Annotated in this window: 48 protein-coding genes, 1 tRNA gene and 1 pseudogene; 26 read left to right on the plus strand and 24 right to left on the minus strand. The window is 62.5% G+C overall.

Annotated features, from left to right (window positions below; all coding sequences use genetic code 11):
• Positions 1-4,797: DUF4347 domain-containing protein (locus UF78_RS16810; protein WP_196298688.1), on the minus strand; the 4,797-nt coding region annotated here is incomplete at its 3' end.
• 176 nt (positions 4,798-4,973) lie between these two features.
• Positions 4,974-5,810 carry a sulfotransferase family protein gene (locus UF78_RS16815; RefSeq protein ID WP_045163370.1) on the minus strand — a complete coding sequence of 279 codons (837 nt, stop codon included), beginning with the start codon at positions 5,808-5,810 and terminating at the stop codon, positions 4,974-4,976.
• 156 nt (positions 5,811-5,966) lie between these two features.
• Here UF78_RS16815 and cysC point away from each other — a divergent pair, with 156 nt between their 5' ends.
• The 3 genes from cysC to UF78_RS16830 all read left to right on the plus strand — a co-directional run bounded on the left by cysC (position 5,967) and on the right by UF78_RS16830 (position 7,934).
• Positions 5,967-6,620, plus strand: coding sequence for an adenylyl-sulfate kinase (cysC, locus tag UF78_RS16820; protein WP_080890649.1), 654 nt, complete (start codon positions 5,967-5,969; stop codon positions 6,618-6,620).
• A 214-nt stretch (positions 6,621-6,834) separates the two neighbouring features.
• The gene (locus UF78_RS16825) at positions 6,835-7,383 is read left to right on the plus strand and encodes a phage tail protein (RefSeq protein WP_045163371.1); all 549 of its coding nucleotides are present in this window, start codon (positions 6,835-6,837) and stop codon (positions 7,381-7,383) included.
• A 230-nt stretch (positions 7,384-7,613) separates the two neighbouring features.
• Positions 7,614-7,934, plus strand: a complete 321-nt coding sequence (locus UF78_RS16830; RefSeq protein ID WP_045163372.1) for a DUF6916 family protein — start codon at positions 7,614-7,616, stop codon at positions 7,932-7,934.
• On the opposite strand, the gene UF78_RS16835 is transcribed toward UF78_RS16830, so the two are convergent.
• The 9 genes from UF78_RS16835 to UF78_RS16875 all read right to left on the minus strand — a co-directional run bounded on the left by UF78_RS16835 (position 7,927) and on the right by UF78_RS16875 (position 17,362).
• Positions 7,927-8,430, minus strand: coding sequence for a GNAT family N-acetyltransferase (locus UF78_RS16835; RefSeq protein ID WP_045163373.1), 504 nt, complete (start codon positions 8,428-8,430; stop codon positions 7,927-7,929). The two genes, UF78_RS16830 and UF78_RS16835, sit on opposite strands and share 8 nt — an antisense overlap.
• A gap of 22 nt (positions 8,431-8,452) precedes the next feature.
• Positions 8,453-9,451 carry an aspartyl beta-hydroxylase gene (locus UF78_RS16840; protein ID WP_045163374.1) on the minus strand — a complete coding sequence of 333 codons (999 nt, stop codon included), beginning with the start codon at positions 9,449-9,451 and terminating at the stop codon, positions 8,453-8,455.
• Positions 9,439-10,239, minus strand: coding sequence for an aspartyl/asparaginyl beta-hydroxylase domain-containing protein (locus UF78_RS16845; RefSeq protein ID WP_045163375.1), 801 nt, complete (start codon positions 10,237-10,239; stop codon positions 9,439-9,441). The genes UF78_RS16840 and UF78_RS16845 overlap by 13 nt, the downstream gene beginning before the upstream one ends.
• Positions 10,240-10,292: 53 nt before the next feature.
• Positions 10,293-12,392 carry a biotin/lipoyl-binding protein gene (locus UF78_RS16850; RefSeq protein WP_045163376.1) on the minus strand — a complete coding sequence of 700 codons (2,100 nt, stop codon included), beginning with the start codon at positions 12,390-12,392 and terminating at the stop codon, positions 10,293-10,295.
• Complete coding sequence (locus tag UF78_RS16855; protein WP_045163377.1) at positions 12,393-13,712, minus strand: efflux RND transporter periplasmic adaptor subunit; 1,320 nt, start codon at positions 13,710-13,712, stop codon at positions 12,393-12,395.
• Positions 13,709-14,461 (minus strand): efflux RND transporter periplasmic adaptor subunit, encoded by a 753-nt coding sequence (locus UF78_RS16860; protein WP_155397666.1) that lies wholly within the window; start codon positions 14,459-14,461, stop codon positions 13,709-13,711. Before UF78_RS16860 ends, UF78_RS16855 begins: the two co-directional genes overlap by 4 nt.
• Before the next feature lie 260 nt (positions 14,462-14,721).
• Positions 14,722-15,837, minus strand: a complete 1,116-nt coding sequence (locus UF78_RS16865; RefSeq protein WP_045163379.1) for a metallophosphoesterase — start codon at positions 15,835-15,837, stop codon at positions 14,722-14,724.
• 358 nt (positions 15,838-16,195) lie between these two features.
• The gene (locus UF78_RS16870) at positions 16,196-16,390 is read right to left on the minus strand and encodes a hypothetical protein (protein WP_052679340.1); all 195 of its coding nucleotides are present in this window, start codon (positions 16,388-16,390) and stop codon (positions 16,196-16,198) included.
• A 69-nt stretch (positions 16,391-16,459) separates the two neighbouring features.
• The gene (locus UF78_RS16875) at positions 16,460-17,362 is read right to left on the minus strand and encodes a LysR substrate-binding domain-containing protein (protein ID WP_045163381.1); all 903 of its coding nucleotides are present in this window, start codon (positions 17,360-17,362) and stop codon (positions 16,460-16,462) included.
• Positions 17,363-17,463: 101 nt separating this feature from the next.
• Between UF78_RS16875 and UF78_RS16880 the strand changes: the two genes are divergently transcribed.
• The 4 genes from UF78_RS16880 to UF78_RS16895 all read left to right on the plus strand — a co-directional run bounded on the left by UF78_RS16880 (position 17,464) and on the right by UF78_RS16895 (position 20,013).
• Entirely contained in the window at positions 17,464-18,687 is a 1,224-nt protein-coding gene (locus tag UF78_RS16880) for an MFS transporter (RefSeq protein ID WP_045163382.1), read from the plus strand.
• A gap of 28 nt (positions 18,688-18,715) precedes the next feature.
• Entirely contained in the window at positions 18,716-19,516 is an 801-nt protein-coding gene (gene dkgB / locus UF78_RS16885) for a 2,5-didehydrogluconate reductase DkgB (protein WP_045163383.1), read from the plus strand.
• Between the two features lie 117 nt (positions 19,517-19,633).
• Positions 19,634-19,710, plus strand: a tRNA-Met gene (locus tag UF78_RS16890).
• Positions 19,711-19,785: 75 nt separating this feature from the next.
• Complete coding sequence (locus UF78_RS16895) at positions 19,786-20,013, plus strand: hypothetical protein (protein ID WP_045163384.1); 228 nt, start codon at positions 19,786-19,788, stop codon at positions 20,011-20,013.
• A gap of 194 nt (positions 20,014-20,207) precedes the next feature.
• On the opposite strand, the gene UF78_RS22465 is transcribed toward UF78_RS16895, so the two are convergent.
• The 4 genes and pseudogenes from UF78_RS22465 to UF78_RS16910 all read right to left on the minus strand — a co-directional run bounded on the left by UF78_RS22465 (position 20,208) and on the right by UF78_RS16910 (position 24,460).
• Complete coding sequence (locus UF78_RS22465) at positions 20,208-21,089, minus strand: restriction endonuclease (RefSeq protein ID WP_196298689.1); 882 nt, start codon at positions 21,087-21,089, stop codon at positions 20,208-20,210.
• Between the two features lie 379 nt (positions 21,090-21,468).
• Positions 21,469-21,600: pseudogene (locus tag UF78_RS22705) on the minus strand (VOC family protein); the annotation flags it as partial.
• 130 nt (positions 21,601-21,730) lie between these two features.
• Entirely contained in the window at positions 21,731-22,291 is a 561-nt protein-coding gene (locus UF78_RS16905) for a nucleotidyltransferase family protein (protein WP_045163385.1), read from the minus strand.
• A gap of 237 nt (positions 22,292-22,528) precedes the next feature.
• Positions 22,529-24,460 (minus strand): sigma-54-dependent Fis family transcriptional regulator, encoded by a 1,932-nt coding sequence (locus UF78_RS16910; RefSeq protein WP_045163386.1) that lies wholly within the window; start codon positions 24,458-24,460, stop codon positions 22,529-22,531.
• 397 nt (positions 24,461-24,857) lie between these two features.
• Here UF78_RS16910 and UF78_RS16915 point away from each other — a divergent pair, with 397 nt between their 5' ends.
• The 10 genes from UF78_RS16915 (at position 24,858) to UF78_RS16960 (ending at position 35,988) form a co-directional block, all read left to right on the plus strand.
• Positions 24,858-25,361 carry a gluconate 2-dehydrogenase subunit 3 family protein gene (locus UF78_RS16915; RefSeq protein WP_045163387.1) on the plus strand — a complete coding sequence of 168 codons (504 nt, stop codon included), beginning with the start codon at positions 24,858-24,860 and terminating at the stop codon, positions 25,359-25,361.
• Positions 25,362-25,407: 46 nt separating this feature from the next.
• Positions 25,408-26,985: a GMC family oxidoreductase gene (locus UF78_RS16920; RefSeq protein ID WP_045163388.1), complete on the plus strand. Its 1,578-nt coding sequence runs from the start codon at positions 25,408-25,410 to the stop codon at positions 26,983-26,985.
• 24 nt (positions 26,986-27,009) lie between these two features.
• Positions 27,010-27,999, plus strand: coding sequence for a thiamine pyrophosphate-dependent dehydrogenase E1 component subunit alpha (locus UF78_RS16925; RefSeq protein ID WP_045163389.1), 990 nt, complete (start codon positions 27,010-27,012; stop codon positions 27,997-27,999).
• 220 nt (positions 28,000-28,219) lie between these two features.
• On the plus strand, positions 28,220-29,290 hold the full coding sequence (locus tag UF78_RS16930; RefSeq protein ID WP_045163417.1) for a 2,3-butanediol dehydrogenase: 1,071 nt from the start codon (positions 28,220-28,222) through the stop codon (positions 29,288-29,290).
• A 13-nt stretch (positions 29,291-29,303) separates the two neighbouring features.
• The gene (locus UF78_RS16935; protein ID WP_080890651.1) at positions 29,304-30,326 is read left to right on the plus strand and encodes an alpha-ketoacid dehydrogenase subunit beta; all 1,023 of its coding nucleotides are present in this window, start codon (positions 29,304-29,306) and stop codon (positions 30,324-30,326) included.
• Between the two features lie 4 nt (positions 30,327-30,330).
• Entirely contained in the window at positions 30,331-30,570 is a 240-nt protein-coding gene (locus UF78_RS16940; RefSeq protein WP_045163391.1) for a lipoyl domain-containing protein, read from the plus strand.
• A gap of 2 nt (positions 30,571-30,572) precedes the next feature.
• Positions 30,573-31,277, plus strand: a complete 705-nt coding sequence (locus tag UF78_RS16945) for a 2-oxo acid dehydrogenase subunit E2 (RefSeq protein ID WP_045163392.1) — start codon at positions 30,573-30,575, stop codon at positions 31,275-31,277.
• Entirely contained in the window at positions 31,274-32,041 is a 768-nt protein-coding gene (locus tag UF78_RS16950) for a lipoate--protein ligase family protein (RefSeq protein WP_045163393.1), read from the plus strand. Before UF78_RS16945 ends, UF78_RS16950 begins: the two co-directional genes overlap by 4 nt.
• Positions 32,042-32,418: 377 nt before the next feature.
• The gene (locus UF78_RS16955) at positions 32,419-34,551 is read left to right on the plus strand and encodes a PQQ-dependent dehydrogenase, methanol/ethanol family (RefSeq protein WP_045163394.1); all 2,133 of its coding nucleotides are present in this window, start codon (positions 32,419-32,421) and stop codon (positions 34,549-34,551) included.
• Positions 34,552-34,719: 168 nt separating this feature from the next.
• Complete coding sequence (locus UF78_RS16960; RefSeq protein ID WP_045163395.1) at positions 34,720-35,988, plus strand: carbohydrate porin; 1,269 nt, start codon at positions 34,720-34,722, stop codon at positions 35,986-35,988.
• A gap of 237 nt (positions 35,989-36,225) precedes the next feature.
• Here UF78_RS16960 and UF78_RS16965 read toward each other — a convergent pair whose 3' ends face one another.
• Positions 36,226-36,630, minus strand: a complete 405-nt coding sequence (locus UF78_RS16965) for a VOC family protein (protein WP_045163396.1) — start codon at positions 36,628-36,630, stop codon at positions 36,226-36,228.
• A gap of 57 nt (positions 36,631-36,687) precedes the next feature.
• On the opposite strand from UF78_RS16965, the gene UF78_RS16970 reads away from it, so the two are divergent.
• The 3 genes from UF78_RS16970 (at position 36,688) to UF78_RS16980 (ending at position 40,040) form a co-directional block, all read left to right on the plus strand.
• Positions 36,688-36,990 (plus strand): putative quinol monooxygenase, encoded by a 303-nt coding sequence (locus UF78_RS16970; protein WP_045163397.1) that lies wholly within the window; start codon positions 36,688-36,690, stop codon positions 36,988-36,990.
• A 153-nt stretch (positions 36,991-37,143) separates the two neighbouring features.
• On the plus strand, positions 37,144-38,385 hold the full coding sequence (locus tag UF78_RS16975) for an OprD family porin (protein ID WP_045163398.1): 1,242 nt from the start codon (positions 37,144-37,146) through the stop codon (positions 38,383-38,385).
• Positions 38,386-38,444: 59 nt separating this feature from the next.
• Complete coding sequence (locus tag UF78_RS16980; RefSeq protein ID WP_045163399.1) at positions 38,445-40,040, plus strand: argininosuccinate lyase; 1,596 nt, start codon at positions 38,445-38,447, stop codon at positions 40,038-40,040.
• 14 nt (positions 40,041-40,054) lie between these two features.
• Here UF78_RS16980 and UF78_RS16985 read toward each other — a convergent pair whose 3' ends face one another.
• Complete coding sequence (locus tag UF78_RS16985) at positions 40,055-41,305, minus strand: cation:dicarboxylate symporter family transporter (protein WP_080890652.1); 1,251 nt, start codon at positions 41,303-41,305, stop codon at positions 40,055-40,057.
• A 202-nt stretch (positions 41,306-41,507) separates the two neighbouring features.
• On the opposite strand from UF78_RS16985, the gene UF78_RS16990 reads away from it, so the two are divergent.
• The gene (locus UF78_RS16990) at positions 41,508-42,434 is read left to right on the plus strand and encodes a LysR family transcriptional regulator (protein WP_045163400.1); all 927 of its coding nucleotides are present in this window, start codon (positions 41,508-41,510) and stop codon (positions 42,432-42,434) included.
• A gap of 106 nt (positions 42,435-42,540) precedes the next feature.
• Positions 42,541-42,732 carry a hypothetical protein gene (locus tag UF78_RS16995; RefSeq protein WP_045163401.1) on the plus strand — a complete coding sequence of 64 codons (192 nt, stop codon included), beginning with the start codon at positions 42,541-42,543 and terminating at the stop codon, positions 42,730-42,732.
• 39 nt (positions 42,733-42,771) lie between these two features.
• Here the strand turns inward: UF78_RS16995 and UF78_RS17000 are convergent, their stop codons facing one another.
• The 4 genes from UF78_RS17000 to otsB form a co-directional block, all read right to left on the minus strand.
• Entirely contained in the window at positions 42,772-43,683 is a 912-nt protein-coding gene (locus UF78_RS17000; protein ID WP_045163402.1) for a DMT family transporter, read from the minus strand.
• Entirely contained in the window at positions 43,683-44,330 is a 648-nt protein-coding gene (can, locus tag UF78_RS17005; RefSeq protein ID WP_045163403.1) for a carbonate dehydratase, read from the minus strand. Before can ends, UF78_RS17000 begins: the two co-directional genes overlap by 1 nt.
• Before the next feature lie 75 nt (positions 44,331-44,405).
• Positions 44,406-45,815: an alpha,alpha-trehalose-phosphate synthase (UDP-forming) gene (otsA, locus tag UF78_RS17010; protein ID WP_045163405.1), complete on the minus strand. Its 1,410-nt coding sequence runs from the start codon at positions 45,813-45,815 to the stop codon at positions 44,406-44,408.
• 25 nt (positions 45,816-45,840) lie between these two features.
• Positions 45,841-46,605, minus strand: coding sequence for a trehalose-phosphatase (gene otsB / locus UF78_RS17015; protein ID WP_045163406.1), 765 nt, complete (start codon positions 46,603-46,605; stop codon positions 45,841-45,843).
• A gap of 186 nt (positions 46,606-46,791) precedes the next feature.
• On the opposite strand from otsB, the gene UF78_RS17020 reads away from it, so the two are divergent.
• A complete protein-coding gene (locus UF78_RS17020) occupies positions 46,792-47,334 on the plus strand; it encodes a hypothetical protein (RefSeq protein WP_045163407.1) in 543 nt (180 codons plus the stop codon).
• Positions 47,335-47,433: 99 nt separating this feature from the next.
• On the opposite strand, the gene rimI is transcribed toward UF78_RS17020, so the two are convergent.
• From rimI to UF78_RS17035, 3 genes are read right to left on the minus strand one after another with little or no spacing between them, the layout of a single operon-like run.
• Positions 47,434-47,886, minus strand: coding sequence for a ribosomal protein S18-alanine N-acetyltransferase (gene rimI, locus UF78_RS17025; protein WP_045163408.1), 453 nt, complete (start codon positions 47,884-47,886; stop codon positions 47,434-47,436).
• A 10-nt stretch (positions 47,887-47,896) separates the two neighbouring features.
• Complete coding sequence (locus UF78_RS17030) at positions 47,897-48,724, minus strand: hypothetical protein (protein ID WP_045163409.1); 828 nt, start codon at positions 48,722-48,724, stop codon at positions 47,897-47,899.
• Entirely contained in the window at positions 48,721-50,268 is a 1,548-nt protein-coding gene (locus UF78_RS17035) for a 2-isopropylmalate synthase (protein WP_045163410.1), read from the minus strand. The genes UF78_RS17030 and UF78_RS17035 overlap by 4 nt, the downstream gene beginning before the upstream one ends.
• A gap of 189 nt (positions 50,269-50,457) precedes the next feature.
• Between UF78_RS17035 and mksB the strand changes: the two genes are divergently transcribed.
• The 3 genes from mksB to mksF form a co-directional block, all read left to right on the plus strand.
• The gene (gene mksB / locus UF78_RS17040) at positions 50,458-51,699 is read left to right on the plus strand and encodes an Mks condensin complex protein MksB (RefSeq protein WP_045163411.1); all 1,242 of its coding nucleotides are present in this window, start codon (positions 50,458-50,460) and stop codon (positions 51,697-51,699) included.
• Between the two features lie 98 nt (positions 51,700-51,797).
• The gene (gene mksE, locus UF78_RS17045) at positions 51,798-52,484 is read left to right on the plus strand and encodes an Mks condensin complex protein MksE (protein WP_045163412.1); all 687 of its coding nucleotides are present in this window, start codon (positions 51,798-51,800) and stop codon (positions 52,482-52,484) included.
• On the plus strand, positions 52,481-55,246 hold a 2,766-nt coding region (gene mksF / locus UF78_RS17050), incomplete at its 3' end, for an Mks condensin complex protein MksF (protein ID WP_045163413.1). The genes mksE and mksF, both read left to right, overlap by 4 nt.

Genomic DNA, 55,246 nt, shown 5'->3' on the forward strand with positions numbered 1-55,246 from the left:
ACCGACGCCGTTGAGCGTAGTGCTGGCCCCGTTTCCTACCGCATCGCGCAGCGTGCCACCGTTCGTATCGAGCGTGCCGCTCACGGATATGCCGTTGCTGTCCAACTGGCCGCTCTGCACCGTGTAGCGGAACACCAAGGCGCTGGTGCCCGAACCGGAGAGATAACTGGCGTAGACGGTGCCGCCGGTATCCAGCGTAATGGCCAGACGCGGCGTACCGCCGCTGGTATCGACTAAAACCGCCTCGCTGTAGTTGATGATGAAGTCCAGGTTCTGCCCGGCTACGTAAGTGCCGTTGGCCGGTACACTGACGAAGCCGGCGGTAGGTGCCACGCCATCGACGATAATATCGTGCTGACCTGCAATCGAACTGGCCCCGCCAGTGGCTGGCAAGGTCAAGACCGCATCGTCGTTGGTCGCACTGCGGATGGTCGCGCCGTTCAGCGACAGCGCGCCAGTCGATTGATAGTCGAGGTCGGCGGTCAAGTCCTCGGCCTGCACGGTATAGCTGAAGCTCAGCGTGTTGCTGCCGGAACCGGAAACATAGGTCGCCTGACGATCAGTAGCCCCGGTCTCCAGCAAGAGCGTCGGAGAGCCACCGGCGGTAATCACCGTAACCGCCTGGTCGAAGGTCATGGTCACGGTGATGACATCACCGATTTTGTAGCCACCATCTGGGTTGCTGACGTTCACCGAGGTGACGACCGGATTCAGGCTGTTCACGCTGATCGCGATGGTGTCGGTATCCGTCTGGTTGCCACCCGAGCCGGACAACCCTAGATCATTAGTGGCTATCTGCAGTGAAGCCGGGCCGTTGTATCCGCCAGTGGGGCTGAACACCATGCCATTCATCGCCAGGTTGATATCGGCCACGCTCCCTTCGAAAGTCATGACGCTATTGGCAGTACCACTACCCGTGATGAAACTCAGCCCGGCAGTGCCCGACAAGGTGATCAGGCCATTGCTAGCGGTGAGCATCACCCGAACGATGCCACCGCCGGCGTCCACATCGCTGATGGATACCTGGTTGCCATTACCGCTGGAGAAGACCAATACGCTGTCTTGGTCCGTCGATTGGGCTGCGGGAATACTGTTGACCGGTGCATCGTTCACCGCGGTGACCGTCAGCGTGACCGTGGTGGAATCGCTCTGGGCCCCGCCGCTGCCAGTATTGCCACCGTCGTTGATGCCCACCGTGAGTACCACGTTGCTGGTGGCGTTGAGTGCGGTCTGGAAGCTCACCCCGCTGGCAGCAATGAACGCATTGATATCGGCGACGGTACCCGTCAGGGTCAGGCTGCCCGAGCCCGATCCCGCCACCGTCACACCCGATCCGCTGCTGGCCGATAGGGTACCGGAGGCCACCGAGAAGGTCGCAACGACAATGCTATTGCCGGCATCGACGTCAGCGAAGCTGATGCCGGTGAGGGCGGCGCTGACATCCTCCGCCACACCGATGGAAACCGGCGCAGTAACGGCCGGCGCATCGTTGACCGCCGCGACCTGCAACGTGACGGTGTCGCTGTCGGTCTGGGCTCCGCCGCAGCCCGTGTTGCCGCCATCGTCGATTGCCACGGTCAGGATCACGTTGGCCGTAGCATTGGCCGCCGTGGTGAAGGCCAGGTTGTTACCCGCGATGAAGGCATTGATGTTGGCAACCGTGCCGGTCAAGGTCAGCGCACTGCTGGTGCCACCGACAGTCACACCGCCGCCGCTGGTTGCGCTGAGCGTGCCGCTGGCCACCGAGAAGGTGGCGGTGACGCTGCCACCGCCAGCATCGGCATCGCTGAAGCTGATGCCGGTCAACGCACTGGCCGCCTCCTCGGTCACGAGGATATTCGCCGGCATACTGGCCACAGGTGCATCGTTGATGGCGGTAACGCTGACCTGCTTAGTCGCCGTATTGCTGTCGTCGCTGCCGTCATTGACCTTGAAGCTGATGGTGCGGTTGGCGGTGTTGGGCGCATCCGAGCTGTTGCTGTAGGTGACGCTGCGCAGCGCGGCCTGCCATTGAGCAAGCGTGGCGGTGCCGCCGGCTGAGGTCAGCGTCAGTACGCCGGTGCCGGCGTTATAGCTGGCGCTGATGTTGCCCATGGTATTGCCGTCGTTGACGAAAGCGAGCACGTCTTGGCCGGTGGCGAAGTTGCCGGTGATAGAGACCGTGGCACTGGCAAAGGTGGTGCTGTCGATATCGCTTAACGTCAGGCCGCTGTCGATCACCGTGGCGCTTCCATCCTCCGTGAAGGCATCGGTGCCGCCGGTTGTCGTGACCACGGGCGCATCGTTTACCGGAGTGACGGTGACGTTGATGGTGCCATCGGCCGGGCCAGTGCCGGCGGCGTCACGAATGCGGGTGGTGACGGTGAAGTTCTGATCGTTGTTAGCCGAAGGGGCCAGCGCCACGGCAGCTAGCGCCGCGTTCACATCAGCCACCGAGCCAGTGACCGTCCATACGCCGGCGCCGGCGTTGTAGGAGGAAATCGCCGAGCCGAAGACGCCCGTGGTGAGCGCGCCGGCCGCCGGATCGGACAACGTGAGCGTCGCGGTGACGGTGTCGCCGGTGTCCATGTCGGTCACCACGATATCGTCGAGCGCTACCACATTGCCGCCTTCGGTCGCGGCCTTGCTCTGGGAGAGATTGGTGGCGGTCGGCGCGTCGTTCACCGGCGTGACATCCAGCGTAATGGTGCCATCGGCCGGGCCGGTATTGGCGGCGTCGCGAATGCGCGTGGCGATGGCGACATCCTGATCCCAGTTCGCCGCCGGGGTGAAAGCAACGGCGGCCAGCGCCGCGTTCACGTCGGCCACCGAGCCGGTGACCGACCACACGCCGGTGCCGGCGTTGTAGGAGGAGATGGCCGAGCCGAAGGTGCCGGTGGTCAAGGAGCCGGCCGATGTATTGTTTAGCGTCAACGTCGCGGTAATGGTGTCGCCCCCATCGGCATCGCTAACCACGATATCGCCGATCGCCACGCTGCCACCGGGATCCTCGGTATAGGTAACGGTCTGGGTCAGGTTGCTGGCAGTCGGTGCAGCGTTGGGGTTGTAGTTGAGGTCGGTGATACCGCCATTAGTGGTAGAAATGGTTGAAATTGCTGTTCCAGCAGGCCCGTTAGTGCCCCCGTTAACTGCAGCGCCACCAGCGCCGCCGGCGCCTACGTTGCCCGACATGTTGGCGAAGGTTGAGCTGTCCATCTGGACAGTACCTCCGGCATTCCAGATGGCACCAACACCCGCACCACCAGCACCGCCGTTGCCGGTGCGTCCATAGGCGGCCTGGTAGGCGGACACACCGCCTCCGCCACCACCGCCCGCCCCGAGGTTGTTGCTGATCGTAGAGCTAATGATGGTTAGGACACCGGTGCTGGTGTTGTAGAGGCCGCCCGTGGCTGCCGCGCCGCTACCGCCCGCGGAGGAGGATCCCATACCGCCGCCGCCGCCGCCGATGCTGGTGCTGCCATTGGTTGCGGTGCCACCCGTACCACCCGCCGTGTAACCGTAATTGGTGCCCGTTCCGTAATAACTTCCGCCCGAACCGCCGCTGGCACTACCCCCTCTGCCACCCGCAAAGTTGGACCCGCCAGCCCCATGGCCGCCGGTGATACCCGAAGGTGGAATCGCTCCGAATAGGGTGCCTGGACTGGCACCACCTGTACCGCCCGAGGTCGAGCCAAAACCACCGCCGCCGCCGCCACCGCCAGCATAATTACCGCCAGCGTCACCACCACCGCCGCCACCACCCGAGGCCTTGTTGCCGCTGATCGTGCTATTGCTGATGGTCAGCACACCGCTGTTGTAGATGCCTGCACCCAAGCTATCAACGGCGTTTGCGGTTTCATTAGCACCGTTGCCGACGATCAATCCATTGAAAATCGTCAGGTTATCAATGGCCACAGCAGAGCCAGCGCCCGAGGTAGCGACACTCAGCACGCGTGCCAGATTGTTGCCGCTCAGGGTGAAGCCGCCGCCGACGATGCTCATGGTATGGCCATCGGTAACGTTGATCGAAAGGGTGTCAGCCGCTGAAGCGAAGGTGATATTGCCAGTAAGGGTGATCAGGTCATCGATGCCATCAGTGTTGCCCGTGGCGATCGCTGCCTTGAGCCCGGCGACGCTGTTAACGCTGGTAGTCACCAGTACGTGATCGTAGCTGTCGAGCTGGGAAAGGTTCAGCGCATAACTGGCCGCTACGTCACCGGTGGTGATTTCCAGGTCCCAATCTGCGCCTTTGGCGCTACCACCAGTTCCGTCATCGGACGCAGCGATATCGGCCCCCGTCATGCTGGCCAGCTGCGATAAAAAAGCCTGCCCTTCGCTGCCCGCACCCACTTCGCAACCGTAGAGCAGGATGTCGCCATCCGTGGTCAGGGCCTCGCCGATGCTCTGCAGTTCGCTGCTGTAATCGCCGAGATTGCCTTCGAACAGTGGCGCGTTACCCAACAACAGCACCCCGGCATCGCCGTGGGAAATGATATGGATGGCGTCGATACCGCTACGGCCTGCCAAGGCATCGGCGATCTGCTGCACCCCATTCTGATCCGTGCTCAGCAACACCACTTCGGCATCCGGCGAAACGGACTGCAGCAGGGCCTGGTAATCCGGCACACGCGTGTCGACGAAGACCATTTCCTTACGGCCGCCATCCTGGGTATCCGGCACCAGGCCGGCATGAGAGCTGTCACTGGCATCCTGGCTCGTTACCGTGCTGGTGGCATCGCCATGACTGTTGTCCGCGGAGTCATCGGCGCTCGGAACATCGCTGGCCACGGTGGCGGCAATGGCTCCGTCAAACATCATGCGCGGTTCGAGTGCACTCATCAGCGGATGTGGGCGCGACAGCCGATGCGCATTCGACGACTCGGACGACTGAGAGCTCTTAGGTGCCTCGGCCTGCTTGGATTTACCCCACCACATGATTCTGTCCCTCGAAATAATGGTGTCCAGACCGAACCTTTAGCCGGTCAAGCTGCTTGCTATGGATGCTTTGCGCTTTCCGCGACCCTGATCACATTGGCTTCACTGCTACGCGGGTCCTTCCAGAAGTCGAGCCCGGCGTATTGTTCGAACAGGTCGGGCGGCAGAATGGTGCGGCGCGCCTCCGCTTCCACCTTGGGCCGCACCTTGTGCAGCCCTGTCAAACCGAGGGCTTGGTCGAATTCGGGCGCGTCGTACTCGAGATGCTCGAAGTCATGCTCGAACCAGGGCTCTCCGAGGAAATCGTAGACCAGGCGCAACACCTTCTCGGGCGTCGCCGCCAGCAGGTCGTACTCCACCAGCAGCAACGACTTGGCGTGCTCGCCGTAATAAGCATCCTTCAACGCCGCCCAGGCGAACCCGACCAGGCGGTTGCGCTGGGCCAGGGTATCGACGCGGCTATAGACGGTGTTGCGCTCGACATCGTCGCCGAACAGCTTGGTATGTTCGTAGGGATTGGCGCGATAGAGCCGCTCGATGCTGTCCATCACCCAGGCGACATTACGCACGCATGCGATCACCTTGGCCTGAGGGAACAGATCCATCAACGCGGGGAGCTTGGCGCACCATTGGCGGTTGGTGTCGAAGACGATTCCCCTATCAGCCTGCTCGGCGTAGTAATTGCTGAACAACCCTGTCAGCAAACGCTTGCGCTGCGCCTGGGTGATAACGGGACCGAATTCGCTGCCGGCGCTGAACTGATTGAGCATCCCTGAAAACAGCGCTCCGACGGGGCTGGTCATGCCGGCATGAAAGCGCGGATTCTGCCTCAACAGCGCGGCCAGCAGCGTAGAGCCTGACCGGGGTAAACCCGAGATGAAATGAAACGTCGGCACTACCTGCTCTCTTTCTTATTCCATTAATCGCCTAATCGTAGCCGCGGTATTTGATACTTACCAGCGCATAGAGATAAGTTCCGTCTCGGAAAAAATAAATCGACTGCCCGGCCCTCAGGTAAGTCCGCCATCTCCGCCAGCACGAGACCTTTTGCTATGTCATTGGATGGACCGTCCAACGCTCCCGACCGTCAGCAACGCGAAGCACGTCACGGTCATCGCGGGACCGCCATCTTGCTGACCGGGTTGCCCGCTGCCGGTAAATCGACGCTGGCCCATGCCTTGGAAGCACGGCTTTTCGCGCATGGCGGGCAGTGCCTGGTTCTCGATGGCGACCAACTGCGCGCCGGGCTCAGTCGCGACCTGGGTTTCAGCGAAAACGAGCGTGAAGAGAACCTGCGCCGCGCCGCAGAAGTAGCCGCCCTGCTGGTAAATGCGGGGATGATCGTGGTTATGGCCATGATCGCCCCATTGGCGAGGCATCGGCAGCTCTTGGCCGAGCGCCTGGGCGCCGATTACCGCGAGGTCTGGTGCTGCGCCTCGCTGCGCAACTGTGAGCACCGCGACCCCAAGGGCCACTACGCCCTGGCCAGAGCCGGGAAACTCCCCAGTTTTACCGGCATCTCTGCCCCGTATGAAGCACCGCAAGCCCCGGCACTGACACTCGATTGCGACAAGTGCAGCGTGGCGGACAATGTCGAGCGGCTGCTGCAGTGGCTGAGCAGCGAAGGACTACTCGGCTCGCTCATGCAGCCCCGCGATGACGCCGGTTTTGACAGGGACGGTGCGAAGCGCATCTGCGAAGGCTAGCCGAACAGCGCAATAGCGAAGCCCTACGAAGATCCCGCACGGCCCGCGCAACCCCAGCACGCTTCGCCGTAACAAGCACTGGGCTTTAGCCGAACGTTTACTTCTTCGACATTTCAACTAAAACTCTCCGAGCGTCGCTTCAGTGTGCCACTACGATGGCCGCGGGAGATGTCGCCCTTCATGCAGGTGACCATCCAGAACCAGGAGTAGATTCATGGAAGTATTTATCGGCACCATCCAACCCTTCGCCTTCAACTTCGCACCACGCGGCTGGGCATTGTGTAACGGCCAGACCATGTCGATTGCCCAAAATACCGCGATGTTCTCGCTGCTGGGGACCATCTATGGTGGCAACGGGCAAACCACCTTCAACCTGCCCGACCTGCAAGGGCGTATGCCCATCGGCATGGGCCAGGGGCCAGGCTTACCGCTCCATAACATCGGTGAAGCCTCGGGCTCGCCCTCGACGGTGCTGACAAGCGGTCAACTGCCTACGCACACCCACGCCGTGCAGGTACAAGTGGGCGGCGCGGCGTCCAATCCCGCCCTCGCCCCCAGCGCAACCAATCAATTTCTCGGCGCCTCTATCGGCGGTTCCCCGGCTGCTGCAGCCATCTGGTCGGATACGCTCTCTTCGCCGGTCACCATGGGTGGCGCACAGGCCGGTCTGGCCGGCAACAGCCAGCCGGTGGATATCATGAACCCCTACCTGGCATTGAACTTCAGCATCGCCATTCTGGGAATATTCCCTTCGCGCAATTAAGCAGGCGGTCAAAAATCGACCTGCGCGGCCCTTCTTAAAGCGAGAGGCGTTAGGACAGGCTCCTGTGCGAGCAGGTCGCTGCTTAGCCCACTGTTGCGGGGCCGCTCTGTCATCTCGGCTCACGGCCACGCCCTTCGGCGAACTGCCAAGCCGGCCGAGCTGACTCGCTTGAATGGACTGACGCGGCGTCTTGCGCCGCCCACCACCACCGAACGTCTGAAGGAAAAAAGATGCTGAACCTCATCAGCGCGGAGCATTTTCTCCAACTGCAAGGCCAGGTCTGCGAGTTCGCCGCGGATACGGGTGAAACACTGTTGCTCCGGGTAGACTCGGTCAATCTGAAACCCAACGCCCGCATGCCCAGTGCCTCGGCGGAAACGCGCGTGCCGTTCTCGGTCGGGCTGACCGCCATGCAGCCAACTAGATTCATGGACGGCAGCTGCACGGTAGAGCTGCCGCAACTGGGCCGAGTCTCGCAGTTGATGGTGTTGCGCGAAGCGGCGCTGGATCGTGACCCCACGCAGCACTATTTCCAGATTCTGTTCAACTGAGCGCAACCGAGGGATACCAGACCAGGCGGTCGGCCACCGGCTGGGTCTCCTCGACCCGGAAGCCCAACTCCAGATATAGCCGCCTGGCCTCCATATTGTTGCGCCACACCACGACCGCAACCGGGCTGGCGACTTGTTGCGCCGCACGCTGTACGCCCCGCAGGACGATCTTCCCGTAACCCCGCCCGCGCACGGCGGGAATCAGCGCGAGGTAGATCAGACGCACCTCGTTATGACCGAAATCGACCGTTACCGCGCCAATCGTCGAGCCGGCTTTTTCGATAATCAAATGCATGGCATTGGGGTAATGGGCGCCCATCCCCGCTTGCTGCACCTGATATTGGTTGGCGACCACGGTATCGATCAGTTCGGCTTCGCCATCGATCCATTGCAAATCCGCCCGGCTCGATTGATACAGGCGTTGTAGAAAAGGCTCATCGCTCGGCCTGGCCGGACGCATACCGATACCGTCCGCCAGGGATGAAAGATCGCTCATGCAACACTCCTTATTAGCGCGCTTAACCCAGCTGCCGCAGACGCAGCGCCTCGAGATCATGATAGGGCTCCGCAGCCCAGCGACTGACCGCCTCACGCAACGACGCACAAGCGCCGTCACGCTTACCCTGGCCATCCGCGACAAAGACCTGCTCCGGCCGTTTGGCGTTTTGCCCACTGCTCGCCAGGGCCGCCGCGACCTGAGCGGCATCGAGTCCGAACAGCGTGCGCAACCTGCCGTCCAACGCCATTGGCAGCTCGTTGTAATTGAGTAGCAGACCGCCATATTGACGATGCAGATCGACAGCGGTTTGCAGGAGCCGACCGAGGCGACGAGCAATGAAGGCCTCGCGCGGCGTCGATGGTTCGCCCGCCAGGTTCAGCGGCGACTCGCCAATCAAGCCAGGCACCATGTGCATACCCGGCTGATGCCAATGCGAGGCCGCGATTTCCAGCGGGTCGCGGTAGAGGAACAACCAGGGCGTATCGGGAAAGCAGCGACGGAGCAGCGGCAGCTCATAAAGATTCCAGGCATCCAGCTTGACCACCAGGTGTGACGCTTGAGCATTACGACGCTGGCCCAGCGCCGAGAGCATGGCGCGAACAGCCGCGCACTGCTCATGCTCAGCACCATGCAGCTCGCTGCCGTAATGCGCGCGCAGCAACTGATCCAGCGGCGGCGGTTCGGACAGCACGATGTGTGTATCGAGCCGCGCCAGCATCTGCGCCAGCAGGGTCGAGCCACAGCGCGACGCGTGAAAGACGAACGCAGTGGGCATCAGACCCGGGCTCGCCGCCTGCCAGTCGAGAAGCGCCGTCAATGGCGTATCGCGACGAAACGCCTGATTGAACGGCAATCGCAGCGCCAGATCCACCTCATCGCGATAGAACGGCTGGGTCAATTGCTGCTCGCCAAACCAGCACCAGTCGACACGCCATTCGCCGTCGCCTGGCCAGACCCTGATCGGCAACCAGCCGCGCATCTCGTCGACCGTCTGGGGAGCAACCGTCAGGCTCGCCATAACGCAGCCCACTCACTCCTGCCCTGACGCATCGCCGCACGAACGTCAGCCGCAGAAAACTCCAACCCCAATTCCGCTCCCACCTTAAGTGTCGCCTCGATGAATTCCCCATTGTCGGTCAGGGTACGCAGGCGCTGCGCCAGATCGGCATCGCTCGCGATGATTCGGCGCAAGCGTGCGAATGCCTGCATCGCCGCACTGGGTTGCAGCACGGGTGTGGTTGCCTGGCACTCGACGATTGCCCGCAACAGCCATGCCTGCGGTAAACAATCGAGCACCAGGTGAACGCGCGGCGAGCCGCTGGGGTTGGTCACACGATGCGGGCGGGACAGATCGAGAAACCAGCACTCACCTGGCCGCATCGGCACCTGCAGGCCGTCGAGCAGAAACTCGACCCCCGTTGGGCTGAGCAGCGGGATATGCAGACGAAGATCGCTGCCGGGCAGGCCCAGATCGTGGTCACAATGTTCCTGGATAGCCGACCCTGGCCCCAGACGTAGCAGGCGCGCGCTGCGCAGCGAAGTTTGAAAGTGGCCGAGCACCTCGTGCCAAGCGGGTTCGTCCTGCCACCAGGCACTGCGACGTGGGGCGCCACGCCCAGGCGCGAGCGGCAGGAGCGCATCTTCGGGGCTGATCAACGCCACCCCGCTCCAGTCGCCCTGGTAGTAAGTGCTGTTGAAATGCGCTTGCCAGGCATCAACCGGTATCCGCTGCAACGCTTCGAGCAGCGGCGGCATCTCGCAGCGAAGGGACAAGCGCGAACAGAGCGGTAGCGGGCTGTCAGCCATACCAGCTTCCTTGATTGAGTGGTATCGGCAGCAGCGCCGCCGACCGATCCGATCTAGAACCCACTTTCTCTCACCCCCAGCGCCGCCATCCGACGCCAAATGGCGCCCAGGATGGATTCTCCCCTTCCCTCCAGCACCACCACGCCCAACAGCGATTGCCGTGGCGCCGCCAGCTCGTCCCGCGGCACCAGGCGTACGCCATATTGCGCCTGCTGCGGCTCGGGCCGTTGCTGGGCATCGCGGCGCACCGCAATGGGACCGCCCTGATCCGAAGCCAAGGCTGGCTGATCCAGATAAGCGGAGCCGGTCACATCCACCTCGGTCAAACGCACCGGCACGCCAGGTAACCAGGGGTCGGCACTGGCGATGAACCGCCCCTGCGCGCCAGCCTCGATGCGCCATAGCGACTCCTCGGCCAGGTAGCCTCGCAAGCGCGCTCGCTCCTCGACCACCCGCACCAGCGTTTGCTGCGGCGACAACCAGCGACCCGCTACCACGTCCGCCGGCAGGTCTCGCACCACGCCGTCGTGCGAGGCGCGCAGCTGCAAACGCTCACGCTGCGCAGCCAAGCCACGGTATTCGGCCACCGCTTCGGCCAGATGCTGCTCGAGGATGGCGCTGTCGGCCACCGTCTCGCTACGTCCAGCCTGACGCCGTAACTGCAATTGCAAAATGTCGATCTCGCTGCGCACGATCTGCTGACGCGAATCGAGGTCCGGCGACTCCAGCTCCAGCAGCAGGTCGCCGCTGCGCACCGTCTGGCCGTCGTGTACATGGAGCTGCTTCAGCCGCGCAGGGACCGGCGCGTGCAGCGCGCTGACCCGGCTCGCCTCGAGCATCGCAGGGATTTCCACGGTGCTCCGCCAGGGCACCAGCAACACCACCAGCACGCCCAGCAGCGCAGTCCCGACGAGCAGCGCGCGTGCCGGTTGCGCCTGCGCGCGTCGCCGCCACCACTCCTGCAGCTCGCGCCAGATCGGCAGGCCGATGAACCAGGTCAGCTCTACCAGCATGAGGAACACGCCCAATAGTTTGAAGAACATGTGGTACACGGCCAGGGCGATCCCCAGGAACAAAGCCGCCCGCCATAACCAAGCGCCATAGCCCCAAATCAGTAGCTTGCGCCGCAGCGCGGGCGGCCAGGGTTCCGGCGCCGGCTCGCCGTAACCGAAAAAGGCTTCGCGCAGCCGCCAGCGGCACAGGGCGAACGCACGTGCCTGCAAGTTCTCCACATCCCAGAGATCGCTGAGCAGGAAATAACCATCGAAACGCATAAAAGGGTTGAGGTTGACCGCCACCGTGGTGATCCAGGTGGCGCTGGCGAGCATGAACACAGCGCTACGCAGCGCTCCGTCCGGCAACAGCGACCAGGCGAGCAACGCGACACAGGCCAACAGCAGCTCGGCCAGCACGCCGCCGGCACCGATGAGCAACCTGGAACGGCGATCGTTGACCCGCCAGGCATCGCTGACATCGGTGTAGAACAGCGGGAACATCACCATGAACGCCAGGCCCATGCTCTGCACGCGACATCCGGCGCGCTTCGCCATATAGGCATGGCCGAACTCGTGGCAGAGTTTGGCGAACACCAGCGCTACGCCGAAGGCCAACGCGCCGCCCAGGCTGAACAGATGCGGAAAGGTGGCGATGAATCGCTGCCAGTCGCGCGCAACCAGGAACACCCCGAAGGCCAGCAACATGGGAAGGCCATAGCGCAACAGACCTGGGCCGTAACGCCTGAGCCAGGGCCAGGTCCGGTCGAGAAAGGCATCCGGTCGCCACAGCGGAATACGAAAGAACAGGTACTGGTGCAGCAGGCTTTTCCAGAAACCCTGACGCTGCGACGCCGCCTTCGACGCAAAGCTGCCGCGTTGCTCGGCATCCTGGGCGACGATCAGGTCATGGCCACGCAGGAAGCGCAGCATTTCCTCCAAGTCCGACGCGTCCAGGTGTTCGCCAGCATCGAGGTTGGCGGCACGCAATACTTCCCCCGCGTCGCCCAGCGTCCAATGGCGCAACAGCCGCATCGCACTAGCGCCCAGTTTGAAGTAACGCCCGCGTAGCGGGTCGGCCAGAGTCCATTGCGGCGCACCATCACGCGCCGGAGCGGCCGTGGACAGTTGCAGATCGGGACGCAGCGCCGGTAACTGCATCTACAGCCCCACTGTCTGACGCAACGCCGCCAATGGCCGGCGCAGCAGATAGAGGGCCAGCGGGCCCCGCTCTCCATACAACTTCGCCGTGCCTCGCAGGCCAATGCGCGGCGGTGCCCGCTCGAATTCGGCGTCCAGACGATAGGCCAGGTGGCCGCCGGCAACGGCCTGCGGCTCATAGGCCAGGCGCTGCAGCCGGGCGCTATGCCGGTGCAGGGGATCGCTGTCGAGAAACAAGGCAACCTCACCGCCCGGCTCGAAGGCCAGCACATCCGCCACGGCCAGATCGATACGAAGCTCGGCCTGCTTTGGATCGGCCACCACCATCAGCCGTTCGCCGGTCTGCACCGGCAAACCGGTCCAACGCTGGGCATCGGCGAACACCGCGATGCCGTCGCGCTCGGCCTTGACCTCGGTGCGTGCCAGCAGCTCGCGGGCATAGTCGCGCTCGGCGCGTTTCTGCGCCACGCGGGCGGTGAACAGATCGATGCGCGCACCCGACTCGGCGTCGCTGAAGGCACGCTGCGCATTGGCACGCAATTCTGCCTCGGCGACCTGCAAGCTGCGCTCGGCGACGTCCGCCTGCGCCTTGATGCTGGTGGCATCGAAACGCACCAGTACGTCGCCCTGCTTCACAGCCTGATTGGGTTTGACCAGAAACTCGGCGATCACGCCATCGAGCGGCGCGGCGACCACCTGACCGTCAAGGGGCACCACCTCGGCCGGCGCCAGTACGGACTGGCGCACCGGCAGCAGCAACAGCGCCAGAACCGCCGCCACCGCAATCGCGACCTTGCGCCGCGGCCAGCGCAGCCGCCAGGGCTTGCGTGGTTGCAGCGCTTGCCAGGCATGGCTGTAACAATCGCCGAGCTGCACCAGCAGCGCCTGTTCCGCGCCGCTCCAGGACAGCTCGCGGGCAATCCACAAGCCGCCGTAGGGCTTTTGCTGATGGTCGACCAGGGGCAACCAAAACACCGCCTCCGCCGACAGGCTTCGCCAGTCGGACTGAACCTGCGCATTCAACGTATCGGCGGTTACCACTTGCGGTTTGTCCAGGCGCCCCTGGGCGAGCAATTGGCCGGTGGCGTTCTCGACAAAGGCGACGAAGGGCGCATGAGGCTCGACCACGCTGACCGCCGTCAGCGCCCGTACTCGCCCGGCGATCAGCAATGCCGCATGGCGGTAGCCGAACAACGCCTGGGCGTCGTTGACCAGGGCGTAGGCCAGGCCATCGATATCACGCGCCGCACGGGCCTGGCGCTCAAGGCTGAGAAATTCGGCGAATAGCCGCTCGGTCGGGTGTTGCTGAGCAGCGGTCATGGCGCCCCCTCGAACTGCGCGCTACCGCTCATTCCCGCCAGCAGACCGCTGGCATCCGCAGGCAACGCCGCGATCAGCAGCAATGTCTGGCTGCCCTCATCGATGCGTGCCCCCAGGCGCTTGACCTCGGCCTGCAACGGCTTCCCGGTCTCATCCGGGACGAAGGTGAAACGCTGCCCGGGTTTAAGCGTGGCCACCCAGCGCGACGGCACCAGCAGATGGATTTCCAGCGTGCGGTTATCCACGACTTCCAACATCGGCGTCCCGCTGGCCACGCTTTCGTGGGGCTGCACGCGACGCTGCACCACTTGGCCGTCGAACGGCGCCGCGACGCTGCAACGCTTGACCTGGACGCGATAGACCTGCGCCTCGGCCTCGGCCTGTGCTCGGCGCGCCTCGGCCAGACTGACCTCGAAGCGACCGACCGAATTCAGCGCCGCCAGTTGCTTCTTGTGCGCCAGCTCCTCGCTCGCCGCCCGCGCCGCGGCCTGCATGGCGTTGAGCTGCGCCTGGTAGGCGCTACAGTCGAAACGCACCAGCACGTCACCTTTGTGAAATGGCTGCCCCTCGGCAAAGGGCATCTCGATGATCCGCCCCGCCAATTCGCTGGCCAATACCGCCTGATCGCGCGCGCGCAAAACGCCACGCGCCTGGCGGTCGGCGGCGATAGCCGACCTATCAATATCGCTCGAAAGCAACGGATCTTCGGCCCGCAATGACGTGGCACAGGTCAGTACGAGCAATGTCATTAAGGAACGGCAATAACGCACTGACTCGCGCCGCATAGTGCACTCCTTGCGTGATGGTCGGAGCAGTCTAAGCCAGAAGCACGCCTGAAAGAATCGGCCAAAACCGAGCAGGCGCGATCGTCCCATAGCATCGGGCACGAGCAGCAGCGAACCGCTCGGCGCGCGAGAAAGCTCGCACGCAATAAAGAAGCTGAGGCAACGACCCGCTATGGCGCGAGCCGCAGGCTAGGCGACCCCGGCTCCCAGGCGCAGGGAGATCGTTAGGTGGCCCTGACCAAACGAATCCGCGTGATCTCCGACGGTGCGCCGAAGCGCAGCGGCGGCCCCCAATAACCGGTGCCACGACTGATGTAGATCTGCATGTCGCCGACGCGCTGCAGCCCTGCCACCCACGGTTGCTGCCAGCGCACGAAATGCATCCAGGGCCAGAACTGGCCGCCGTGCGTATGCCCCGACAGCTGCAGGTCGCAGCCCACCTCCACTGCCGCCTTCGCTGAACGCGGCTGGTGCGCCAGCAGGATGCGGGGGGCATCGGTGGGCGCACCGGCGAACGCCGCAACCGGATCGCTTCGATGGCTGGGCCGGAACAGTTCGGCCGAATAGTCGGCGATGCCGGCCAAAACCAGGCGCGCGCCGCCGTGCTCGAGCTGAACATGACGATTGAGCAACACGCGCATCCCCAAGCGTTCGAACTCGGCGATCCAGCTGTCCGCACCGGAGTAGTACTCATGATTACCCGTGACCACATACACCCCGTGGCGTGCCTGCAGTTGCGCCATTGGCGCAATGTCGTCCGCCAGGTCTGCCACGCTGCCATCCACCAGATCACCGGTGATCGCAATCAGATCAGGTGAGAGCCCATTGACCCGCCGGACGATTGCATCGATATAGCCGTGCTTGATCGTCGGCCCGACGTGAATGTCACTGAGCTGGACGATGTTGAAGCCCTCCAGAGCCGCGGGGAGATTGCGTACCACGATGTCGCGCTCGACAACCCGAGCAGTGCGCCGTGCGTTGAGCAAGCCGAACAGCGTCACCGCCACGACAGCCGCAATCACGGCCAACGCGGAACCCCGTGCAAAGCCCTCCGGCGCCGAGCCCCAGAGCGAGGCCAGCGCCACCACGAAAGCACGCAGCAGCGAAAAAACCGCCAGGCTGGAAAAGATTCCCATCGCGAGCAGTCCGGACCACGCCAACAGCGCATTGCCCGCCCCTCGCACCAGCACCCCATAGCGCATCAGCACGGCCGAAAGCGCGAGATAGACCCACGCCAGCCCCGTGCCGAACAGCCCGAGCGAGAGATCTGAAACCAGCGTGACGCCAATGAATACATGCAGGCCAATCAGCAAAACACCAACCAATAACCGCCTGTTCATGCGTTACGTCTCTTGAGTGAGGAAGCGCGCCGTTTGCTTGAATAGTCGGCGTTTCGGTGTGCGAAAAGGTCAGTAGGGCTCGATCGATCTAGCGGTCGCTCCGCCGAGGCACGTCGGAGCTCGCCCTTCGCGCCCCGATGATGTCACGGAGCGCTGAGCCCTGCAGGTGGTTTTGGTAGCAGCGCGGTAAACGCAGGCGGCCGCCCCCGAACGGTCAACACGGGGCGTAGGCACGATCAGTCAGCGTGTTCCCGTAATTCGCGAACGGTGGCTCGCACGGAGTTGATCAGGCGCTCCCGCGTCAGGCCGCACCCGCCGCAGGCCATAGCGCGCAACTCGACGCAGCCAGGGTCAGGTGCTACATCACGCCGGGGTCGGGTATCGGATCCGGTGGCGGTGGCTCCTTCTCCAGATTCTCGAGCACCTCGTCGGGCAGCGTGTCGCCGTCGTCCAGTTCGGTATCACTTTCGGCGTCGTCCAGGTCGTTCAGTGGCGACTCGTCCGCCAGCCAAGGATAGAGCGGCGGATCGCTTGGGAGGGTAATGCTGAGCATGATGGTCTCCTCGCAGGTGTGCCTGCTGCGTTAGGCAGGCCCGGGCTGCCATGGTTCGACCCGGTCGTCCTAGCGTGTCCATTCCTGCTCGCCCAGGCACTCGCTCAGGTAGTCGAGAAAACAGGTGATGCGCGCGGCGAGCGCGGTATTGCGGTAGTACACCGCATGGATCGGCTGCAGCACCCTGGCGTTCGCCTCGGCCAGCACCTCGACCAACGCACCATCGGCACGATCGCGCGCGGTCATGAAGTCCGACAAACAGGCGATACCTTGGCCGGCCAGCGCCAGATGCCTCACCGTCTCGCCACTCGATGCCCAGAGGCTCGGCACGATGGGCCAAGTCTCGCCAAGGGGATGACGCAGCGGCCATTGATTGAGGCTCTCCGGCTGGGTGAAACCGATCAGGCTGTGCTTCGCCAGGTCCTCCACCTGCTGCGGCATGCCGTGGCGCGCCAGATAGCCCGGGCTGGCCACGGCACGAATTCGGCTGCGACCCAGCGGCCGCGCATGCAGGGTGGAGTCACGCAACGGACCGTGGCGCAGCGCCAGATCGGTGCGATGTTCGAGCAGATCGATGATCTGGTCGCTGCTGTGCAATTCCAGCTCGATGTCCGGATAGCGCTCGCGAAACCCGCCGACCAGCGACACCAGCACATGCAGCATGAAGGGTGCCGAAGCGTTGACCCGCAGCCGCCCCGCCGGACGCTGCAGGCGACGCGACATCTGCTCTTCGGCCTCTTCCACCGCTTCGAGAATCCGCCTGGCCTGAACCAGAAAGGCCGCGCCCTCCTCCGTCAGCTCCAGGCGCCGGGTGGTGCGCCGCAGCAGCGTGGTGGCGAGCTTGGCTTCCAGCCGACTCAGGGCTCGGCTGACCCCCGAAGCGGTCTGCCCCAACTGCATCGCCGCACTGGATATCGAGCCGGTATCGATGACCGCCGTAAACGCCTGCAACTCGTCGAGCGTGGTTTTCATCTGTGACTCGCAGTCAATTATGTTTGGCCTGAGACCCGGTTTTTCCGCACGAGTCTGCGGTAGACACTGCGCGCCATGCAATCCAACCGGAGTTTCATCCCATGCCCATCGCCCTGCTCGCGCTGACCCTCAGCGCATTCGCCATCGGCACGACGGAGTTCGTCATCGTCGGCCTGATCCCCACCATTGCCGGAGACCTCGGTGTCAGCCTGCCCTCGGCCGGGCTGCTGGTCAGCCTGTACGCCTTGGGCGTCGCGGTCGGCGCCCCGCTGCTCACAGCCTTGACCGGCAAGGTACCGCGCAAGTTGTTGCTGCTGTCGTTGATGGTACTGTTCACTGCCGGCAATCTGCTGGCCTGGCAGGCGCCGGGGTACGAATCGTTGATTCTGGCGCGCATCGTCACCGGTCTCGCCCACGGCGTGTTCTTCTCCATCGGCTCGACCATCGCAACCAGCTTGGTCTCGAAAGAGAAAGCCGCGAGCGCCATCGCCATCATGTTTACAGGGCTGACCGTCGCCCTGGTGACTGGCGTGCCGCTCGGCACCTTCATTGGCCAGCAATTCGGCTGGCGGGAAACCTTTCTCGCCGTATCGCTACTCGGTGTGATCGCCTTTGTCGGCAGCCTGCTCTTCGTGCCGCGCAGCATTCAACACAGCAAACCCGCCTCACTCGTCCAGCAGCTGGCCGTCCTGAAACAGCCGCGTCTGCTGCTGGTCTACGCCATGACCGCGGTCGGCTACGGCGGCACCTTTATCGCGTTCACCTTTCTTGCTCCGATCCTGCAGGAGATCAGCGGCTTTGGCGAAGGCGCGGTGAGTCTGGTCCTGCTGGTGTATGGCGTTTCGGTAGCGGTGGGGAATATCTGGGGCGGCAAACTGGCCGACCGCCGCGGGCCGATCAGCGCGCTGAAGCTCATCTTCAGCCTGCTGGCGATCGTCCTGTTGGCGCTTACCTTTACCGCCAGCAATCCTTGGCTGGCGCTGGCAACCGTACTGCTCTGGGGCGCCGTGGCCTTCGGCAACGTGCCCGGCCTGCAGGTCTACGTGGTGCGCCAGGCCGAACGCTACACACCGAACGCCGTGGACGTCGCCTCGGGCCTGAACATCGCCGCCTTCAACCTCGGCATTGCCGGCGGTGCATGGCTCGGCGGACATATCGTCGCCTCCGTGGGTCTCATCCATACCGCCTGGATCGGCTCACTGGTCGTGCTGGTTGCCCTGGCGCTCACCTACTGGAGCGGCCAACTGGATCGCCGATCCGCTGCAACGCTAGCACGCACACCCAATACAGATACTCACGAGCCGGTGCTTAGCGCCTCGCATTGAACTCAACAGAGAACTACAGGAGAACCCAATGACCATTCCCGCATTCGGCCTCGGCACCTTTCGTCTCAAGGGTCAGCAAGTCATCGACTCGGTGAAGATGGGCCTCGAACTCGGCTATCGCCACATCGACACCGCGCAGATCTACGACAACGAAGCGGAAGTCGGCCAGGCCATTGCCGAGAGCGGCGTCCCGCGCGAAGAACTGTTCGTGACGACCAAAATCTGGACCAGCAACCTCGGCGCGGGCCGCCTGATCCCCAGCCTGGAGGAAAGCCTGAGCAAATTGCGCATGGAGCAGGTAGACCTCACCCTGGTGCACTGGCCATCGCCCAATGACGAGCTGGCGGTTGCCGACTACATGGCCCGGATGATGGACGCCAAGCAGCGCGGCCTGACTCGCGCCATCGGCATCTCCAACTTCACCATCAACCATATGCAACAGGCCATCGATGCCATCGGCGCTGAGAACATCGCCACCAACCAGGTCGAAGTGCATCCCTTCCTGCAGAATCGCAAGGTGGTCGATTTCGCCCGCAGCCAGGGCATCCACATCACCGCCTACATGCCGCTGGCCTACGGCAAGGTGATGCAGGACGACGTGTTGCAGCGCATCGCCGAAGCCCACAACACCAGCCCCGCCCAGGTCGCCCTGGCCTGGCTATTGCAACAGGGCTTCGCGGTGATCCCCTCCTCCACCAAGCGCGAAAACCTCGCCGCCAACCTGGAAGCGCAGACGCTGCGGCTGACCGAAGAGGAGATGCAGGAGATCGCCGCGCTGGACCGCAACGAGCGCCTGGCCAACCCCGGATTCGCGCCAAAATGGGATTGATCAACAGCGCACCGGCAACGGTCGGACCGGCGGCATAAGCATTTGAAAAAGCAGGTAGAAAAAGCGCACCCGGAGGGTTGACACACAACCGCGCGGCGCGAATAATGCGCGCCACTTGGCTACGTAGCTCAGTTGGTTAGAGCATAGCATTCATAATGCTGGGGTCCGGGGTTCAAGTCCCTGCGTAGCCACCAAATTCAAAAGGGTTCAGCGAAAGCTGAACCCTTTTTTTGTGCCCGCCGTTTAGCCAACCGCACCGAGAGCGCACCATGAGAGACGATTTCGACAACATCCGCGCCGAGCGCGAAACGCCCTACCGTACCGCTGCTCCTACCCCATCCAATCAATACGCAGGGCTCTGGAAACAGATCTCCATCGGCATCGTGGTCGGGCATTTGTCGTTGGGGTTGATTGGTGCGGTGCTCTGGATGGTGGCGGCGCAGCTGTTGGCTGGTGATTTGCAGATCGTTGCGCCGTGGGCGGGGGAGCAGGGGTAAACCACTGCCGCGCCTTCAATCGAGCGCATAGCATCAAAAAGAAACGTCCGCTCCCTTTCTCACCCAGCCCAAGGTTCCGTCAAATAGAAGCTCTCTGCGGTTGGAGCGGGCTACACAAGCAACCGGCGAGTTAACGTCAGCTATCGGCTGGGCAGCCATGGCTACTGATGTTGAAATACGTAGGTGCTTTGTCCTTAAAGGGAGTTGCATTGGTATTCATTGCCTAGTCGGAGCTTTAGTGAAGCCAGTACATCGTCCTGAAGGAGTCGCGGATACCGAAGGAAATCTGCTAGCTGGGCGATTCGGAGGCTGCTTAAAAAGCGCGTACCGTCAATCAACTCTAGGGCGAAGCCCCGAGCTGATGCACTCTTCACAGCCTCTCGACCGCCAGCCTGAAATGTAGAGGTTGTGACAAAGGCCCCTTTAGTGAAGCCTTTCAGGACCATGGCTCCGAGCAGCTCGCGAATCGAGGCCACCTCGATTGCACCCTTGGATCGCTTCACTTGGACGGCTATCGGACGATCGAGTACGTCGCGGAGGATTACGTCGACTCCCCCATCTCCTGAATAGGACGTCACCTCCGACGTGAAGCCGTGACTTGAGAAAACACTTGCGACTACCTCCTCGAATCGACGTGGATGCACGTGAAAACGACTGTCATATTTTGCCGCTAAGTATTGGCGCACCTCTTCAGCCGGGATTGTTATGTCAACCGTGTTGAATCTGTAAAGGAGTGCACTCATGCCGAACTCGACAAACCAAATCTGGTTCTTGGTGCAAAGGTAGATTTCCTTAGACACGTGCCACCAACCGCACAGTGGACAAATGGAAAGGTATGCTTCCCTCTCATCTGGCTCATGTATTAGCTCCATCTCCCTGAGCAAGAAGTCACCATGAACTTTCGCCATCTCAAGCACGGTATCCCTGTGCAATTCAGAGATTTCATTTGAGATTCCGGCCCAGCGGTCCTCAACTTGTACTTGAGCAAGGCGACTATCACAGAATCGGCAGCGCGATTCGACAATTTCTCCGATAGACGGAGTATCTCCCGCCTCGCCATGCACCCAGATACTCATCATCTACCTAGTTATAAGTAGGTGCCACCAAAGGCACCCAGCATGCACGCATAATTGTTCCTTAAGGCAGGTGGGTGTCGCGCCGTAGTCGCGACAGGATGCGAGGAGAATGACCTCAGCTGAGTTTAGAAGGAATTTCCAGCGCGTCTATGGCCCGCACCTGGCCGGAAGTCGGCTTCCGCAAGAGCCTGCTTACAGCTTTTCATGAAGGCTAGAGCTGCGTAGCCGGCTGGGCTATCCAAACAGCTGCCGCCTCGTTAGCAACCGGCAATTGCGCTCAAACTGTCCGAACCGACTTCGGATTTCGGATCGACAGCTTTGGATTATTTTTCAATCTAATAGCCACCCGGCGAACGCAGGCACAAACCTTCCACTGTCATCAACGCAAACGCTGCCCCGATATCGCCGGATGATACAGCGGCTGCACTGTGTTCCCTGCGGGATCAAGCAGATGAAAGCTATGAGCGCCGTCGCTGTGGGCGAAGGGGCGGTCCAGCAGGGTCACGCCTTGAACAAATAGGGGACGAACAAATAAGGGGACAGATTTATTTTTCTTACCCAAACGACGCCTAGCCGGAAGCGCACTAACGCCAGACACCTGATCGCAACTGAAGCGCAAACCATATTGATAAGGTTTCGCTTCAGTTTGCTGAAATAACTCTCAATCGCGGCCATGTTGCAAGCCAATTCTTCGCTCGAAGTCGGTCTCGATACGTCTGCGCTTTCTCGCCTTGAAACCTATCAGTGGGGCGGACGACTAGATTGAAGAGGTCGTCTAGGCCGAGGGGCGCCGCAATCTCGATCACACCTTGCGTTCCCAACCGCACCGCCACCGCGGTAGCTGTTTCAGGCCAATACACCATAGCCTCGGTAGCCGAGCTGTAAGGTGGATCATCATTGCGAAGATGCATGCGAGCTTGGTTCTTTACAGACCATTCCGATGCGTTGTCCATGCTTCGCAAAGTGGCCTCGATTCGGGCATCCAGCTCGGGCGAGGAGCGCTCGCTATCGAACCAAATCACATCAATGTCCGCAGGTAACGGTGACCCGCTTCGCTGATGCAAATGATCCCATATAGCACTACGCACGAAGCCCGCCGCCACCCAGCAATCCGGAAGCTGAAGCGCTTCCACCTGACGGAGAATTCGCAGGCGAAGCGGATCGGCAGCAATGATTGCCTGCATCTGTGAGAGATAGCTCATAGCAGTTGAGCTGGCCTATTGAGAAGTGCGAAAGACTAGCAGTCGGCTGTGATGCTGTCCGCTGCAGCTGTTTACGAAGGTCAGAGCTGCGTAGCCGGCAGCGCCCTCCATGGTAGCTGCCGCCTCGATAGCGAACTTAGCCTTAATTCAATGCAGGCGAAACGCTGCCTCTTTCTCTCCTGCGATATCACTGCCACGACAAACGAAAGCGCGCCCGCGCCTCACCCCCGACGCCAATCACACCGGCGCTTCGATCCCCAGCACACGCATCCGTCGGTAAACGGTTGGCCGCGACACGCCAAGATCCCGCGCCACGGCGCTGACGTTCCAGCGGTGCCGGCGCAGTTGGTCGCGCAGTGCCGCGGCCGAGTCGGGTTCTGATGTCGGTGCCGGCTGGCGACAGCGCGCCAGGATGGGCGGCAGGCATTCGTCCGGGAGGTCCTGCACGGTGATTTCGTTGCCTTCACAGGTCGCCAGTGCGTACTGCAGTGCGTTGCGCAGTTCGCGGATGTTGCCTGGCCAGGGATAGGCCAGCAGCGCACTCATGGCGTCGCCGCGCAGGTGCGGGTTGCCCGGGCGGCCCTCGGCGAGTTCGGCGAATACGCGCTCGATGAGAAAGCCTTTGTCGGCGCGCTCGCGCAGCGGTGGCAGCTTCAGCGATGCGCCGTTCAGGCGGTAGAACAGATCTTCACGAAACGCCCCGCTCTCGACCATCTGCCGCAGGTCGCGGTGGCTGGCGGCGACCACGCGGATATCCACCTTCACCGGTTTTTCGGCGCCCAGCGGCATCACTTCCTGCTCGGCCAGTACGCGCAACAGCCGGGTCTGCAGATGCAGCGGCATGTCGCCGATCTCGTCGAGAAACAGCGTGCCGCCGTCGGCCTGCTGAATCAGCCCGCGCATGCCCTTGCTACGTGCGCCGGTAAAGGTGCCGGGGGCGTAGCCGAACAACTCGCTCTCGATCAGCGACTCGGGCATCGCGCCGCAGTTGATCGCCACGAAAGGCTTGCTGCGCCGGCAACCGCTTTCATGCAGCGCCTTGGCCAGCCGTTCCTTGCCGGTACCGGTTTCGCCATTGAGCAGCACGTTCAGCGGTTCGCTGCATAGGCGCCTGGCGCGGGCGAGCATCTTGCGCATCACCGGGTCGTCGTCAGCCAGCGCATCGAGCGCGGAATGGCCGCCGGGTGTGCTGCGTTCGATTGGCTCCGCTACCTGGCGCCGTGGCTCCATCAAGGCGGCGAAGAACAGTTGGTGGCGATGGGTGCGAAAGGCGCGGACCTGGTCGTTACTGGCATAGGGAATGCTCAGCACGTCGCCCAGCTCGCAATCGAACAGCTGATCGATGCGCGCCTGCGCCGGGGTGCCAAAGGGGCCCGGCATCATCAGCCCGTGCTCGGCCAGCAGGCCACGGGCGGCAGTGTTGCCCGCGAGCAACTCGCCATCGTCACCCAGTGCCAGCAGGTAGCGGCGGTTGATCAGGACGAACTCGCGGGAGCCGTCGAAACAGAGGATTGGCCGCTCGCGGTAGACGCGCATGAAATAGGCATCCTCGATCATCCGCGCGTACTGCTTGACCAGCTGCAGGGCGAAGGTCTGGGAATCCTTGGTCGGTGGTGAATGCAGCGCGGAGATATCCAGCACTGCCAGCAGCTGGCCGTGTGGGTTGAACATCGGCACGGCTGTGCAGGTGAGGTTGGTGTGCCAGACGCTGAAGTGATCGTGCTGGTGACAGGTAAGCGCTTGCTGTTCCTTGATGCAGGTGCCGACGGCGCAAGTGCCGGCGTGGTCTTCGCCCCAGTCCGAACCGAGGAACAGGCCGGTCTTGCGATGCGCCTTTTCGTCTGCCGGGTCGCCGAGAAACTGCACGGCGATGCCGCGATTGTCGGTCAGCAGGATGACGTAGCCCAGCTCGGCGATCTGCCGGTAGAGCTGCTCGACACCAGCGCGAGCGACGTTGATCAGCTCGTCGGCCTGGTCCTGGTGTTCGCGCAGCACCTGCCGCGGCACGAAACGGGCTTCAGCCGGACGTGCAGGATCCAGGCCGTAGTCATGCACGCAACGACGCCAGGAGCGCGCGATGATCGGGTCCCGGTCACCAGGCAGATGCGGCGCATTGGCCAGGGAAAGCACGGCGTCGATATGGCTGACGGGGCTGGATAGCAGGTTCATGCCTCCTCCTCGAAGTGCTCGCGCAAGACCTGACGCGGGCGCCTCCTGCGAAACGCTTTTATTGTTCTGCAATAAACGAAGGATAAACCATTGAGCCGCCTAGACCAGCCTGAACTTTAGAAGCACTTTATCTATACATGTTTTTTGACGCCCACCTGTAAAACGCTTTACAGCGCTTTACAGGTGTAACGCGTAACCTGCTTTACACATTAAATACCGCAACACCTGGCAGCTATTTAAATTACTTACTAAACAATAAATTAAGTTAAATAAACGCTTCCATATAAAGTTGGCATGGCATCTGCTCCTACCGTTTTGCGGAACACACTCTTCGCATAACAAGATCGCCAGCAGTCCGATCATCTCGGAACTGCGGGTAATAAACAGGAGCTATGTCATGCACGATTCAGCTCGCCCGCACGGCACGCTAAACCGGCGACGCTTACTTACCCTTTCCGGCCAGTCATTGCTGGCATTCAGTCTGTCGCAGCTGATCCCGGTGAACCTGCTCGCCGAGGAACGTCTGCCGGACCTGCCCGATGGCCTGTTGCGCATGGGGCGCGACGTCTTTCCCCACACGTTCATCAGCGACCACCACTACGTGCAGCCCTTGCTCGGCCTGATGGACGAGCAGCCAGCCCTGGTCGCGGGCGGCCTGGATGAACTGCAACGGCATGCACGCGAGGTTCACGGTTCGCCGTTCGAGCAGCTCGACGAGGCCGAGCGGGTGGCCCTGCTGACCGAGATCGAAAACACCCCCTTCTTCAAGGCCGTGCGCAGCAGCCTGATGTTCGGCCTGTACGACAACAAGGCGCTGTTCCCGCTGTTCGGCTACGAGGGCTCGTCCTGGGAGTACGGCGGCTATGTCAACCGTGGCTTCAACGACCTGAACTGGCTCTGAACGCGCCGGTACGGGCTAACAACAAGAACAAGATGAGGAACACCCCATGGCAACTTTTGCCCAGGACGACGATGGCGTCGTGGTGATCATCGGCTCCGGTGCCGGCGGCGGGACGCTCGCCAACGCGCTGGCCAAACAGAAGATTCGCAGCGTGGTGCTGGAGGCTGGCAAGCGCTTCAGCCTGGAGGACATCGAGAACGACGAGTGGGCGATGTTCAAGAAGATCTCCTGGCTCGACAAACGCCAGGCCGCTGGCGGCTGGCACCTCGCAGAGAACAATCCGACCCTGCCCGCCTGGATCGTCAAGGCGGTGGGTGGCAGCACGGTGCACTGGGCCGGCATCGCCCTGCGTTTTCGTGATTTCGAATTCAAGATGCAGAGCATCAACGGCGACATCGCCGGAGCCAACCTGCTCGACTGGCCGGTGACGCTGGAGGAAATGGCGCCCTGGTACGAGAAGGCCGAGAAGCACATGGGCGTGACCGGGCCGAGCACCGGCATGGCCTATCACCCCTGGCACAACTCCTTCAAGGTGCTGGCCACCGGCGCCGAGCGGGTCGGCTACAAGGAGATCCTCTCCGGGCCGATGGCGATCAACACAGAGCCCTACGACGGCCGCGCCGCCTGCCAGCAGATCGGCTTTTGCATGCAGGGCTGCAAGATGGGCGCGAAGTGGTCGACGCTCTACACCGATATCCCCCGCGCCGAGGCCAGCGGTTACTGTGAAGTGCGGCCGCAGTCGATGGTGCTGCGCATCGAGCACGACGCCAAGGGCAAGGTCAACGCCGTGGTCTATGTCGATGCCCAGGGCGCCATCCAACGGCAGAAGGCCCGGGTGGTCTGCGTAGCGGGCAACTCCATCGAGTCGCCTCGGCTGTTGCTCAACTCCGCCTCGGCGATGTTCCCCGACGGGCTGGCCAACTCCTCCGGCCAGGTCGGGCGCAACTACATGACCCACACCACTGCCGGAATCTTCGCCGTGATGCCCAAGCCGGTGAACATGCACCGCGGCACCACCTGCGCCGGGGTGATCTCGGACGAGTCCTACAACGATCCGTCGCGCGGTTTCGTCGGCGGTTACCGACTGGAAATCCTTGCCCTCGGCCTGCCCTTCCTCTCCGCCTTCCTCGACCCCACGCGCAAAGGCTGGGGCAAGCAGTTCGCCTCACGGATGGAGAAATACAACCACATGTCCGGCGTCTGGCTGTGCGGCGAAGACCTGCCGCTGGAGAACAACCGCATCACCCTGCATGACAGCGAGAAGGACCAATACGGCCTGCCGATCCCGGTGGTGACCAAGAGCGATCACCCGATGGATGCCGCCATGCGCAAGCACGGCGTTGCCGCCACCGCCAAGTGCTACGAGGCCGTGGGCGCCACTGACGTCATCGAGCTGCCGCCCTACCCGGCCAGCCACAACATGGGCACCAACCGCATGAGCGCCAAGGCCCGTGACGGCGTGGTGAACAAGTGGGGCCAGAGTCATGACATCCCCAACCTGTTCGTCTCCGACGGCAGCCAGTTCACCACCAGCGGCGGCCAGAACCCCACCCTCACCATCGTCGCGCTGGCCCTGCGCCAGGCCGAGCAGATCGGCCGTCTGCTCAACGAACGCGCAATCTGACCAGACATTTCAAGGGAGCCCACCATGACCCAGCCCAACAACCCGCAGCGTCTGTGGATGTACGAGCAGATGCTGACCAGCCGCTACATGGAAGAGTGCATCGAGCGCATCTACATGGAAGGCAAGACCCCGGTGTTCAACATGGCCAAGGGGCCGATCCCCGGCGAGATGCACCTTTCCAATGGCCAGGAGCCCTGTGCGGTGGGCGTATGTGCGCACCTCGAGGCCGAGGACATCGTCACCGCCACGCACCGCCCTCACCACATCGCCGTGGCCAAGGGCGTAGACCTCAACGAGATGATGGCCGAAATCTTCGGCAAGGCCACTGGCCTGTCCGGCGGCCGCGGCGGCCACATGCACCTGTTCGATGGCCGGGTGAATTTCTCCTGCTCCGGGATCATCGCCGAGGGCATGGGCCCGGCCGTTGGCGCCGCGCTGTCGCGGCAGATGCAGGGCAAGCCCGGGGTGGCCGTGTCCTTCATCGGCGAGGGTGCGGCCAACCAGGGCGCCTTCCACGAAACGCTGAACCTCGCCGCGCTGTGGAAGCTGCCGGTGGTGTTCGTCATCGAGGACAACGCCTGGGGCATTTCGGTAGCCAAGGCCAGCGCGACCTGCATCAAGCAGCACCATGTGCGCGCCGCGGCCTACGGCATGCCGGGTGTGTTCGTCGAGAACAACGACCCGGACGGCGTATTCCACGCTGCCGGCGAGGCCATCGAGCGCGCCCGTGCCGGCGGCGGCCCGACCCTGATCGAGATCGAGACCTACCGCCTGGCCGGCCACTTCATGGGCGACGGCGAAACCTACCGCCCCGAGGGTGAGAAGGACGGCCTGATGAAAAAGGACCCGATTCCCGGCTACCGCCAACGCCTGATCGACGAAGGCGTGATGAGCGAGGCGCAAGCCGAGGAAATCGAGGCCCGAGCACGCGGCCGCATCGACGAAGCCGTGCAATTCGCCCGCGAAAGCCCCTATCCGCGCCCGGAAGAGGCGCTGGAGAAGGTCTTCGTATAGCGGCTTTGGCGAGTTGCTCGCGTCCTACGGTCCTGCTCAAAGCGTCAAAAAGCTCGCGCCGAGGGCGGCCCTCCCACAGAAGCCAAGGCCAGCACCAACCGCTTCTGTAGGAGGCGCGCCCTCGCGGCGATGCAGGCCGCGGGCCTGCCCAACGCTCCGGAGCGAGCTCATGTCCCAGCCAGAACAACAAGAGGAACACCCGATGAACAGCCAAGCCACCATGACCGCAGCCGTCTGGCACGGCCGCAAGGACATCCGCCTGGAACAGGTGCCGCTGCCCGGCGCGCCGCAACCGGGCTGGGTGCAGATCCGCGTGCACTGGTGCGGCATCTGCGGGTCCGACCTGCACGAGTACCTCGCCGGCCCGGTGTTCATTCCGGTGGACGCGCCGCACCCGCTCACCGGCATCAAGGGCCAGTGCATCCTCGGCCACGAGTTCTGTGGCGAGATCGTTGCCCTGGGTGAAGGTGTCGAGGGCTATGCGCCGGGCGACAAGGTTGCCGCCGACGCCTGCCAGCACTGCGGCCAGTGTCGCTTCTGCAAGACCGGCCAGTACAACCTCTGCGAGCAGCTGGCTTTCACCGGGCTGATGAACAACGGCGCTTTCGCTGAATTCGTCAACGTACCCGCCGAGCTGCTCTACCGCCTGCCCGAGGGCTTTCCGCTGGAGGCCGGTGCGTTGATCGAACCGCTGGCGGTCGGCATGCACGCGGTGAAGAAGGCCGGCAGCCTGCTCGGCGAAACCGTGGTGGTCGTCGGGGCCGGCACCATCGGCCTGTGCACCATCATGTGCGCCAAGGCCGCCGGCGCCGGGCAGGTCATCGCGCTGGAAATGTCCGCCGCGCGCAAGGCCAAGGCGCTGGAAGTCGGCGCCACGCGCGTCATCGACCCCAGCGAGTGCGACGCCATCGCCGAGATCAAGGCGCTCACTGGCGGCTACGGCGCCGACACCTCCTTCGAGTGCATCGGCCACAAGGCCACCGCCAAGCTCGCCCTCGACGTGATCCGCAAGGCCGGTCGCTGCGTGATGGTGGGCATCTTCGAGGAGCCCTCGGAATTCAACTTCTTCGAGATCGTCGCCACCGAGAAACAGGTGATCGGCTCGCTCGCCTATGCCGGCGAATTCGCCGACGTCATCGCCCTGATCGCTGACGGGCGCATGGACGTCACCCCGCTGATCACCGGCCGCATCGGGCTGGACAGCATCCTCGAACGGGGCTTCGAGGAACTCGCCAACCACAAGGACCGCAACGTCAAGATCATCGTCAGCCCCGCCGCACTGGCCGGCTGAATAGGAGAACCCCATGACCACAGCAGTAAAGGAAAGAAAACTCACCGTCGCCCGCGCCATGGCCGAAGCAGTGGCGCAGGAAATGCGCCTGGACCCGAAGGTGTTCGTGATGGGCGAGGACATCGGCCAGCTTGGCGGCGTGTTCGGCAACACCCGTGGCCTTTACGAGGAATTCGGCAAGGAGCGCATCCGCGACACGCCGATCTCCGAAACGGCCTTCATCGGCGCCGCGGTGGGCGCTGCCTCCGACGGCATGCGGCCGATCGTGGAGCTGATGTTCGTCGACTTCTTCGGTGTCTGCATGGACGCCATCTACAACCTGATGGCCAAGAACACCTACTTCTCCGGCGGCAAGGTGCCGGTGCCGATGGTGTTGATGGCCTCCACCGGTGCCGGCTATTCGGACGCCGGCCAGCATTCGCAGTGCCTGTACGGCACCTTCGCCCACCTGCCAGGCATGAAAGTGGTCGTGCCGAGCAACGCCTATGACGCCAAGGGCCTGATGACCGCGGCGATCCGCGACGACAACCCAGTGGTTTACCTCTTCCACAAGGCACTGCAGGGCATGGGCTGGCTGGGCACGGAGAAAGGCGCCACGGTGCCGGTACCGGACGAGCCCTATATCGTCGAGATCGGCAAGGCGAAGACCGTGCGCGAGGGCCGCGACGTCAGCCTGGTCAGCCTCGGCGCCGGTGTGCACCACGCCCTGCGCGCCGCGGCGCAGCTGGAAAAGGAAGGCGTCAGCGCCGAGATCATCGACCTGCGCAGCCTGGTGCCGCTGGACCGCGAACACGTCATCGCCTCGGTGCGCAAGACAGGTCGACTGATCGTGATCGACGAGGACTACCACAGCTTCGGCGTCAGCGGCGAAATCATCGCCAGCGTCGTCGAGCACGACATCGGCATGCTCAAGGCTCGCCCGCAGCGGGTGGCCTTCCCGGACATCCCAATCCCTTTCACCCCGGTCATGGAGCAATGGGCCCTGCCCAACGCGGACAAGATCGTGGCCGCCTATCACGCCCTGAACAAGGAATGAACCCATGAGTAACCCAACCCCAATCGTGATCGCAGACGACTTCTGGGAAGGCGACGCCGAAGCAGTGATCACCTCCTGGCTGGTGAGCGACGGTGCCGAAGTCGCCGCGGGCGACCTGGTCGCCGAAATCATGTCGGAAAAGGCCCAGTTCGAGATCGAGGCGCCCGTAGCTGGGGTGTTGAAGATCCTCGAAGACGAAGACGCGGTGATCGCCAAGGGCGCAGTCATCGCCCAGGTGGAATAGCCATGACGCAACTGGAAAACCTGTCAGGCGCCCCGGCCCCCGAGCGGGTGCCACTCAAGGGCATGCGCAAGATGATCGCGGCGAAGATGCTCGAGAGCCTGCAGACCACCGCGCAGCTGACCCACCACGCCGAATGCCGGCTGGATGCGCTCAAGGCCCGTCGCGCCGAACTCAAGGCGGCCGGCAGCGCGGTGTCGGTGCAGGACCTCGTGCTGCTCAAGGTGATCGAAACGCTCAAGGCCCATCCGGGCCTGAACGCCACGCTGGCCGACGAGGTGATCGAACGCCACGCTGCGGTGCATCTGGGCCTCGCCATCCCGCTGCCGGGCGATCTACTGGTCGCCCCTGCGCTGTTCAATGCCGAGCAGCTGGACGGCGAAGGCCTGTGCCTGGCACGCAAGACGCTGGTAGACAAGGCCCAGGCCGGCAAACTGTCGGTCAAGGAGCTGACCGGCGCCACCTTCACCGTCTCCAACCTGGGGCTGTCCCGGGTGCACCACTTCACGCCGATCCTCAATCCGCCACAGGTGGCCATTCTGGGTGTCGGCGGCATTCAGCGGCGCCTGCAACTCGGGCCGAGTGGCGAGCTGATGGAAGTCGAGTGGATGGGCCTGTCGCTGACCTTCGATCACCGCGCCGTCAACGGATCGCCCGCGGCCGAGTTTCTCGACGACCTGTGTCGGCGGATCGAGGAGCACGCGGCATGAATGGCATCGCCCGGTTCAGCGTAGGCGCCGGCCTGAATGCCGAGCGGGCCTTGATGCAGCGCGTCTGCGACGGGTTGTTCGACTGCCCACTGCTGCTCTGGCGCCCCACCGGTCAGGCACTGGTGATGCCCGGCAGCTTCGAACGCCGGCCCGGCTTCGCCCTGGCCAGCCAACGCTGCGCGGCGCAGGGCTGGCCGATCCTGCTGCGCGACACCGGCGGCGAGCCGGTGCCGCAATCATCGGCGGTGCTCAACATCGCGCTGGCCTTCGCCGTGCCGGCCAGCGACGAGACCGGCAATCGCATCGACGTCGCCTATGAACGGCTGCTCGAACCCTTGGCGCTGTGGCTCGCGGAAAACGGGCTCAAGGCCGGTGTGGGCGCGGTGCCGGGCGCGTTTTGCGATGGTCGCTTCAACCTGACCCTGGAGGGCCGCAAGCTGGCCGGCACCGCCCAGCGCTGGCGGCGTAGCCGCGATGGCCGCCCCGTGGTGCTGGCTCACGCCGCGCTGCTGATCGAGGACTGGCGCGAGGCCATGGCCGACGTGGTGAACCGCTTCTACCACGCCTGCGCCAGCGACCTGCGCTGCCAGGCCGAGAGCCATCTGGCGCTCGGCGAGCGGCTGGCCGACGCCTGGGCAACCGCCACATCCCTGCCCGAGTGCTACCAGCGCGTCCTCGCCTGGCAGGGCCTGGAACTCGGCGCCCGCGCCAGCACTTATCCGCCCGAAGGCCTCGCCGCCGGACGGCACTCCCCCTTGCTTTGAATAACAACAACACGGCAGGCCATCCGGCCCGGCCATGCATCGGAGGAAACACCATGAAGCATCCCCCTTCCCCGCTCCAAGGCGGCACCACCCAGCCAGCACGATGTACAGAAACTCTCTGCGGAGCCTTACCGCAGGGTCGCAACCGTCACTAACGCTGACAATTAAAGCGCAACCAAACCGGACCTGTAGTTATTGCAGTTTAAATAACAAACCTGAAAAGCAGTGATATACGCGCACGTCATGTTGCCCGCCATAAAGGAGGCAGCACTGAAGTCGTTTTACAAAAAAACAAATATCAGCAGAGCTTTACCCGCGAATGCTCGTTTGAGGCGTGCCTGAAGCGAGAAACAACCCTAAACAAGGAAATAATAAAAATGAACTTCAAACAGTCAAACCTAAGGGTTCAGATAATGATGGCGGCCTCGCTTCTTGCGATGACGTCACTGCACGCATCAGACAGAGTCATTACCGACAAGGAATTATCTGATGAATCCAACACTACTGATTGGCTGGCTTACGGGAGAACACACTCCGAACAACGATTCAGCCCCCTTAAAGACATCAATGTAGACAACGTCAGCCAGCTCAAGCCTGAATGGTACGCGCCGCTGCGGGATCGATCCGATATCGTCGGAACGCCTTTGGTTGTCGATGGCGTCATGTATTACGTTGGTGAAATGAACAGAACACGTGCGTTCGATGCCCGCACGGGCAAGATGCTTTGGGAATATGATCCAAAAGTTTCCAAAGAGATCCTCGACAACAACATGAAGAAGGTTTTCTGGAAGCATAACCGAGGCCTTTCGACATACGGCGACAAGTTGTTCATTGCCACCTGGGATGGCCGCTTGATTGCAATCAACAGAAAGGACGGCAAGGAAGTCTGGCAGACCCGTACATTCGATCACGACCAGCCGTTGAATATCACAGGCCACCCCAAGGCCTTCGACGGCAAGGTATTCGTCGGCAATGGCGGAACGGAACTTGGCCCGATGCGTGGGTATGTGACTGCCTATGATGCCGAAACCGGCAAACAGGTCTGGCGTTTCCATATCGTCCCTGGCAACCCCGCCGATGGGTTCGAGGACGCAGCGCAGGAAATGGCGGCCAAGACCTGGAGTGGCCGGTGGTGGGAGAACGGCGGTGGCGGTAATGCCTGGCATGGTTGGACATACGACGCCAAGTACAACCAGCTCATCTTCGGTACCGGTAACGGGGGGCCATGGAATATCAAGGTGCGTAGCCCAGAGGGTGGCGATAACCTGTTCCTGTGTTCTGTCGTAGCCGTAGACGCGGATACGGGCGAATACAAGTGGCATGTCCAAACGGCACCGGGCGACACCTGGGACTACAACTCGAACATGGACATCGTGCTGGCCGACCTGAAAATAGACGGCAAGGATGTTGACGCCGTATTGCATGCGCCAAAAAACGGTTTCTTCTATACGATCGACCGTTCGAACGGCAAGGTACTGTCCGCGGAGAAATTCGCCGATGCTAACTGGTCGACCAAGTATGACCTGAAGCAGCAGCGCCATATCGTGGCCGACGACGCCAGGTATCCCGATGGCGAGAAGAATATCTATCCATCGGCATTCGGTGCGCACTCATGGCATGCGATGTCCTATAACCCCGAGCTGAATCTCGCTTTTATTCCTACCAACCATCTAGGCAATACCTTCAAGGACGACGGTAAAAATACGAAGCCTGGCCATAAGATGGCGAGCCACAAACTCTATCTGGGGTTAACCGGTTGGGAATTGACCAAGGACCCGCACGAGTCGCGAGGCTCCTTGCAGGCCTGGGACCCGGTCAAGAACAAGCGAGTGTGGCAGGTAAACCAGAAGAGCCCATGGGGTGGCGGTACCTTGACCACGGCTGGCAATCTGGTTTTCCAAGGCCAGCCTGATGGCCTGTTCAAAGCATATGATGCTCGCACCGGTAAGGAACTTTGGTCTTATGACGTAGGCCTCGGTATTTCTGCGCCACCGATCACTTACAAGTTGGATGGCAAGCAAATGGTTTCCCTGCTGGTGGGCCCTGGCGGTGCATTGGCCTCCAACTTCGGCGGTTCCGGCGAGTTGGGTTTTGAAAGCCATGGCTGGAAGTACGGGGCGCACGAGCGCCGGATCATGACGTTCTCGCTTGATGGAAAAGCGGTCGTTCCGAAACAGCCTGCGCCGCAACTCGCCAAGCCGATTATCGATGAGCAGTTCAAGGTCGATACCGAAAAAGCTGAGGCGGGCGCGGGTGTTTTCGCTGAAAACCTGTGCGTCGGTTGCCACGGCGCTGGGGCTGTTGCGGGTATGAAGGCGCCCGATCTACGGGAGTCGCCGTTATTGCTCACAGGCAGTGAAAAGGCGTTCGAAAGCGTCGTGCGCGGTGGTGCGTTGCTCGTCAACGGCATGCCCAAGTTCCCGGATCTGACCGATGCAGAGCTGGAAAGCATCCGTCACTTCGTTCGCAGGCAAGCACACGACGGTGTGAAGTCTGGCGGCGGACATTGAGCCGGCAACCGTCGATCGCCAATCAAACACTGAATCGGTAACGCCTACCAGCCATGTAGTCAGGCGTTACCACTGAGCAGAAACGCACGCGAATACCGTTCATGCCACAGGCATTGCGGCCAACGGTATTCGCTGCATCCCGCACCGTTACATCCAAAGGATCAAACAATGACAATAAGCCTGCGCTGCGGCAGCGGCTTTCTCGCCGCCTGCCTGCTCACTTCTGTCCAAGCGGCCGAATATTCACCCGACCAGTTTCTCTTCGGCGACTGGAACGGCACCCGCACCCGCCTGCACGAGGCCGGGGTCGACCTGCAAATCACCTATGTCCACGAACTGGCCCGCAACACCCAGGGTGGCGATGACCATACCAGCACCTACTCCGACCAGATCATGTTCGATGCGGCGCTGGACCTGGACAAACTGCTGGGCTGGTCCGGTGCCGGCCTTCGCTTCACGATGACCAACCGCAACGGCGAGAACCTCAACGCCGAAGCCGATCTGGGCGTGCTCCTGCAACCGCAGGAAATCTATGGCTACGGCAGCGCGACCCGCCTGGTGCAGCTCTACTACCAGCAGGCGCTGCTGGACGACCGCCTGCTGATCAAGCTCGGCCGCCTGCCCATGAGCGGGGAAATCTACCCCTTCGCCTGCCCGTTCCAGAACCTCGGCTTCTGCGGCACGGTGCCGGGCTACATCACGCCGAACTGGTACACCTGGCCGATCAGCCAGTGGGGCGCCACCGTGCGCTATCAGTTGGACGAGGAATGGTCGCTGCAAACCGCGATCTATCAGGTCAATCCGCGCTTCACCGAGCGTAGCCAGCGCCTGAATTTCGGCAGCCCGTCGGGTACCACCGGTTACCACGCGGTCGCCGAGCTGGGCTGGACGCCGACACTTGCCGGCCAGCCCGGCGCCTATCGGCTGGGTCTGTGGCGCAATACCGGCGACTTCGAGGACGTCTACCGTGACGCTGCCGGTCGACCGATGGCTCTATCCGGTGCGCCAGCCGCCGAACACGACAAGGCCACCGGCGGCTACCTGATGGCCGAGCAGCAGGTCTGGCAGAGCAGCACGGTAGGCGAGCGACGGTTGAAGCTGTTCGCCAACTTCATCCAGTCCGACCCGGACGTGACCTATATCGAGCGCATCTGGCAAGTTGGCGGCACGCTCTCCGCGCCATTCGCCTCGCGCCCGAACGACGAGCTGGGCCTGGGCCTCGGGCGCCTGGAAATCAACGACGACGCCCGCAAGCGCTTGAGCGAAGAGGGCCAACCGGTGCCGGACGTGGAATACCCGGCCGAGCTGTATTACCGCGTGGCGCTGACACCGGCGGTTTCGTTGACGCCGAACATCCAGTACTTCCACCGACCAGGCGGCTTCGACGATGACAAGGACGTGGTTGTATTCGGGCTAAAGACGCTGATCAGCTTCTGAAAACGCCTCCAAGCCACGCTTCCCCCGAACGCTGAGGATCGGCCGGCCGCCGCTCTGGCTGGCCGGCATTCGCTGCACCCGCACCGTCGCATCCAAGGTTCAGCTGCCGCCTCGTTAACGCACGGCAATTGCCTCCAAACGGTCCGGACCGGCTTCAGCTGTCGGATAAATAGCTTTGGGTGTTCTTGAATCCACAGCCACCCGGCTAACGCCGCTACGAACCTTGCCCATCGCTCATCAACGCAAACGCTGCCCCGATATCGCCGGATGGTAAAGCGGCTGAACCGTGTTCCCCGCAGGATCGAGGACATGAAAGCTATGAGCGCCGTCGCTGTGAGCGAAGGGGCGGTCCAGCAGGGTCACGCCTTGGGTTTTCAGGTATTCGTACCAGGCGTGCAGTTCTTCCAGGCTGTCGACGATGAAACCGTAATGATCCATCGCCTGGACGCCGCTACTTTTTTCCCGGGCGCGGCCCAGGGAGAGGTTGTCGTTGCCACAGGTCAGGTAGACGAGATCCTTGCTGGCGCGGTTGAGGACTTCCATGCCCAGCACGTCGACGTAGAAACATTCGCATTCTTCAAGGTTTGGCACGGTAAGCGCCAGATGACGCAAGCCGTTCAGGCGACCGGGACGCTGCGGCATTTTTCTCTCCTTTTTGTATACAATCTAACTCCCACATTAAAACAAAATGGAGCGCACATGTACTGCCTTATCCTGAAAACCCAACTCGTGCCGGGCTCATTCGACAGGTTCATGGAGGCGATGCGCATCAACGCCGCCGCTTCAGTGCAGCACGAGCCGGATTGCCTGGTGTTCGATGTCATCCAGGATCTGGCGGATCCCGACCTCGTCTATCTCTACGAGCTGTACCGCGACGAAGCGGCGTTCGCGCACCACAAGACCACCGAGCACTATCTGCACAGCCGCCCGCTGGTGGGTGAGTTCATCGTTAAGCAGGAGGCCATGAAAGGCCATATGGTGTGCGGCAATAACAAGCGTTGATGAACGAGATGCTGCGCTTAAGATATTCAGAAAGTATCCACTGGAGATTATCTATATATTTTTAATCCCCTTATTCGCTGATTAGCATCACTGCAGACGCCCGGCCTCGCGCCAGCGGCGTCTACCTCCAATAAAAATAAACAGGAGACAGTGATGCTCAAGTCACCGAAGCCGCTTGCTGCGGCGATTGCGGTTGCTGCGCTGGGTGCGGGTTTGCCGGGTGTGGTCATGGCGGATTTTCTTGCGGACAGCAAGGCGACGCTGGAACTGCGCAACTTCTATTTCAACGCCGATTACCGGCAGGACGGCGCCAACCAGTCGAAGCGTGACGAGTGGGCGCAGGGGTTTCTGCTCAATTACGAATCAGGGTTCACCGAAGGGCCGGTGGGGTTCGGAGTCGATGCCATCGGGCTGCTCGGGGTGAAACTCGATTCCGGCCCGGAGCGGCAGAATTCGGGGTTGTTGCCGGTCGGTGATGACAAGGCGCCCGATGAATACAGCCAACTCGGCGCAGCGGCCAAGCTGCGTTACTCGAAAACAATCCTGCGTGCCGGCACCTTGCTGCCGAGGCTGCCGACCGTGTTGCCGAACGATTCCCGCCTGCTACCCCAAACCTTTCGGGGCGGGATGCTGACGTCGAAGGAGATTGATGGGCTCACGCTCAGTGCGGGGCGTCTGACGCAGAACAGCCTGCGCAACTCCGCCGCCAATGACGACATGCAGGTCTCCGGCAAGGGCATCAGGGGCGGACAGGACAGCGACAAATTCGATTTCGCCAGCGCCAGCTATCGCTGGACCAAGAACCTGACCACGGGCTACCACTACGGTCATCTGGACCAGAACTACAAGCAGCACATATTCAACCTGGCCCACGTCCTGCGGTTGGGCGACGACCAGGCAATCAAGAGCGATCTGCGCTTCGCCCGTTCCACCGAAGCCGGCAATACCAACGTGGACAACGACGCCTTCGGCGCCAAGTTCACTTACGAACTCGGCGGTCATGCGTTCGGCGCGGCGTATCAGAAGATGAGCGGCGAAACCGGCTTCCCGCATATCAACGGTACCAATTCCTACCTGGTGAACTACGTGATGATTTCGGCGGACTTCGCCAGCCCCGGCGAGAAGTCCTGGCAGCTGCGCTACGACTATGACTTCGCTGCCATGGGGATTCCCGGCCTGAGCTTCATGACGCGCTATCTGCGCGGTGACGGCTTCGATGGCCCCGGTGGGCGCAACGGCCGCGAGTGGGAGCGCGATACCGATATCGGTTACGTGTTTCAGCAGGGCGCGCTGAAGAACTTCGGCGTGAAGCTGCGTAACGGCACCTACCGAAGCACGGGCAATGACATCGATCAGACCCGCTTCATCCTCAGCTACACCTTGCCGCTGCTGTAACGGCCGCCCGCCTTCCCGTCGCCCGTGCGGGTGACGGTGTCGCTTAACAGGAGATGAATATGATCATGCAAAAGACGCTGCTTTCCCTGGCCGTCGCGTTCGCGCTGAGCGCCAGCCACTTGACCGTACAGGCTGCGGACACCGCCGACCTGCCCTGCCGCACTACGGCCGAATGCGCGGCCGAGGCGGCGAAAATCGGCGCCACGGTCGATCGCTCCGGCGCTAAATCGGGCAAGCACGACGACCAGTTCACCTGGGTCAACCGGATCAACAAGGCGTCCATCGTGATGCTCACCGAAGAAGAGATCGTCAGCCGCAAACAAGGCCGTGAAATCGCCAGCGGCGTTCAGTATGTGATCGACCAGGCCAGCAAGCCCGACGGCAAGAAGCCCAGCGACGTGCTGCAGATCGAACGCATCATGATCGACAAGATCGGGCCGCAGGCCTCGCTGATCCACTCTGGTCGCAGCCGCCAGGACATGTACGCCACCTACCGCCTCGCCACCCTGCGCAGCCAGTTGCTCGACTACACCGACGCGATGAACGACACCCGGGCAAAACTGCTCGAGCTGGCGAAGAACAATGTCGACACGCTGATCCCGGCCTACACCAACGGTGTGCAGGCACAGCCAATCACCTATGCGCATTACCTGTTGGCCTATGAGGCGGCTTTCGAGCGCGATGCCCAGCGCATCCGCGAGCTGTACGACCGTCTGAACCGCAGCCCCATGGGCACGGCGGTGCTGGCCAATTCCGGCTGGCCGCTGAACCGTGAACGGCTATCCGAGCTGCTCGGCTTCGACGATGTACGCGACAACTCGCTGGATGCCGGGCAGGTGTCGACCTACGACATTCCCATCGAAGCGGCGGGCATCGCCTCGTCGTCGGCGATCCGTATCGGCGCGATGTTGGGCGACATCCATACGCAGTACCACCAGATCCGTCCGTGGATGCTGCTCGAGGAAGGCGCCACCTACACCAGCAGCGCGATGCCACAGAAGCGCAACCCCGGCTTGATCATGCGGGCGCGGGAATCGGCCTCGGACGTCGTCGGCCTGGCCCATACCGTCACCCTGCGTGCGCATAACGTGACCACCGGGATGACCGACTACAAGTTCGCCTTCGACGGCCTCGGGCTGTTCGATAGCGCCCATGAGATGTTCGTCCGCACGGGCAATGTGATGGACGCGCTGGTGATCAATCCGGAACGCGCGCTGGAAGAACTGGAAGCTGAATGGACCACCTCGATGGAATTGGCCGATACCCTGGAGCGCGAGCATAAGGTGCCCTTCCGTATCGGTCACAGCTTCGCCTCGGCGGTAGTCGGCCATGCGCGCAAGGAAGGCTTCGTGCCGGCCAACTTCCCCTACGCCGAGGCGCGGCGGCTGTTCACCAAGGCGGCAGAGAAGTACGAGTGGAAAACGCGGGAGTTACCGCTGAGCGAGTCGGCGTTCCGCGCCACGCTGTCGCCGCAGAACATGGTCAAGACCCGTGTCGGCACTGGCGGCCCGCAGCCGGCCGAGGTCAAGCGCATGCTCAAAGAGGCCAACCAGGCACTGGCCGGCGATCAGCACTGGACCAAGGTGCGCCGTGATCGAGTGGCCAAGGCTGAAACCGAGCTGGACAAAGCCTTCAATGCGCTGTTGAAGAACTAAGAGTCCGCAAGCCCTCAGCGTTTCCCGACCACCGCGCCGGGAAACGCTGCCTGCCGACGGGGCATCAGCGCCTCGCGCAACGCGTTGCGATCCAGCGCACCGCTCCAGGCCGAAATCACCACGCAGGCCAACGCATTGCCGATCACGTTGGTCAGCGAGCGACACTTCATCAATCGCTCGACGCCGAGCAACAGGCCGAGCGCTTCCAGCGGCACCAGATTCAGGCCGGCAACCGTGGCGGTCAGCGTCAGGAAGGCCGAGCCCGCCGCGCTGGTCGAGCCCAGCGAAGTCAGCAGCGCCACCAGCAACAGGCTCAACACATGCGCACCATCCAGGGTGACACCGGCGAGCTGCGCCAGGAATACCGCAGCGCAGGCCACATAGATGTTCGAACCCGCCAGATTGAAGGTGTAGCCGGTGCTGAGCACCAGCCGCACCACGCGACGGGCGCATCCGGCACATTCGAGCTTGTCGATCAAGCCCGGCACAGCGGCCACCGAAGCACCAGTGAACGCAACCAGGCAGAGTTCGGCCTTGATGTAGGCGATGAGCCGAAACAGGCCGACGTTGGCCAACCGGGCCACGACGCCCAGGACAACCACAAGGAACACGCCGCTGGCAAAGTAGACGGTGCCGACGAGCTTGAGCAGCGGCCAGGCGGACGCCGGTCCGTATCGACCAACGGTGTAAGCCATCGCGCCGAATGCGGCCAAGGGTGCGAAGCGAAGCACCATGCGCAGCGCCTTGAGCAGCCATGCCACCCAGGTATCCAGCCGGCGCCGCAGCGGTTCGCCCGCATCGCCTGCCCAACCCAGCCCGAGGCCGAACAGCAAAGCGGCCAACAATACCGGAAGGATGAACGTATGCCCGATGACCTGCGCCAGGCTAGTCAGCACCGCGGTCGGCAGATCGCTCATGGGCCGCCCAGTTGTGGTGGTGAGCGGCACGGCATCGCCGCCGGGCGTAAGCAGCATTCCCACGGCCCCGCCAGTGATCAGCGACAAAACGGCCATCATCAGGAAATAAGCCACCACCCGACCGGCGCAGCGGGTGTGCTGCCCGCGCTCACCGAACGCCGCTACCGCCGAGGCGACCAGCACGAACATCACCAGGGGCACCGCGTGGCCGATCACGCCGAGGAATGCATCGCTGAGCGGCTTCATTTGGACCGCCAGTTCTGGCCGCAGGATACCGAGCGACAGGCCCAGGGCAATCGCGATCAGGATGAGAGCGGTGTCGTTGCGGTACAGCTTGGCTAGAATCATGGGCCGCCGAGCGATGTTGTTGTTTTGGCAGGCTGCTGAAAAACGTAGACGAGGCAGGCAAGACGAGGCTGCTTTTAACGACGAATTGCCAACGTAGGCAGTTTTTCAACAGGCTGCGAGTCGCTTCAGTGCCCGTATCCTACCCCATCAAGGCGGCTCGTCAGTCAAACGCACTGGCGAGCGCCGAGCAGGACGCCGTCATATGGAACTTCGCCACCTCCGCTATTTCGTCATGGTCGCCGAGGAGAGGCATTTCACCCGCGCGGCGGCACGCTTGAACATGCAACAGCCGCCGCTGAGCCAGCAGATTCGGGCCCTGGAGGACGAGCTCGGCTTCGAGCTGTTCAAGCGCCATCCCAAAGGTGTGGACCTGACCACTGGCGGCGCGGTATTTCTCGACGAAGCCAAGGCGATCCTGGCGCGGGTGCAGGATGGCGCGCGCCGAGCCGCTCGCGTCGCCATGGGCGTAGAGGGCACGCTGAATATCGGCTTCACCTCGTCGGCGGCAGCGCATCCGCTGATCCCTCGGATCATCCGCGCCTACCGCGAGCAGTATCCAGCGGTAGCGATCACTTTGGACGAAGGCAATGCCGGCCGCCTGACCGAGCGTGCCAGTGCCGGCCAATTGGAGGTCGGGATCCTCCGTGCGCCCGTCAGTCGCCCCGCCGGTATCGAGTTCCATCGTCTGCTGCTGGAAGAGTTGCTGCTGGTAGTCCCGGTTGGGCATCCCGTGTTGGCTAACTATCCTGACGCCGTGGATTTGCTGGCGATACGTGACGAGCCCTTCATCCTCGTTCGCCGCCCCGGTGCACCGGGCATGTACGCCAACCTGCTGCACGCCTGCCAGGCAGCCGGTTTCGAGCCGCGGATTGCCTTCGAGGTCGAAAGGATGCTGACTAACGTGAGCCTGGTCGCGGCGGGCGAAGGGATCTCGGTGGTGCCGGCCTCCATGCGCGACATCCACCGGGAAAGCGTTGTCTACCGGCGCATTGTCGGCGCCCGCCCACGTCTGGTCGCGCCACTTACGTTGGTCTGCCGCGAATTCAATCAGTCGCCGGCGTTGCAGAATTTCATCGCGCTGGCTCGGCAGCTGGCCAAAAATTACCGGGCAAATATCAGTCGGGATTGACGCAGCGTGCGTCCGTCGGGATCGCTCGACAGCTGACCGCTGGTTAGAACATCGTCCTGCCCACTCTTTCAAAGGTTGTGAGTCCATCACAATGACGAGGTGCAGCATGGCCAAAGACGACAAGGCGACACCCCATGAGAAGAGCGACCATGAGCTGGCGAACACGGCCGATGAGGTCGAGATCGGGACCACCGCCCATACGACGCGCACGCAACCGGTCGGTCACAGCCTGGAGCCAACGCATACGCGGATGAATGGCAGTGACGAGGACGACCCGGACAATCACAAGCGCAAATAAGCAAAAGCCCCGCAAACGCGGGGCTTTTTCGTGGGTGCGCTAGCGAACTGCCATGCGCGTGGCCGGACGGGTCGCCAGCAGCAGTCCGGTGAAGATCAGGCCACCACCGACCCAGTGGAACATCTGCAAGCCCTCTCCCAACACCAGCCAGCCGAGGAATGCGGTGAAGACAGGCATCAGATAAGTCGCCATGGCCGCTTTCGCCGCGCCGACTGTCTTGACCCCGTGGTTCCAGGAGAGATACGCCACCAGCGAGGCGAAGATGGCGGTGTAGGCGATGACTGCGAGGTTAATCGGGGTGGGCGTGAAACCGCCGACCTGACTCAGTTCGAACAGGTAAAACGGCATAATCATCGGCGTGCCGATCAGCATCAGCACACCCAGCAGCGTCAGCGGCGGTATCCGTAGAAAGCCGCCCCAGCGCCGCAGTAGCAGGGTATAAAGCGCCCAAACCACCACCGCCCCGAGCATGATCAGATCGCCGCTCTGAAATGACAGGCTGCTGAACGCCGCCCAGCTGCCGCGGCTGATCAGGTAGATCAAGCCGCCCGCCGCGATGGCCATGCCAAACCAGGCACGCCGTGCCGGCCATTCACCCAGCAACAGTCCGCCACCGATAAAGGTGAACAGCGGTAGGCAGGTATTCACCAGCGTCAGGTTGATGGCTTCGGTACTTTGCGCGGCGGAATACAACAGCGAGTTATAGCTGCTGACGCCCAGCGCCGCGATGATCGGCAAGCGCCAGCTGGCCGCTCGCAGGGCCGCACGGTGGGCCCAGATCGAACGCACGACAAACGGCAGCAGCAGACAGGTCGCCAGCACCCAACGCCAGAACGACAACGTCAGCGGCGGGATGGCTTCATGAAAAGCGCGCGCCACCAAGGCGTTTCCGCTCCAGCAGAGCACAGCGAGCAGCAGGCCGGCGAAGGCCCATCCGTGACGATTGGCCATCACACTGGCCGAACTGGGCGAAGGCGGTATTGCGGTGGCAACTGGTCCAGGCCGCTGATGGTAACGTTCAGGTTCTTCCAGATGCCGTCCTTGATGCCATAGATGCAACCATGCACGGACAGCGGCTGACCACGGTGCCAGGCGTTCTGGACGATGGTGGTATGACTGACGTTCGCGACCTGCTGGATGACGTTGAGCTCACACAGACGATCGACCTGCGCTTCCTCGGTGGGGAAGCTGGCGATATGGTCGCGGTGTTCGTAGTAGAGGTCGCGGATGGTGCGCAGCCAGCCGTCGATCAGGCCGAGCTGATCATCGCGCATCGAAGCACGTACCCCGCCGCAACCATAATGACCGGTGACCAGGATGTGCTTCACCTTGAGCACGTCGACCGCGTACTGGATGACCGACAGACAGTTGAGGTCGGTGTGCAACACCACGTTGGCAACGTTGCGGTGTACGAACAGATCGCCCGGCAACATGCCGACTATCTCGTTGGCGGGTACGCGGGCATCGGAACAGCCGATCCAGAGGTACTCCGGCACCTGCTGCTTGGCCAGTTTGGTGAAGAAGTCAGGGTCTTCCTCAATGATGGCTTCAGCCCAGCGCGCGTTGTTTTCGATTAACTGTTGAAGATCGTTGCTCATCGCCTACCCCATCCATCCGAAACGTTACGAACCGGTCGGCATTATGACAAGCATGCAGACCGGTGCGTCACAGCTTCAGACTGTAAACAGCGGGTTCGACGGGACTTCCGCACGTGGGCGGGAAGAGAACGCCCGTAGATCGCGCAGGAAATTGTCACGCCAGGCGTCGAGGTCCGCCGCGCGGATGGCGCGCATCATGTGCTCGTAACGATCCTTGCGTTCGGTGAGCGACATGCGCATGGCGCGGTCGAGCGCCTCGGCCATGCCGATGCAGTCGTAAGGATTGATGATCAGCGCCGAGGTCAGCTCACGGGCGGCACCGGCGAAGCGCGACAACACCAGCACGCCAGGATCCTCCGGGTCTTGCGACGCGACGTATTCCTTGGCGACCAGGTTCATGCCGTCGCGCAGCGGTGTGACGAAGCCGATATCGGCGCTGCGGAACAGCCCCATCAGCACGCGTCGATCATGGCTTTTATTGAGATAGTGCAGCGGCGTCCAATCCAGATCCGACAGCCAGCCATTGATGTGGCCGGCGGCACTTTCGAGCTGCTGGCGGATGTGTTGATAGGTCTTCACATCAGAGCGGGAGGTCGGTGCGATCTGTACGAACTCGACCGCGCGGCGGTGCTCCGGGTAGCGTTCGAGGAAGGCCTCGTAGGCCTTGAAGCGCTCCACCAGACCCTTGGAATAATCCAACCGATCGACGCTGATGATCTTCTTGCGTGCCACGTCAGTGGTACGCCGCATAGGCTTGCGGCGGGTCTTGTAGGACTCGGCCAGGTCCTGGATTTCGTCTGGAACCACGCCAATCGGGTAGACCCCGGCGCGGAAGTTCTGTCCGTACGCCGTCAGGCTGCCATCGTTTTCGAGAATGCCGCGCACTTCACGGGTCATGTAGTCCTGGAAGGCCAGACGATCGGTTTCGGTCTGAAAGCCGATGAGGTCATAGAAACACAGCGTCTTGAGCAATTCGTTGTGCGGCGGGATGACGGTGAGGATTTCCGGCGGCGGAAACGGGATATGCAGGAAAAAGCCGATGCGGTTGCGAATACCCAGCTGACGGCAGGCCTCGGCGAAGGGAATCAGGTGATAGTCATGGATCCAGATGATGTCGTCGGGTTTGAGCAGCGGCCTGAGCTTCTCCGCCAGCATCGCATTAACCCGGCGGTACCCCTCATATTCCTGACGGTTGTAGCGGGCCAGATCGATGCGGTAGTGGAAGATCGGCCAGAGCGTGGCATTGGAGAATCCGCGGTAATACTGGTCGTAATCCTGCTTGGTCAGGCCCATCGTCACGTAGGTGATATTGCCGATGGTCTCGGTGTTGGTTTGCGGGGTGCTGCTTACGTCACCGCTCCAGCCAAACCAGATACCTCCGGCCTGGCGCAACGCGTCATAGACGCCAACTGCAAGCCCGCCAGCAGCGACCTTCCCCGCCTTGATCGGCGCTACTCGGTTGGAAACCACTACTAGTCGGCTCATGGGTCGTTCTCGCTCCAGTCTGGTTTTATTGGTTTTCCGGCTGTTCTGAGAGTGCATCGAGCAAGCGTTCGAGCCAGGCGCCAACGGCTTCTACCGACTCCAGGCGTTGCTTGGCTTCGGTCGGGCCGGTACCGACCTTGATGCTCAGTCCTCCCAGTTCGTTGACGACCTTGAAGCCCGCCTCGTCGGTCAGATCGTCACCAACGAACACCGGCATCCTTCCTTTGAATGGAGCCTCCTGCATGAAGGTGCGAATCACCTCGCCCTTGCTCGCGCCGCGAGGTTTTAGCTCGAACACGCATTTTCCCGGTTGCAGCGTCAAGACGTCGCCGTAGCGCTCGACGAAGTCTTCAGCCAGCGCTCGGGCGGTGCCTTCCAACTCCGGGGCCAAACGAAAATGCAGGGCGAATGCGATGGTCTTGTTTTCCAGCGACAGGCCGGGGTGTTGACCGCAGGCGTGTGCTAGCTCTCGCTGGATGGCTTCGAACACGTCTTTGTCGAGCGCCAGATTGCGCATCTCGCCTTCCGCTGTGCGGCGCTCGGCACCGTGCACGCCGGCAGCCGGCAGCCGCAGTGGCGAGAGCAGATCATCGAGCTGGCTGAGCGGACGGCCGGAAATAACCGCCAAGGGAATTTCGCTGAGATGCAGGTGCTCCAGGGCAACCAGCGAGCGAGGTGGAATGGTCACGAGCTCAGGGCGAGGCTGTATTTCTGCCAGCGTGCCGTCGACGTCGAAAAAGAAAGCGCAGCGCCGGACCTCTAGCCCGGGTCGGTCATTTGGTTTGTTCATGAACCTTGAGACTCCGGATAGTCGACGGTGGTTCGCGCTTTTTGTGTCATCACAAGCGCTTAGGCGCTAAACAGGCGGCCCTTGCAGCTTGGTTCATAAAGCCCGAACCGGCCAGCGGCCAGCCTGAATCTTCGCATCGACGCCGGGTCACAACCTGCAAGACCGCAGCTCACACAGGAGGTTGTCATGAACGATCGCAAGCCCTATACACCCACGGAGATCGACGACACCGAGGACCGCATGGGCTCGATGGAGCAGCTCGATTTCGACCAGCATCGCGACGATCGCAAGGGCCGTATCGGTGACGAGGTGCCGGCCGAAGAAGTCGAGGACGAGTTCCCGCCGGAGCGAGTAGCCGAAGCGGGCATGACCACCGGAGAAGTGCCGGATGGCGACACCACCATGGACGACCTTGCGCCTGAGACGCTCATTCGCGAAGACGGCTCGCGCTCACCTAACGAACGCGGCCATGGCGGCCCGGCCGACCAGGACCTGAGCGAAGTCTCCGAACATCGCATCGGTGCCGACGTGGATCTCGACGAGGCAGAGAAGGGTCGCTATGACCCACTGGACGGCAAGCCTTGGGACGGACCGGCGAAGGGCGACCCGGACACCGGGCTCGGCGGCGGCGATGCCGTGCTGCATGAAAATGACGACCTGATGGACGACAACGAACTCGAAGGCGACGCGCCACTGGACTCCGGGCGGGACAAGGCGCCAGGACGATAAGGTTGTTTACCGCTTCGTGTCGGGTCCGGGTGGCGGCCGCTTCAAGAAGGAAAAAGCCCGATCGTCTGGGTCGGGCTTCGTATGGCGGTGCCTGCCTGATCAATCGATCAATGTGCAGGCCATCACCAAGGCATCTTCGCGTCCGTCAGCGGAAGGGTAATAGCCACGGCGCCGCCCTACTTCGTTGAAGCCGTAACGCTCGTAGAGCCGGTAGGCCGACGTATTGCTGGCGCGCACCTCGAGAAAGCATTCGCGCCCTCCGCGCTGGTGAGCCCGCTGCATCAGATGCTCAAGCAGCCGCAACCCCAGCCCACGCCCCTGGCTCTGGGGCTTGACGGTGATATTCAGCAGGTGCGCCTCGTCGAGAATGACATTGATCACGCCATGACCCACCTGCTGCTCGCCTTCGAGCATGACCCAGCATTCATAAGCGCTCAACGCGTCGGTGAAGATGCCGCGGGTCCAGGGATGACTGAAGGCGGCGTACTCGATTTTCAGGACTGTTTCGATATCCGCCGCCGTCATGGGGCGAAAACTGACTGCATCACTCATGAAGCACTGCTCATAAACCCATAACCCAACGCGGCATGCTGCGACGCATCGCCTTCCACAACTCGGCCTTGCTGCCAGGTTGCTCCATTAACTGCTCGAGCCCGGGCATGGCCAAAGCGTGGCCGATGCCATCGATATGCAGCTCGCGGTAGCAGGCGTCTGCCTCCACCTCACCAGCAAAGCGCAGCGCCGGCAAACCCACTAACCAGAGGCAGGCACAACCCATTTCCTCCAGCTCGGCAGCCACGACACCTTGCACATAATCCCGTGCTGCCTCGGCGCCCTGATCGAGACTGCCGCGGTGCAGCAGTGGCCAACGAATCGGCTCACCGTCACCGACCTGCTGGGGCTTGTCCGGTAGCTTGGCGGCGCGCAGCAGATCCTTGAGCAGCAGGTAGGCGGGATCGCGGCTCTGGAAAGACTCACCGGTGGGCAATTCCACCAATAGCAGGCAATTACCGGCTCGTAGCAATTGCAAGGCAAAACGTGGTGGCGGTATGGCTGCCTTTTGCTCGGCGGCTGCCGGCTCGGCATCAGTGGGCCTCGCGGACGTCTTTTTCGGCTCGGGCATGGCGATGCGGGGCATGGCCGCACGCACCGCATCGGCGGCCGGGCTCGCCGTGGCCGCTGGCGCGTCTGTTACCGGCGCGGGCGACGAGGGGGCTGGCTGCCCGACGGGCTGCTCAAGCTCGACGACTGGCGCGGGCATGGCTTCGGGCTCGACGAACTGCAGCAGCTCCGGGCGCGACGGCGCGGCAAAGGGAAGCTCGACCCGTGGTAGCCAGGTGGTGACCTGCATCGCGTCGAGAAAGGCCCGACGCCGGCTTTCGGTGATCAAACCCCGACTACCTGCGGATGCGCCTTGGCGCCAACCTGCATCAGGTTCAGCGCATTCAGATAGGCCTTGGCGGACGCCACGACGATATCGGTATCGGCGCCGTTGCCATTGACGATGCGCCCTCCGTTCTCCAGCCGCACCGTGACCTCGCCTTGCGAGTCGGTGCCCTTGGTGATGGCGTTGACCGAATAGAGCTGCAGCGTGGCGCCGGAATTGGCGACCGATTCGATGGCCTTGAAGGTCGCATCGACCGGCCCGGAGCCTTGTGCCGAGGCGGGCAGCTCATTGCCGTCCACGCTCAGCACGAGCTTGGCGTCCGGCACCTCGCCGGTTTTGCTCGCCACCTCTAGCGTCACCAGCTTGAAATGTTCCTGCACGTCTTCGGCGAGGGTGTCAGAAACCAGCGCCTGCAGGTCCTCGTCGAAGATCTCGTGCTTCTTGTCGGCCAGCTCCTTGAAGCGCGCAAAGGCCGCGTTCAGCTCACCCTCGCCCGGCAGGACAATACCGAGCTCCTCGAGCCGCGAACGGAATGCGGCACGCCCGGAATGCTTGCCCATGACCATCTTGTTGGCGTTCCAGCCCACCGATTGCGCGGACATGATCTCGTAGGTTTCGCGGTGCTTGAGCACACCATCCTGGTGGATACCGGACTCATGGGCAAAGGCGTTGGCGCCGACGATGGCCTTGTTCGGCTGCACCGGAAAGCCGGTGATGCCGGAAACCAGGCGCGAGGCGCTGAGGATGTGCTCGGTTTCGATGCGAGTGTGCACGTTAAGCAAATCCTGGCGGGTCTTGATCGCCATGACAATCTCTTCCAGCGCGGCGTTACCGGCGCGTTCACCCAGCCCGTTGATGGTGCACTCGACCTGCCGCGCACCCGCAACGACCGCCGCCAGCGAGTTGGCCACCGCCAGGCCCAGGTCGTTGTGGCAATGCACGGAGAACACGGCCTTGTCGGCGTTGGGAATGCGTTCGAGCAGTTGGCGGATCATGTCTGCGTACTGATGGGGGATGGCGTAGCCGACGGTATCCGGAATGTTGATCGTGCGGGCGCCCGCATCGATGGCCGCTTCGATGATGCGACAGAGGAAGTCGATGTCCGAACGTCCTGCGTCTTCACAGGAAAACTCCACGTCGGCGCAGAGATTGCGGGCCTTCGTCACCGCGCGCACAGCCTGCTCGACCACCTGGTCCGGCTGCATGCGCAGCTTGTACTGCATGTGGATCGGGCTGGTGGCGATGAAGGTGTGGATGCGCCCGGAATTAGCACCGGCCAGCGCCTCGGCGGCGCGCTCGATATCGGCATCGACAGCACGCGCCAGACTGCAGACGGTGCTGTCCTTGATGTGATCGGCCACCGCTTTGACCGCGGCGAAATCCCCCGGACTGGCAATCGCGAAGCCGGCTTCGATCACGTCCACCTTCAGGCGCTCGAGGGCCTTGGCGATGCGCAGCTTTTCTTCGCCGGTCATGGAGGCGCCGGGGCTCTGTTCACCGTCTCGCAGGGTGGTGTCGAAGATGATGACGCGGTCGTTGCTGCTCATGTCGAACTCCTCTTGGCCAGCCGTGCGGACTCAGGCGGCGCCTCAAGTGTGAATTGTGGCCGGAAACCAGCAAAGCGGGAAGGCCGAGCGTCTCATTGCGTCATCCCAACGATCGGTTTGGGCTGATTTGCACCTGGGTCAGGCAGTACAATTGCCGACTATTTTTTGCAGCCGACAGAACCGATTCAGATGATCGAACCCAAGCGCGTACTGCGTGCCCTCGCCGAACACTGGACGTTGCTCGAGCCACTGTGCGAGCGCTTCGATGCCGGCACCCTGAGCCTGATCGAACTGCGTCATCAGCTCGCCGCGCAACTGCCGGAAGGCACGCCCACCGATATCACCGCCCTGCTCGATCAGTGGATCCGCCTGGATATCCTGGTCCCGGTGGCGAAAAGCCCGAATCGCTTCGAGCTCAACGCGCAAATCCATGACTTCCTCGCCTACCTGCGCCGCGAACATCGGCTCGGCCTGTGCCTGGAGATCGAAGCCTACCTCCGCCATCTGGAACGCCTGGCCGGGCATATCCAGGACGCTTTCGAGATTCGCGACGGCCAGGACCTCGCCCGCCAGCTGCGTCTGCTCGACATGCGCGTGCGCGACGTGCTGAAGAAGCTAGCCAATGACGAGCAGGCCCTGATCGGTGTCGCCGACCGAGCAAAAACCAGCGATCGGCAGATTCCGCTGCGTCAACGTTACGCCGAGGTCCTCGCCACCTGGGATGAATACGTCGAACCGATGATCCAGCTGGTCGCGGCCGATGGTGCGTTCGAGCAGGGCGTGTACCGCGTCGAACAGGTGCTGATGAAGCTGCTCGGTGAGCAGCAGCGCCTCGGCCAGCTGGTCGACGACGACCTGCTGCTGCGCACCCATGCACGCATTCTCGAGATGCAGAGTACCGCCCAGTTGACCCTGCGCCACGCGCGCGAGCTGTTGCTGCCGTTGCGGGAAGAGGCGCGCCGCCATAACGCCGTGACCCGGGGTGCCGCGCTGGCGCTGTCGGCCATCCGCAAGAAGGGACTCGATGCCGTGCCGCAGGCCTCGTTGCCGCTGTTCACCCGCCCGCAGAGCACCTTTCTCGGCTCGGCCAGCCAGGTCGAGGCCTATGTCTATGCCCTGGCCCGCTTCGAGCCGAAACCGGCGCAATTCCCCAGGGCCGGCAGCAAGCGCAGGACCGACGCACCGCGCTCGCCGTTGACGGCGCGAGAAATGCTCGACCGCTGCGAACAGGCGCTACCGCTGCCTGACCTGATGCAATGGCTGCTCGAGCAGGAACCGGAAGGCGCAACCGACGAGCTGCTCTACTGGTTCTCGCGCCTATCCCGCGATGCACGCTTCCAGCGCGACCGGCTGGAGCGCCGTGAATACCTGACGCGCGAGCATCAAGTCAGCCTCAGCTCTTTCGCCCTGCTGGCCAACGCCGATGCCTGAGCGCTTACGAGCTGGACCAGGTATTGCGCGCCCTGTCTCGAACCCATTTTGTGAAAAGCGCTTCGCGGTTTTCACCCGCCGATTGCCCTGAGTTGCCTATGAACATCGATCTGAAAGAAATGACCCAGTTGGCCCCAATCTTCCGCGAGTTGTTCAAGGGATATCACCTGTCCCGCAGCGAGCCGGAATGCTACGCCCAGCTGTCCAACATGCAGGACCAGTACCGCGCTCTGTTCAAGGCGCTCGGCTTCGAGCTGGTCTGCGACCCACGCGGCTTCTACTACTTCGTCCCCGAGCAGATGGGGGCGCAGGTCAACAAGACCGCACAGCGCCTGGCGTTGTTCACCTTCATTCTGGTCGAGCATCTGGCCGACCAGGGCCGCGATCCACTCGCGGTGCTCGACGGCGGTACCCTGGGCCGGGACGAACTGCCCGCGCTGCTGGACAAATACCGCGACCTGTTCCTGCAGGCCGAGGTGACCACCCAGGACGAGCTGGAAGAAAAGGTGATCCGCCGCCTGACGCAACTAGGCTTCGCCGAAGACAGCAACGGCATCTACCGTTTCCTGCCGCCGATGCACCGCTTCCTCGACGTCTGCCTATCCGTCCAGCAGGACCGCGACCTCGCGGCGAACCTGCACAGCAGCGATCTGGCACTGGCGGCACCTCAGCTCATGGCCGAGGAAGAAGAGGACGACATCATTCTTATCGATCGCGACTCTGACGATAGCGAAGAAGATGCCCTGGCACGCGCCATCGCTGAAGAAAAGGAGCTTGAAGCATGAGCCAGGAACGCTACGGCATCCGCCGCTTCGCCCTGCTGAACACCGCCGGCTATAGCCTCGGCATCTTTCCGCTGGAAACGCCGTTATCTGTTTACGGTGCGAACAACCTGGGCAAGTCCGCGTCGATCAATGCGCTGCAGTTTCCGATTCTGGCGCGCATGTCGGATATGAGTTTCGGCAAGTACAGCCTTGAGCAGTCGCGCAAGTTCTACTTCGCCAGCGACACCAGCTACATCCTCGTTGAAGTCGCCCTGCCCCATGGCCCTCACGTAATCGGCGTTGCTGGTCGCGGGCCGGGTGGTGGCTTCGGTCACCAGTTCTTCGTCTACCAGGGCTCGCTGGATCTCGATCACTACCAGCAGAACGGCACCTGCCTACGCCAACGCGAGCTGTTCGCCAATTTGGAGCGCGCCGGCATCAAGGCCTACGAGGCCAAGCCGGACGAACTACGCCGCCTGCTGGTCGGCGGCCACACCGCTATCCCGCTGGACATGACGCTGATCCCACTGCGTTCGACCAGCGAGCAGAGCCTGAAGACGTTCCGCGCACTTTTCATCAACCTGCTGCACATGCGCGAGATAACGGCGGCCAAGCTCAAGCAGCTGTTCCTCGATGCGTTCGAGCACAGCCTGCGCTCCGGCAGTGTCGATTACATTGCAGCTACCGAAGAGGCTTTCCGCGACGTGCGCCGCATGGAGCAGGACTATCAAGCGCTGGTTGCAGCCGGGCCGTTGGTTGAAGCTCTCGCTGCCGGCGTGGCGCAGCGAGAACTGCTGCGCGGCAAACTGCATCGCTTGTCGCCTTTGCTCGACTCGCTGCTCGGGACCTGGCAGGACTATGCTGGCGCGCGCAAGGAAGAGCTGGTCATCCAGGCCGAACACTATCGCCGCGAGCAGGACGGCCTGCAGAACGAACAACGTGGAAGCACCTCCGAACTGATGCGCCTGGAGCGTGAGATCAGTGAGATTCAACGCTGGCTGGGCGAGCTCTCCTCGCTGAAAAACCGCTTTGCGCTGGTCGATGATGCTCATGTGCTCGAGCAGCAGTTGCTCGCCGCCAAGGATGCCCATGACGAGTTGGCCGGCGCGCTATCGCAGTCGCGCCAGTTCTCCAGCGAGGACCTCGACGAGCGCCTGCGCGACCTTGAGAAGCGGCTCAAGTCGGTCCGGCAGCAACTGGACCACGCGGACAACAACAGCTACTCCCGTCTGCGTGAGGAGTTCTCGCAAGCGGACGTTGATCGCCTCATGCGGCTGTTCAATGGGCAGCTATTCAGCCTGCCGCTAGGGGACAAAGGCATCGCGCTGGATGATGGCGAGGCCTGGGTCAAGTCGCTCGAAGCGGTCCTGGACGGCTTCAAGGGCGAGCGCTTCGAGGCGCCCGGGTTATCTATCGACTTGTCCCATATTGAACCGCCGGCCCTGCAGGCGCTGGCTGATCGTGCCGCATTGCGTGACCAGAAGGATCGACTGGAGCGTGAACTGAAACAACTCAAGGCCCAGCATTCAGTGGCGGTCGACCGCGCCGCGAGCAAGGCGCAGGCCGAACAGCTCTACCAGCAGGTGCTAGACGCCCAAAAAGCCTTGGAGGACTTCCGCCGTTGCCAGACGCTCTCAGCCGAAGAGAACAGTAAGCTTGAGCAACTGGCCCAGGCCGAGGCGGCGCAGGACGAACTCAAGCGGACCAGCGATGCCTTCACCGAGCGAGTGCAACATCTATCGGCGAAGCTGCAACTGGTCGGCCGTCAGCTGGCGGATCTCGAGGCCAAGGAGCGCACGTTGGAGGACGCGCTACGTCGCCGTCAGCTGCTGCCTGCAGATCTACCATTCGGTACGCCCTTCATGGATCCGGTGGACGACTCGCTGGACAACCTCCAGCCGCTGCTCAACGACTATCAGGACAGCTGGCAGGCGCTGCAACGCGTCGACGGCCAGATCGAAGCGCTCTACGCGCAGGTGCGCCTCAAGGGCGTCGCCAAGTTTGATAGCGAAGAAGATCCCGAGCGGCGGTTGCAACTGCTGGTGAACGCTTACGCGCATCGCCAGGACGAAGCCCTGACGCTCGCCAAGGCGCGTCGCGCGGCGGTCACCGATATCGCCCGGACCTTGCGCAACATCCGCAGCGACTACGACAGCCTCGAGCATCAGCTGGCGTTGTTCAACCGCGAGATCAACAAGCGCCAGGTTTCGAACCTCGAAAGCTTTCGCATCGTCCTGGCACCGAACAAGGATGCGCTCAAGCATATCGACCAGATCATCCACAGCGCCGGGCAATACGAGCAAGGCGAGACGCTGTCCGTATTCGACCTGCAGCAAAGCAGCGAACAGGACAGCAAGAACGAGGAGGCCAAGGAGTACCTGGCACGCTTGGTTGCCGCTAACAACAATCAGCTGGGCCTGAAGGACCTGTTCGAGCTCGCGTTCGAAATTACCAAGGTGGGCGGCCAGCCGGTGATCCATACCGACATCGACGGCGCGGCGTCCAACGGTACGACGATGACCATCAAGGCACTGACCAACATGTACCTGTTGCTGCACCTGATGGACCGCGAACAGGCCGGTCGTATTCGCCTTCCCTATTACCTGGATGAGGCGGCCGACATCGATGAACGCAACCAGCAGGCACTCATCGAAACCAGCCTGCAACTCGGCTTCGTGCCGATTCTGGCGTCGGTGAAGCCGCAGGTGTCGGCACATGTGGCTATCGACCTGGAAGGCGGTAGCGGCCCGGCCGGAATCTATATCGACGAAGCGGATTGGAAA

The organism is Stutzerimonas stutzeri, from assembly GCF_000952685.1.
Lineage (GTDB): Bacteria > Pseudomonadota > Gammaproteobacteria > Pseudomonadales > Pseudomonadaceae > Stutzerimonas > Stutzerimonas stutzeri_E.

Coding starts and splice junctions, on each gene's coding strand:
- UF78_RS16980 (WP_045163399.1), top strand. CDS start 38,445: ATGATCATGCAAAAGACGCTGCTTTCCCTGGCCGTCGCGTTCGCGCTG.
- UF78_RS17035 (WP_045163410.1), bottom strand. CDS start 50,268: ATGAGCAGCAACGACCGCGTCATCATCTTCGACACCACCCTGCGAGAC.
- UF78_RS16850 (WP_045163376.1), bottom strand. CDS start 12,392: ATGCAGTTACCGGCGCTGCGTCCCGATCTGCAACTGTCCACGGCCGCT.
- UF78_RS16960 (WP_045163395.1), top strand. CDS start 34,720: ATGACAATAAGCCTGCGCTGCGGCAGCGGCTTTCTCGCCGCCTGCCTG.
- UF78_RS16845 (WP_045163375.1), bottom strand. CDS start 10,239: ATGGCTGACAGCCCGCTACCGCTCTGTTCGCGCTTGTCCCTTCGCTGC.
- otsA (WP_045163405.1), bottom strand. CDS start 45,815: ATGAGCCGACTAGTAGTGGTTTCCAACCGAGTAGCGCCGATCAAGGCG.
- UF78_RS17020 (WP_045163407.1), top strand. CDS start 46,792: ATGAACGATCGCAAGCCCTATACACCCACGGAGATCGACGACACCGAG.
- UF78_RS16870 (WP_052679340.1), bottom strand. CDS start 16,390: ATGCTCAGCATTACCCTCCCAAGCGATCCGCCGCTCTATCCTTGGCTG.
- UF78_RS16920 (WP_045163388.1), top strand. CDS start 25,408: ATGGCAACTTTTGCCCAGGACGACGATGGCGTCGTGGTGATCATCGGC.
- UF78_RS16895 (WP_045163384.1), top strand. CDS start 19,786: ATGAGAGACGATTTCGACAACATCCGCGCCGAGCGCGAAACGCCCTAC.
- UF78_RS16935 (WP_080890651.1), top strand. CDS start 29,304: ATGACCACAGCAGTAAAGGAAAGAAAACTCACCGTCGCCCGCGCCATG.
- UF78_RS16925 (WP_045163389.1), top strand. CDS start 27,010: ATGACCCAGCCCAACAACCCGCAGCGTCTGTGGATGTACGAGCAGATG.
- dkgB (WP_045163383.1), top strand. CDS start 18,716: ATGACCATTCCCGCATTCGGCCTCGGCACCTTTCGTCTCAAGGGTCAG.
- mksE (WP_045163412.1), top strand. CDS start 51,798: ATGAACATCGATCTGAAAGAAATGACCCAGTTGGCCCCAATCTTCCGC.
- UF78_RS16835 (WP_045163373.1), bottom strand. CDS start 8,430: ATGAGCGATCTTTCATCCCTGGCGGACGGTATCGGTATGCGTCCGGCC.
- can (WP_045163403.1), bottom strand. CDS start 44,330: ATGAGCAACGATCTTCAACAGTTAATCGAAAACAACGCGCGCTGGGCT.
- UF78_RS16965 (WP_045163396.1), bottom strand. CDS start 36,630: ATGCCGCAGCGTCCCGGTCGCCTGAACGGCTTGCGTCATCTGGCGCTT.
- UF78_RS16995 (WP_045163401.1), top strand. CDS start 42,541: ATGGCCAAAGACGACAAGGCGACACCCCATGAGAAGAGCGACCATGAG.
- UF78_RS16945 (WP_045163392.1), top strand. CDS start 30,573: ATGACGCAACTGGAAAACCTGTCAGGCGCCCCGGCCCCCGAGCGGGTG.
- UF78_RS16910 (WP_045163386.1), bottom strand. CDS start 24,460: ATGAACCTGCTATCCAGCCCCGTCAGCCATATCGACGCCGTGCTTTCC.
- UF78_RS16975 (WP_045163398.1), top strand. CDS start 37,144: ATGCTCAAGTCACCGAAGCCGCTTGCTGCGGCGATTGCGGTTGCTGCG.
- UF78_RS16865 (WP_045163379.1), bottom strand. CDS start 15,837: ATGAACAGGCGGTTATTGGTTGGTGTTTTGCTGATTGGCCTGCATGTA.
- UF78_RS16990 (WP_045163400.1), top strand. CDS start 41,508: ATGGAACTTCGCCACCTCCGCTATTTCGTCATGGTCGCCGAGGAGAGG.
- UF78_RS16915 (WP_045163387.1), top strand. CDS start 24,858: ATGCACGATTCAGCTCGCCCGCACGGCACGCTAAACCGGCGACGCTTA.
- UF78_RS16880 (WP_045163382.1), top strand. CDS start 17,464: ATGCCCATCGCCCTGCTCGCGCTGACCCTCAGCGCATTCGCCATCGGC.
- UF78_RS16875 (WP_045163381.1), bottom strand. CDS start 17,362: ATGAAAACCACGCTCGACGAGTTGCAGGCGTTTACGGCGGTCATCGAT.
- UF78_RS16825 (WP_045163371.1), top strand. CDS start 6,835: ATGGAAGTATTTATCGGCACCATCCAACCCTTCGCCTTCAACTTCGCA.
- otsB (WP_045163406.1), bottom strand. CDS start 46,605: ATGAACAAACCAAATGACCGACCCGGGCTAGAGGTCCGGCGCTGCGCT.
- UF78_RS17000 (WP_045163402.1), bottom strand. CDS start 43,683: ATGGCCAATCGTCACGGATGGGCCTTCGCCGGCCTGCTGCTCGCTGTG.
- UF78_RS16830 (WP_045163372.1), top strand. CDS start 7,614: ATGCTGAACCTCATCAGCGCGGAGCATTTTCTCCAACTGCAAGGCCAG.
- rimI (WP_045163408.1), bottom strand. CDS start 47,886: ATGAGTGATGCAGTCAGTTTTCGCCCCATGACGGCGGCGGATATCGAA.
- cysC (WP_080890649.1), top strand. CDS start 5,967: ATGTCATTGGATGGACCGTCCAACGCTCCCGACCGTCAGCAACGCGAA.
- UF78_RS16970 (WP_045163397.1), top strand. CDS start 36,688: ATGTACTGCCTTATCCTGAAAACCCAACTCGTGCCGGGCTCATTCGAC.
- UF78_RS16985 (WP_080890652.1), bottom strand. CDS start 41,305: ATGATTCTAGCCAAGCTGTACCGCAACGACACCGCTCTCATCCTGATC.
- UF78_RS16905 (WP_045163385.1), bottom strand. CDS start 22,291: ATGAGCTATCTCTCACAGATGCAGGCAATCATTGCTGCCGATCCGCTT.
- UF78_RS16930 (WP_045163417.1), top strand. CDS start 28,220: ATGACCGCAGCCGTCTGGCACGGCCGCAAGGACATCCGCCTGGAACAG.
- UF78_RS16950 (WP_045163393.1), top strand. CDS start 31,274: ATGAATGGCATCGCCCGGTTCAGCGTAGGCGCCGGCCTGAATGCCGAG.
- UF78_RS16860 (WP_155397666.1), bottom strand. CDS start 14,461: ATGACATTGCTCGTACTGACCTGTGCCACGTCATTGCGGGCCGAAGAT.
- UF78_RS22465 (WP_196298689.1), bottom strand. CDS start 21,089: ATGAGTATCTGGGTGCATGGCGAGGCGGGAGATACTCCGTCTATCGGA.
- mksB (WP_045163411.1), top strand. CDS start 50,458: ATGATCGAACCCAAGCGCGTACTGCGTGCCCTCGCCGAACACTGGACG.
- UF78_RS16855 (WP_045163377.1), bottom strand. CDS start 13,712: ATGACCGCTGCTCAGCAACACCCGACCGAGCGGCTATTCGCCGAATTT.
- UF78_RS16955 (WP_045163394.1), top strand. CDS start 32,419: ATGAACTTCAAACAGTCAAACCTAAGGGTTCAGATAATGATGGCGGCC.
- UF78_RS16840 (WP_045163374.1), bottom strand. CDS start 9,451: ATGGCGAGCCTGACGGTTGCTCCCCAGACGGTCGACGAGATGCGCGGC.
- UF78_RS16940 (WP_045163391.1), top strand. CDS start 30,331: ATGAGTAACCCAACCCCAATCGTGATCGCAGACGACTTCTGGGAAGGC.